Consider the following 56389-nt stretch of genomic DNA (forward strand, 5'->3'; position numbering starts at 1 on the left):
CGAGGCGGCGCTGGTGGGTCTGGTGGACCAGCCCGGGATCGGCGCGGAGGCGATCGCCCGGGTACGGTCGGCGGCGAGCGGCCCCGGCGTGCTGGCGGCGGCGGCATACGGCGGGGAACGCGGGCACCCGGTGCTCCTGGGTGCCGCACACTGGGCCCCGGTCGCCCAGACGGCGGCCGGTGACCGGGGTGCGCGGGCGTACCTGCGCGCGCACGCGGCAGCGCTTACGTTGGTGGAGTGTGCGGATGTGGCCGATCCGGGTGATATCGACACACCGGAGGACCTGAGGCGGCTGGCGTGACGCGGCTCGCCGCGAGGAACGTCTCTCGACATCGTCTTTCTCGATGTCATCCATCTCGACATCAACAAACTATTGAAGTTCCACTATGAGGAAACTAGGCTCCATTTCCGAAGGCGTGTGGCACCCCGTGCCGCATGCGTGTACCACGAGCACGGAAGTCCGGCGGCCCAGCCCACCGGCCCCTTACCCTCAAGGGGGCAGCAGCGTGGCCAGGGTCGGTTCGGAGACCCAAGAGGAGTGACAGCCCATGTCCGCACCAGCGCCGTCACCGCTGGCCATCGTCGATGTCGATCCCCGCCAGGCTCCCGCCCGGCAGGACGAGGTGCTGACCGAAGCGGCGCTGACCTTCGTCGCCGCGCTCCACGAGCGGTTCACCCCGCGCCGCGACGAGCTGCTCGCCCGCCGCGCCGAGCGCCGCGCCGAGATCGCCCGCACCTCCAGCCTGGACTTCCTCCCCGAGACCGCGCACATCCGCGACGGCGACTGGCAGGTGGCCCCCGCGCCGCCCGCCCTGGAGGACCGCAGGGTCGAGATCACCGGTCCCACCGACCGGAAGATGACCATCAACGCGCTCAACTCCGGGGCCCGGGTCTGGCTCGCCGACTTCGAGGACGCGTCCGCTCCCACCTGGGAGAACGTCATCGGCGGTCAGGCCAACCTGATCGACGCCTACGAGCGCCGCATCGACTTCACCGACGCCCGCGGCAAGTCCTACGCCCTGCGGCCCGACGCCGAGCTGGCCACCGTCGTCATGCGCCCGCGCGGCTGGCACCTGGAGGAGCGGCACCTGCGCATGGGCGACCGTCCCGTCCCCGGCGCCCTCGTCGACTTCGGGCTCTACTTCTTCCACAACGCCCAGCGCCTGCTGGACGCGGGCAAGGGCCCGTACTTCTACCTGCCGAAGACGGAGTCGCACCTGGAGGCGCGGCTGTGGAACGACGTCTTCGTCTTCGCCCAGGACTACCTCGGCATCCCGCGCGGCACCGTGCGCGCGACCGTGCTCATCGAGACGATCACCGCCGCGTACGAGATGGAGGAGATCCTCTACGAGCTGCGCGAGCACGCCTCCGGCCTCAACGCGGGCCGCTGGGACTACCTGTTCTCCATCGTCAAGAACTTCCGGGACGGCGGCGAGAAGTTCGTCCTGCCCGACCGTAACGCCGTGACGATGACGGCCCCGTTCATGCGCGCCTACACCGAACTGCTGGTGCGCACCTGCCACAAGCGCGGCGCCCACGCGATCGGCGGCATGGCCGCGTTCATCCCCAACCGCCGCGACCCCGAGGCCAACGAGCGGGCGCTGGCCAAGGTCAAGGCCGACAAGGACCGCGAGGCCGGGGACGGCTTCGACGGCTCCTGGGTCGCCCACCCCGACCTGGTGCCAGTGGCGCGCGCCTCCTTCGACGCGGTGCTCGGCGACAAGCCGAACCAAAAGGACCGGCTGCGCGAGGACGTGCGCGTGGCCGCCGGTGACCTCATCGCCATCGACTCACTCGACGCCCGCCCGACCTACCAGGGTCTGGTGGACGCCGTGCAGGTCGGCATGCGCTACATCGAGGCGTGGCTGCGCGGCCTGGGCGCGGTGGCCATCTTCGGCCTCATGGAGGACGCGGCGACGGCGGAGATCTCCCGCTCGCAGATCTGGCAGTGGGTGGACGCGGGCGTCGTCTTCGCCGACGGCCGCACGGTGACGGCCGACCTGGTGCGCGAGATCGCGGACCGCGAGCTGGCGGCGGTGCGCGCGGAACTCGGCGCGGAGGCGTTCGCCGCAGGCCAGTGGCAGCAGGCGCACGACCTGCTCCTGCGCGTCTCGCTCGACGCGGACTACGCCGAGTTCCTCACCCTCCCGGCGTACGAACTGCTGGGCTGAGGCCGCTCGCTGGGCGAACGCCCACCCGGTTCGGCTGCCCCGCCGTCCGGGGGCATCTCCCCACCGGTACTGGGCTCCGCCCCTGGCCCCGACTGCCGCGCCCTCGTGCGGCAGTCGGGGCCAGGTCTTTCCTCCGCAGGCCCACCCTGTCTGGGAGTGAGCCCCGCCCTGGGGCCGTGGGCCGGGCGACGCCCCCGGTGGCAAAGCCACAGGGAGATTGGGCCAGCCGCCCCTGGTTCGCAAGAAGACGGGGTGGAGCCCCGGCCGGAGGCTTGGGGAAGGGTCAGGGGCTCACCCGTACCGGGCGCTCCGCGCGGCGGGACTCCTCGCACGCTTCCGCGACGCGCAGCGCCCGCAGCGCCTCCCAGCCGTCGCACGGGTTGGCCCGCTCGCCCCGGACGAGGGCCACGAACGCAGCGAGCTGGGCCGCGTACGCCGGGCCGAACCGCTCCAGGAACCCCGGCCACGGCGGGCCCGCGCGCCCCGGCGCCGTGGGCTCCACCGACGTCAGCGGCGTGCGCGGGCCGAGCCCGACGGCGATCGTCTCCCGCTCCCCCGCCAGCTCCATGCGCACGTCGTACCCGGCGCCGTTCATCCGCGTCGCCGTCGCCGTGGCCAGCGTGCCGTCGTCCAGCGTGAGCACGGCCGCCGCGGTGTCCACGTCCCCGGCCTCGCGGAACATCGCGGGCCCCGCGTCCGAGCCGACCGCGTGCACGGTCACCACCTCCCGCCCCGTCACCCAGCGCAGGGCGTCGAAGTCGTGCACCAGGCAGTCGCGGTAGAGCCCGCCGGACAGCGGCAGGTAGCCCGTGGGGGGCGGCGCCGGGTCGGCGGTGAGCGCCCGCACGGTGTGCAGGCGGCCGAGGCGGCCGGAGCGCACGGCCTCGCGCGCGGCGGCGTACCCGGCGTCGAAGCGGCGCTGGAAGCCGATCTGGAGCACGGCGCCCGCCGCCGCGACCTCGTCCAGCACGGTGAGCGTGCCCGCCAGGTCGGCCGCGAGCGGCTTCTCGCAGAACGCGGGCACCCCGGCCCGGGCGGCGGCGACGATCAGCTCCGCGTGCGCGGTGGTGGACGCCGCGATAACGACGGCGTCCACCCCGGCGGCGAGCAGGTCGGCCGGGGTGGGCAGGGCGTGAGCTCCGTCGCCGACGGCGGAGGCGACGGCGCCCGCGCGCGCGGGGTCCGCGTCCGCCAGGAGAAGCTCGCGCACGCCGGGCAGGTCCCGGAGCGTGCGGGCGTGGAAGGCACCGATGCGGCCGGTGCCGAGGAGTCCGATACGCACGGGCTTTAAACCTTCTTTCGCTGGTCGTTGGGTGGTCCCGGGGCGGGTGTCCGCTGCCCTCCATCAGCGGCGTTCACAGGTGGCGGCGGCGGGCGGACACCTGGCGGTCGTACGCGGGGCGGGCCGCGCGGGCGGCGGCCCGGGTGGCGGTGGCGGCGACGGGCACGTCCCACCACGCCTGCGCCCCGGGCGCGGTGGGAGCCGGGGCGGTCTCGACGTGGACGCAGGTGGGCCGGGTGGAGGCGCGGGCGGTGGCCAGCGCCTCGCGCAGCTCGCCCAGGGTGGCGGCGCGCAGCACGTCCAGGCCGAGCGAGGCGGCGTTCGCGGCGAGATCGACGGGCAGCGGGTCGCCGGTGTAGGTGCCGTCAGCGGCGCGGTAGCGGTAGGCGGTGGCGAAGCGCTCGCCGCCGACCGCCTCCGACAGCCCGCCGATGGAGGCGTATCCGTGGTTCTGGATCAGGACGACGTTGAGGTTCACCCCTTCCTGGACGGCGGTGACCAGCTCCGTGGGCATCATCAGGTACGTGCCGTCGCCGACGAGCGCCCACACCGGTGTGCCGGGCGCGGCCAGCCGGACGCCGAGCGCGGCCGGGATCTCGTAGCCCATGCAGGAGTAGCCGTACTCCACGTGATACTGGCGCGGGGAGCGGGCGCGCCACAGCTTGTGCAGGTCACCGGGGAGGGACCCGGCGGCGCCCACCACGACGTCCGTGTCCCCGACGGTGGCGTCCAGCGCGCCGAGCACCTGCGTCTGGGTGGGCCGGGCGGCGGCGTCCCCGGCGTAGGCGGCGGTCACCTGGCGCTCCCAGCGCTCCCTGGCCGCGCGGTACTGTGCGGCGTAGGCCGTCTCCACCCGGTGTCCGGCGAGCGCCTCACCCAGCGCCTCCAGCCCGGTGCGGGCGTCGGCGACGAGGGCGGTGGCGGAGAGCTTGTGCGCGTCGAAGGGCGCGATGTTGAGGTTGACGAAGCATACCCCGGGGTGGGCGAAGAGGGTGCCGGAGGCGGTGGTGAAGTCGGTGTAGCGGGTGCCGACGCCGATGACGAGGTCCGCGGTGCGGGCGAGGTCGTCGGCGGTGGCGGTGCCGGTGTGGCCGATGCCGCCGACGTCGGCGGGGTGGTCGTGGCGCAGCGAGCCCTTGCCCGCCTGGGTGGAGGCGACGGGAATGCCGGTGGCGTCGGCGAGGGCGCGCAGGGCGTCCTCGGCCTCGCTGTGGTGGATGCCGCCGCCCGCGATCAGCAGCGGACGGCGCGCGGACCGGATCGCGGTCACCGCCTCGGCGAGCGCGCCGGGTTCGGGCAGCGGACGGCGCACCGGCCACACCCGGTCGGCGAAGAACTCCGCGGGCCAGTCGTGTGCCTCGGCCTGCACGTCCTGCGGCAGGGCGAGGGTGACGGCGCCGGTTTCCCCCGGGTCGGCGAGCACCCGCACGGCCTGGAGCGCGGCGGGGATCAGCGCTTCGGGGCGGGTGACGCGGTCGAAGTGGCGGCAGACGGGACGCAGGGCGTCGTTGACGGAGACATCACCGGCGTAGGGCACTTCGAGCTGCTGCAGGACGGGGTCGGCGGGGCGGGTGGCGAAGGTGTCGCCGGGCAGCAGCAGCACGGGCAGCCGGTTCACGGTGGCGAGCGCGGCGCCGGTGACGAGGTTGGTGGCGCCGGGCCCGATCGACGTGGTCACCGCCTGCGCGCGCAGCCGGTTGGTGTGCCGGGCGTGGGCGACCGCGGCATGCACCATGGCCTGTTCGTTGCGGCCCTGGAGGAACGGCATGCGGTCCTGGTACTCCAGCAGCGCCTGCCCGAGCCCGGCGACGTTGCCGTGGCCGAAGATGCCCCAGGTGGCGCCGATCAGCCGGTGCCGCCGCCCGTCCCGCTCGGTGTACTGGGCGGCGAGGAAGCGCACGAGCGCCTGCGCGACGGTGAGCCGGTGGCTGCGGGCGGGCGCGGGCGGCGTCAACGGGCCTCCTCGTAGAACGGCAGCCGGGCGTCGGCGGTGTCCGCCCGCCAGGTGGTGCGGACCCAGGCGTGGTCGGGGTGGTCCTGGATGAGCCAGGCCCGCTGCGGGCCGGGGCCCGCCATTACGTTGAGGTAGTACAGGGCGTGCCCGGGGGTGGCGATGGAGGGGCCGTGCCAGCCGTCGGGGATGAGTACGGCGTCCCCGGTGCGGACCTCGGCCAGCACGTCGGTGCCGAAGCCGTGGCCGGAGGGGGTCACCCGCTGGTAGCCGACCCCGGGGGTGTCGCCGTGCGGGGCGACCTCGAAGTAGTAGATCTCCTCCAGCTGTGACTCCTCGCCGGGGCGGTGTTCGTCGTGCTTGTGCGGCGGGTAGGACGACCAGTTGCCGCCCGGGGTGAGCACTTCGACGGCGATGAGCCGGTCCGCGTCGAAGACGTCGGCGGCGGCGAAGTTGTTGACCTGCCGCGAGCAGTTCCCGGCGCCCCGCAGCTCGACGGGGACGCCGGAGGCCGGGCCGTAGCGAGCGGGCAGGCGGCGCTCGCAGCGGGCCCCGGCGAGCGCGAACCGGCCCCCGGCGGCGCTGGTCAGTGTGACGGCGGCGTCCCGGGGGGCGTAGGCGAAGTCGGTGACGGAGGTGAACACGCTGTCACGGCCGTCCAGGGTGAAGCGCCGCCCGTCGGTCTCGACCGCGCAGGCGCCGCTCAGCGGGAGCACGATCCACTCGCTGGGACCGGTGTCGAAGGTGAACGGCGTGTGCGGGCCGAGTTCGAGTACCCGCAGGGAGCTGTGGCTCCAGCGGGCCGTCTGCGGATCGACGGACAGGGCGTAGGGGCCGGTGGCGGCACTGCCAGCGGGCAGGTGGAAACGCGTGTGGCTCATGCGGCCAAGCCTTCCCCATCGCGGAGCCGCCCACCGGGCGTGGCGCGGTGCGCCGTGCCGCCGGTCACGGCGCACCGGTGGCCAGCAGCACCTCGACCTCGGCGGCGGTGGGCATGGCCGCCGAGCAGGCCAGGCGGGCGGCGACGTGGGCCCCGGCCGCGTTGGCGTACCGCATCACCCGCTCCAGCTCCCAGCCGGCGAGCAGCCCGTGGCACAGGGCGCCGCCGAACGCGTCCCCGGCGCCGAGTCCGTTGACGACCTCCACCGGGTGGGGCGGAATCTCGGCGGTGGTGCCGTCCCGGTGCGCCGCGAGCACCCCGCGCGGCCCCTGCTTGACGACGGCCAGCTCCACACCCGCGTCCAGCAGCGCCCGTGCGCAGCCCACGGGGTCCCGCTCGCCGGTGGCCACCGCACACTCGGTCAGGTTGCCGACGGCGACGGTGGCGTGGGCCAGCGCCTCCCGGTAGAGCGGGCGGGCGGCGCACGGATCGGCGCCGGCCCAGAACACCGGGCGCCAGTCGAGGTCGAACACGGTGGGGCCGCGCCGGGCGCGGGCGGCGAGTGCGTGCAGGGTGGCGGCGCGGCTGGGCTCCGCGCACAGGCCGGTGCCGGTCATCCAGAAGACGCGGGCCGCGCGGATGGCGCCGAGGTCGAGTTCGCCGGGGTGGATCTCCAGGTCGGGTGCCGTGGGCTGGCGGTAGAAGTACAGCGGGAAGTCATCGGGCGGGAAGACCTCGCAGAAGGTGACGGGCGTGGGGTAGGCGGCTACCGGTGTCACCCAGCGGTCGTCCACGCCGAAGTCCGCGAGCGCCTGGTGGCAGTACGCGCCGAACGGGTCGTCGCCGGTGCGGGTGATGACGGCGGCGGAGCGGCCGAGGCGGGCGGCGGCCACGGCGACGTTGGTCGCGGAGCCGCCGAGGAACTTGCCGAAGGTCTCCACCTGCGGCAGGGGTACGCCGGTCTGCAACGGGTAGAGGTCCACACCGATGCGGCCCATCGTGATCACGTCCAGTGGCTCGTTCATCGTGCCCTTTCCGGCGGACTGTGGTACTTCCCCCAGGTGCCTACCCCACGCGCCTGACATCCTCGCCCCTGGGCCGTACCAGCGCGGACACCGTACTCGATGCGGACGCCGTACCGACGCGGACGCCGTACCGACGCGGACGCCGCACGCGCGACACGCCACGGGCGACCAGGACCCCGCACCCGGACAGCACGCCGCACGCGGCCAGAACACCGCACCCGGACAGCACGCCGCACGCGGCCAGAACACCGCACCGGCGCGGAAGGAGCACCCGCCATGACCCGCCCCGGCCTCTATGCCCTCGACCGGCTCCGCGTCGGTTCGGCCCCCGACTCCTGGGGCGTGTGGTTCCCCGACGACCCGCTACAGGTGCCCTGGGAGCGGTTTTTGGACGAGGTCGCCGAGGCGGGCTACGCGTGGATCGAGCTGGGCCCCTACGGCTACCTGCCCACCGACCCGGCGCGGCTGACCGCCGAGACCCAGCGGCGCGGGCTGCGCGTGTCCGCGGGCACGGTGTTCACCGCGCTGCACCGCGGCCCCGGAGTGTGGGACGCCACCTGGGAGCAGGTGGCGCGGGTGGCGGAGCTGACGCGGGCGATGGGCGCGGGGCACCTCGTCGTCATCCCGGCGTTCTGGCGCGACGACCGGACCGCCGCGCTGATCGAGTCACCGCACCTGACGCCGGAGCAGTTCCGCGCGCTCACCGGCGGCACCGAGGAGCTAGCGCGGCGCGTGCGCGAGGAGTACGGGCTCGGCGTCGTCGTCCACCCGCACGCGGACACCCACATCGACACCGAGGCCAACGTCACGCGCTTCCTGGACGCGACGGACCCCGCGCTGGTCAGCCTGTGTCTGGACACCGGGCACTACGCCTACTGCGGGGGCGACAGCGTGCGGCTCATCGAGACCTACGGTGAACGCATCGGCTACCTGCACCTCAAGCAGGTGGACCCGGACGTGCTCGCCGAGGTCGTGCGCGCGGGCACGCCGTTCGGCCCGGCCGTGCGGCAGGGCGTGATGTGCGAACCGCCGGGGGGCGTACCGGCGCTGGAACCTGTGCTGACCGCCGCGCAGGGCCTGGGCGTGGAGCTGTTCGCGATCGTCGAGCAGGACATGTATCCCTGCGAGCCGGACCGCCCCTTCCCCATCGCCGAGCGCACCCGCCGCTTCCTGCGTTCCTGTGGCGCTTAGGGCCACCGGCCGCGAGCCCCGGTCGGTGCCCGCGCACAGCATGGACCGGGGCTCGCGGGGGGGGGTGGGGCGTCAGTGCAGGTGGGCGGCGGCCTGCGGGGTGACCTTCGGTTCGGTGGGGGCGTCCAGGGGGGAGGGCGGCGGCTCCGCCTTGCGCGAACGCAGGTGGTTGAACAGGAGGTTGAGCAGGACGGCGAGGATACAGCCGGTGCTGATGCCGGAGTCCAGGATGATCGTCGCGCTGTCCGGGAACTGCGCGTAGAAGCCGTGCGCCATCTCCGGCGCCAGCCCGACGCCGAGGGTGACGGCGACGATGAGCGCGTTCTCGCCCTGGTCCAGGCCCGCCTGGACCAGGGTCTGGATGCCGCTGACCGCGATCGTGCCGAACAGGACGACGCCGACGCCCCCGAGGACGGGGAGCGGCACGGCCGAAACCAGCGCGGCGGCCACCGGGCACAGGCCCAGCAGGACGAGGATGGCGCCGCCGACGGCGACGACGAAGCGGCTGCGCACCTTCGACATGGCCACCAGGCCCACGTTCTGCGCGAAGGCGCTGGCCGCGAAGCCGTTGAAGACGGGGGCGACGGCGCTGCCGAGGGCGTCGGCGCGCAGACCGGCCGCGATGACCTTCTCGTCCACCGGCTTGTCCACGATCTTGCCCAGGGCGATCATGTCCGCCGTCGACTCGGTCATGATCACCAGCATCACGATGCACATCGAGATGATCGCCGGGAGGGAGAACTGCGGCGGGCCGAAGTGGAACGGCGTCGGGAAGCCGAACAGACCCGCCTCGCCCAGCTCGGAGAAGTCGGCCATGCCCAGCGGGATCGCGAGGAGCGTACCCGCGACCAGCCCGATGAGGATGGCGACCGACTGCAGGAAGCCGCGGGCGTAGCGGCGCACGGCCAGCGTGATGGCCAGGGCGATCGCGGCGAGCCCGATGTTGCCCATGGGCGCGGAGGAGCCGCCTTCACCGCCGCCGTCGGTGATCCAGCCGAACGCGACGGGCAGCAGGGACAGGCCGATGAGGGTGATGACGCTGCCCGTGACCACCGGCGGGAAGAACCGGACCAGCTTGCAGAACCAGCTGCTGAGCGCGAAGGCGAGGAGTCCGGCGACGATGACGGCGCCGAAGATGATCGGCAGGCCCGCGCTGGCGCCCTCGGCGGCGATGATCGCGGTCATCGCGGCGACGCCGCCGAAGGAGACGCCGTTGACGAAGGGCAGGCGGGCGCCGATCTTCCAGATCCCGAGGGTCTGGAGCAGGGTGGCTATGCCGGCGGTGAAGAGGCTGGCCGCCATCAGGAGCGTGGTGTCGGCCGGGTTGAGCTGGGCGGCGGCGCCGATGACGAGCGGGACGGCCACGACTCCGGCGTACATGGCGGCCACGTGCTGCAGGCCGCTGGTGATCATTTTCAGGGGAGGGAGGACTTCGTCGACGGGATGCCGGGCTGCCTCTGCTCGCGCGCTGTCGGTGCTGCTGGTGTTCCCGGTTCCGGGCCTGTCGGACACTCGGTCCTCCTGTCGGTTACTGCGCCGCTGGGGAAGCGACGGGCTTTCAGGGAGGGTGTGCGGTGTGGTGCCAGGGAGTGGGGGGTGCGGAGCGGAGGCGAAGGGGTACCGGGACGGGGCGCGTACCGTAGGGCGCGCCCCGTCCCGGCCGTTCGTTCAGGGCCCCGCTCGGGCCCTGAACCACCGGCCGGGAGCCGTCCCTCCCGGCCGGAGTCTTGAGATGTGGTGCGGCGGCGGCCTGGTGCCGCTTCGCGGGTGCCGCGTCAGGACGCCCCGGCGGCGATCCGGGCCAGGCGCTGGGCCTGGTCGCGGGTGCCGCGGGCGATGGCGTCCTCGTCCACCGTGGTGAGGTGGTGGTCCTCGACGACGGTTTTGCCGTTCACCAGGGACAGCGTCACGGGGGCCGCCGCGCCGAACACCAGGGCGGCGACCGGGTCGGCGATGGAGGAGTGGCCGATGCCGTCGAGCTTCCACAGCACCAGGTCCGCCAGCTTGCCGTTCTCCAGCGAGCCGATCTCCGCCGCGCGGCCAAGGACCTGGGCGCCGCCGAAGGTACCCAGACGCAGCGCCTGGCGGGCGTTCAGCGCGTTTTCCCGGTGCCGGCCGAGGCGGTTGATCAGCAGCGCGTTGCGCAGCTCGGTGTGCAGCTCGCCGGACTCGTTGGACGCGGTGCCGTCCACGCCGAGCCCGACGGGCACCCCGGCGGCGAGCAGGTCCGGCACCCGGGCGATGCCGGCGGCCAGGCGGGCGTTGGAAGAGGGGCAGTGGGCGACGCCGGTGCCGGTCCGGGCGAAGGCGGCGATGTCGGAGTCGTTCATGTGGACGCAGTGCGCCATCCACACGTCCGCACCGAGGTAACCCGTCGACTCGAAGTAGTCGGTGGGGCCCATGCCGAACAGTTCGTGGCAGAACTTCTCCTCCTCGACGGTCTCCGAGCCGTGGGTGTGCAGCCGCACCCCCTTGCGGCGGGCCAGCACGGCGGCCTCGCGCAGCAGCTCGGTGGTCACGGAGAAGGGCGAGCACGGCGCGGCGGCGATGTGCAGCATCGACCCGAACGACGCGTCGTGGTGGGTGTCGATGGCGGCCTCGGTCTCGGCGAGGGCCACCTCCAGGGTCTCGACGGCGAAGTCCGGGGGCAGGCCGCCGTGCGACTCGCCGCGGTCCATCGAGCCGCGGGCGGCGGTGAAGCGCACTCCCATCTCGCGGGCCGCGCGGATCTCCGCGCCCAGCAGGTCACCGGAGCCGCGCGGGAAGACGTAGTGGTGGTCCATGGCGGTGGTGACTCCGCCGCGGGCCATCATGCCCAGCGAGCCCTGGGCCGCGGAGTACACCATCTCCTCGTCGATGCGGGCCCAGACCGGGTACAGCGTGACGAGCCAGTTGAACAGGTTGCAGTCCTGGGCGAGGCCCCGGGTGAGCCACTGGTAGAAGTGGTGGTGGGTGTTGACCAGGCCGGGAGTGGCCAGGTGCCCGGTACCGTCCACGCGCCTGACGACGTGCTGAAGGCCCTCGGGAGCCGCGCCGGGCCCGACCGACTCGATGACATGATCCGCGACGACGATGTGCCCGGTGGCGTACTCGGTGTCCTCCGCGTCCACGGTGGCGATGGCGCAGTTCTCGATGACGATGCGCTCTGGCGCGGTACCAGCCATGGGATTACCTCGTGCTTCCCATCCGTCGAGCGGTGACGCCGACGCGCGTCGGGGTCCGGGGGCGGCCCGCCCGGGTAGGACGGGCCGCCCTTGCGGGCTTGGGCTCCTTACAGGTTGGTCATGTCAACCGGGATCTGCGGCTCGGCGCCGTCCCGCAAAATGGTGGCCTCGATGAGACCGTAGGGACGGTCCGCCGCGAAGTAGACCTCGTTGTCGTTCTTCAGCCCGAACGGCTCCAGGTCCACCAGGAAGTGGTGCTTGTTCGGCAGCGAGAAGCGGATCTCGTCGATCTCACCGCGGCTGTTGATGACGCGCGCGCCCATCTGGTACAGCGTCTGCTGCAGCGACAGCGAGTAGGTCTCGACGAAAGCGTCCAGCATGTGCTGCTTGGCCTTGGCGTAGCTGCGCTCCCAGTTGGGCATGCGCTGCTCGTCGCTCGTCCAGTTGTGGCGCCACCAGCTGGTCACCTGGGTCGCCAGGATGCGGTCGTACGCCTCCTTGAGGGTGGTGTACTTGTCCTTGACGTAGCCCCAGAACTCCGAGTTGGTGGAGTTCATGACGGTCAGGTCCTTCAGGCCGGAGAAGACCTGGAAGTTCTCGCCGTCGTAGGTGACCTGCGCGGTGCGGGTCTCCTGGCCGTTGCGGACGAAGGAGTGCTGGACCTGCTCGGAGCCGATGAACTGGCCGCCGCCCCCGGAGGTGACGATCCGGTCCCAGGCGTACTCCTCGATGCGGATGCGGGCCCGCTTGATCGGCTCCTGGGACTCGACGAAGTGCCGGGCCAGGTGGATGCCGAACTGCTCGGCGGACTCGATGCCGTGCTCCTTGGCGAACGCGAACACCGTGTTCTTGGTGGTATCGGTCGGCAGGCAGTTGGCGTTGGAGCCGGAGTAGTGGACGTCGTCCATGTCGCCGGAGAGGGCGACGGAGACGTTCAGGTCCTTGATGTGGTGGGTGTCCCCCTCGCGGGTGATCTTGACAACGCGGTTCTCCGCTTTGCCGTACTGGTTCTGACCGAGAATCACCGGGCGGGCCGGGCGGGAAGTAGCAGTCATGTCAGGTGTCAGCTCCCTCGGTACACGGAGTAGCCGAACGGGTTGAGCAGCAGCGGTACGTGGTAGTGCTCGCCCGGGGTCACGGCGAAGACGATCGCCACCTCGGGGAAGAAGACACCGCTGTCCCTTACGCGGGGGGCGTCCTGCTGTTCCTCGGCTTGCTGGGTGGAGAAGTACGGCTCGACCGCGAAGTCCAGCCGCACGTGGGTGGTGCCCTCCGGCAGGGCCGGAAGGTCCTTGCAGCGCCCGTCGTCGTCGGTCTTCGACGCGCCGTGCGCGGCCCAGGCGCCGTCGCCGCCAGTGCGGACCGACAGCTGGACGGCCACGCCGCCCGCCGGACGTCCGATGCTGGTGTCCAGGATGTGGGTGGACACCGAAGCGGTCGTCGGGGTGCTCATGTGGGTCAGGCTCCTTGTGCGAGGCGGGTCAGCCGGATGCGGTTGATCTTCACCAGTTCGGTGCGGACGTTCTCCCGCTCCCGCTCCGGCGTGTTGTCGATCCGGGCGCGGATCGCGTCGCGCATCTGCTCGCCGGTCAGGCCGGTGGCGCAGATGAGGAACACGTGTCCGAACTTGTCCTGGTAGGCCAGGTTCAGTTCGAGCATCTCGGCCTTGAGGTCCTCGGAGGCTCCGGCCATCCCGCGCTGCTCGCGCGAGGAGGTCGGGTCCCCCGGCTTGGGACGGCCGATGGGCGGGTGCCCGGCCATCGCCTCGGCCAGGTCGGCCGCACCGAGCTCGGCCATCGCGGCGTCGCTCGCGGTGAACAGAGCCGCGGCGTCGGCGTACGGACGCTGGGCGAGCAGCTTGCTCACCCACGTCGATGAGGCGCACACCTCGTGCAGCGCGGCGCGGGCGTCGCCCTCATCAGCGGTGTTGAACCGGGTCAGCCCCGGTGCCGTACTCGAAGTCACGGGAGCCTCTCTGGCCGGTGCGGGCGGTGTTGCTGCGCAATAGCTAAGCCGCCGGGGAACGCCCCGTCAACACTTTGTTGAACTTTCTTCGCCGAGCCGCGCCCGGGGCGGCTTGTCCGCCCGGGGCCGCAACCGCAGGCGGGGCATCCCTCTCCCCCACCGGGTACCCCGCCGCGCGGCCACCACCCGCGCGGCCCAAACTCCCCACCCGGACCGCACACCGTGCGGGGCAAGCGCGCCGCGGGAGCTACTGCCGGTTCAGGTAGTTGTAGACCGTGAAGCGGCTGACGCCGAGCGCGGTGGCGACCGTTTCGACGCCGTGCCGGACGGAGAACGCGCCGCGCGACTCCAGCAGGCGCACCACGCGCTGCTTGGACTTGCGGTCCAGCTCGCTCAGCGGGCGTCCCTCGGTGCGTTCGAGGGCGAGCAGAATGTGGTCCAGGGACTGCGACAGGTGGGGCAGGCGGACGGCGAGCACGTCCTCGCCCTCCCAGGCGAGCACGACGTCGCCCTCGCTGGCCGCGCCGACCTCGATGATCTCGCCGCCTATCGCATCCACCAGCGGCTTCACCGCGGAAGTGAAGGGATGTTCGCCCAAGCTACTCATGCGTCACCCGGCTCCTGGTCGTCGGATTCGACCACATTCACCTGCAATGACACGCGAGTCGCCCCGGCGGCCAGCGTCCGGCGTAGCATCTCGTCCACCACGGCGAGCACCTCGTCCGCGGCCCCTTCGGCCGTGTTGCCGAAGGGGCCCACGTCAACGGCGTCCAGGCCGGCGCGCTGCACGATGTCGCGCGCCACCACCGCGTGGGCTGGCGCCTCTTCCAGGTCGAACGGCTCGGTCGTGAACTCCACTTTCAATCGCACGGCCTCAACGTACCTCTCCGTACGCGGCCCGCCATCCCCCCTCAACCCCGGTTCCGGGCGCTCCCGGCGGGCACATTTCGGGCGGCCCTCTTGACAATTTGTTGAGTCGGCGGCACTCTTCCATCAGATAGAAACTAACTTCCGCGATACGGAAGGAGCGAGTCACCCCTCATGGGCTACACGGACACGCGCTTCACTGTGAACCTCTCGATCCTCTTCACGGAGTTCCCGCTGCTGGAGCGCCCGGCCGCCGCCGCGGCCGCGGGCTTCACCGCGGTGGAGCTGTGGTGGCCGTGGATCGACACCCCCACCCCGGACCAGGCCGAGCTGGACGCGCTGCGCAGTGCGCTCACCGACGCCGGTGTCCAGCTGACGGGGCTGAACTTCTACGCGGGCCAGCTGCCCGGCCCGGACCGGGGCGCCCTGTCGGTGCCCGGTGCGGAGTCGGAGAAGTTCCAGGCCAATATCGACGTGGCCGCCGACTTCGCCGCCTCCGTCGGCTGCACGGCGCTCAACGCCCTCTACGGCAACCGCGTGGACGGCGTGGACCCGGCCGTGCAGGACGAGCTGGCCCTGGAGAACCTCACCACGGCCGCCCGCGCCGCCGACCGCGTCGGGGCCGTGCTGCTGGTCGAGGCGCTGAACCAGCCCGAGTCGCCGAAGTACCCGCTGGTGAGCGCACCGGCCGCCGTCGAGGTCGTGGAGAAGGTCAACGCCGCCACCGGCCTGGGGAACGCCAAGTTCCTGATGGACCTCTACCACCTGTCCATGAACGGCGAGGACCTGGCCGAGATCATCGAGAAGTACACGGCCGTCACCGGGCACGTGCAGATCGCCGACAACCCCGGCCGCGGCGCCCCCGGCACCGGCGATCTGGACTTCGCCGACCTGCTCGACCGGCTGAAGAAGGCCGGTTACGACGGCTGGGTCGGCCTGGAGTACAAGGCGGGCGACGCGCCGAGCGGCAGCGCCTTCGAGTGGCTGCCCGCTCCGCTGCGCCCCGCCCCCTCCGCGAGCTGACGCGCCCGGGCTCCGGCGGCCCGCCCGGCCCCGCAGGCGGCCCCTCCCGCGTCCGCACCCAGCGAACTTTCCGTCCGCACGGCACGAAAGGCACCCGACCTCATGAGCAACACACTTCCCAAGATCGCCTGGATCGGCCTGGGCATCATGGGCTCCCCCATGGCCGAGAACCTGATCAAGGCCGGTTACTCCGTCACCGGCTTCACGCTGGAGCAGGACAAGCTCGACCGGCTCGCGGCAGCCGGCGGCACCGCCGCGTCCTCGATCGCCGGGGCGGTTAAAGACGCCGACGTGGTCATCACGATGGTTCCGGCCGACCCCCAGGTGAAGGCCGTCATCCTCGGCGAGGACGGCGTGATCGCCCACGCCCGGCAGGGCGCCACGATCATCGACATGTCCTCGATCACCCCGCAGACCTCCATCGCGGTGGCCGAGGCGGCCGCCGCCGCGGACAAGGACCTCAAGGTTCTCGACGCCCCGGTCTCCGGCGGTGAGGCAGGCGCCATCGAGGCCGTGCTGTCCATCATGGTCGGCGGCGAGCAGTCCGTCTTCGACCAGGCCAAGCCGATCCTCGACGCGCTGGGCAAGACCATCATCCTGTGCGGCCCGCACGGCGCCGGCCAGACGGTGAAGGCCGCCAACCAGCTCATCGTCGCCGTCAACATCCAGGCGTGCGCGGAGGCCGTGGTCTTCCTGGAGAAGTCCGGTGTGGACCTGGAGGCGGCCCTGGAGGTCCTCAATGGCGGGCTGGCCGGTTCCACCGTCCTGAGCCGCAAGAAGGACAACTTCATCAGCCGCGACTTCAAGCCGGGCTTCCGCATCGACCTGCACCACAAGGACATGGGCATCGTCACCGACGCCGCCCGCAGCGTCGGCGCCTCCCTGCCGGTCGGCGCGGTCGTCGCCCAGCTGGTCGCCTCGCTGCGCGCCCAGGGTGACGGCGGCCTGGACCACTCCGCCCTGCTGCGCGCCGTCGAGCGCCTGTCGGGCGACCAGGTGGCCTGAGCCACCCCACACTCCGGGCGGCGGCGCTGACAACCTGTCCTGTCGCGCCCAGGCGCCGCCGCCCGGTAATTCAACAAACTGTTGACGTGCTGCCGTAGCCGTCCTTACGCTCCATCTCCGCGGAAGGGTCTTCCGCGCTCCCGTACGGAAGGTCACCATGTCGAAGCCCACGCTGACGACCGAGTCCGGCGCCCCGGTCGCCGACAACCAGAACTCCGCCGCCGCAGGCGTCGGCGGTCCGCTGCTGATCCAGGACCAGCACCTGCTGGAGAAGCTGGCGCGCTTCAACCGCGAGCGCATCCCGGAGCGCGTCGTGCACGCCCGCGGCTCCGGTGCCTACGGCCACTTCGAGGTGACCGACGACGTCTCCGGTCTCACCCGCGCCGCCTTCCTGGACACCATCGGCAAGCGCACCGAGGTCTTCGTGCGCTTCTCCACCGTGGCCGACAACCTCGGCGGCGCCGACGCGGTGCGTGACCCGCGCGGCTTCGCGGTGAAGTTCTACACCGAGGAGGGCAACTACGACCTCGTCGGCAACAACACCCCGGTGTTCTTCATCAAGGACCCGCTGAAGTTCCCCGACTTCATCCACTCCCAAAAGCGCGACCCGTTCACCGGCAAGCAGGAGCCGGACAACGTCTGGGACTTCTGGGCCCACGCCCCCGAGGCCACTCACCAGGTCACCTGGCTCATGGGCGACCGCGGCATTCCGGCCTCCTACCGCCACATGAACGGCTACGGTTCCCACACCTACCAGTGGACCAACGCCGAGGGTGAGGCGTTCTTCGTCAAGTACCACTTCAAGACGAACCAGGGCATCCGCTGCCTGAGCAGCGACCAGGGCGCCGAGACGGCGGGCAAGGACGCCAACAGCCACCAGACGGACCTGCTGCAGGCCATCGAGCGGGGCGTGCACCCGTCGTGGACGCTGTACGTGCAGGTCATGCCGGCCGCCGAGGCCGCGGGCTACCGCTTCAACCCGTTCGACCTGACGAAGGTGTGGCCGCACGCCGACTACCCGCTGCGGCGGGTGGGCCGCCTGGTGCTGGACCGCAACCCCGACAACGTCTTCGCGGAGGTCGAGCAGGCCGCGTTCTCGCCGAACAACTTCGTCCCCGGCATCGGTCCGTCCCCGGACAAGATGCTCCAGGGCCGCCTGTTCGCCTACGCCGACGCGCACCGTTACCGCCTGGGCGTCAACCACACCCAGCTGCCGGTGAACGCCCCGAAGGCGACCCAGGCGAACAACTACGGCCGGGACGGATTCATGGCCACCAACCCGCAGGGGCGCGGCGCGAAGAACTACGAGCCCAACTCCTACGACGGCCCGGTGGAGACCGGCCAGGCGCTGGCCGCCCCCGTCGCCGTCTCCGGCTACACCGGCACCTACGAGACACCGCTGCACACCAAGGACGACGACTTCTTCCAGGCCGGTGAGCTCTACCGGCTGATGTCTGAGGACGAGAAGCAGCGCCTGGTGGCCAACATCGCCGGCGGCCTGTCCCAGGTGATCCGCGACGACGTCGTGGAGAAGAACCTCGCCCACTTCCACGCCGCCGACGCCGACTACGGCAAGCGCGTCGAGGAGGCCGTGCGCGAGCTGCGCGAGGGCTGAGCCCGCGCGCGGCTCGCGCGGAAAGCCGCGTGAGGGCTGATTGGGAGGTCAGCCCGAGCGCGTCCCGTCACCGTCGGCCCGTGGACGAGGGGTGGCCGACGGTACGGGACACCGCGTAGCCCCTCCCCCGGCCCGCCCGGTGGTTCGCCACCGTGGTCGCCGTGGGAGGGGCTGCCGAAGGCCCGCCCGGCGGCGCGAACGTCCTGTCGCGCCCAGCCTCGCCCCGTCGGGCGCACCACTCCCGGCCGGTCCCGCGGTTTGCCCGCGGGACCGGCACCGTTTCGGAGACGATGGCCCCATGGCGGACACGACACGGCCCGAACCCCGGTACGAGCCGGTGTGCTGCCCGGTGTGCCGGCGCGAGCACGTCTACGCCCCGCCCGTCTACCCGTGTCCGTGCGGGGCGCCCGTCCCCCTGCCGCTGCTGCGCGGCGGCGTGCCCGTCCGCGTGCGGCACCGGACGTGGGACGGGTCCTGGGTCACCGTGCGCTGCGGCGGCTGCGGCCAGGAAGGCCACTGGCCGCAACCCGAACTGGGCTGCCCGTGCGGTGCGCTGCTCGCACTGCCGGTGGACCGGCGGGCGGCGGGCACGCCTCCGGCGGCGTCGGGGACGGCCCCCGGGCTCTTCGCCGGGGCCGCCGAGTCCGCCGGGGTCCGCGCCGAGAGGCCCGCGTTCACCCCGGTCACCATCCGCACCGGTCGCGACGCGGTGCTGGCCGCCGCGCACTTCCTGCGCTGGCTCGGCTTCCACGAGGTCCGGGCGGCGCAGACCTCACCGGCGTCCGGCATCGACCTGCGCGGACCCGGAGTCGTCGCCCGCGTCGATCCCTCCACCTCGCCCATGGAGGCGGCGGCGGTGGAGACGCTGTGGCTGACCGGGCTGCACGCGTCGGTGACGGCGGTGTGCTTCGCGCTGGCCGGATACGCGCCCGAGGCCCGGACGCGCGGCGAGGTGCTGGGCGTGCCGCTGTTCGTGCTGGACCTGACGGGCACACCGCAGCCGGTCAACGACGCGGCCGAACGCCTGACGTAACCCCGGCCCCCTCCCCTCCCTCCCGAAGCTTGGGGCTCTCCCCGGGCGACTTCGCCACCAGGTCCGGTAGCGGGGCCGGGGGCTCTCCCGACGTCGTGAGAAGACCCCAGAGGCGAGCCTTGTTTCCTCATGGTGGAAACTTCTATCCGCACAGCGGTACGGGACTTGACGAGCCGCACCCCGCTCCGTACTCTCATTTCATATTGCAGAACGTGTATTCCGTATAGTGGAAAACGAAGCGGAAAGCCACGCACGGTCGACTCAGGAGCACTCCATGCCTCGTATGACCGCCGCCCGCGCGGCCGTTGAGATCCTCAAGCGTGAAGGCATCGACACCGCTTTCGGTGTGCCGGGCGCGGCGATCAACCCCTTCTACCGCGAGCTCAAGAACGCCGGCGGCATCGGCCATACGCTGGCCCGCCACGTCGAGGGCGCCTCGCACATGGCCGAGGGCTACACCCGCGCCAAGGCTGGCAATATCGGGGTCTGCATCGGTACCTCAGGACCGGCCGGAACCGACATGATCACCGGCCTGTACTCCGCGATCGCGGACTCGATCCCGATCCTGTGCATCACCGGCCAGGCCCCGGTCTCCAAGCTCCACAAGGAGGACTTCCAGGCCGTTGACATCGCCTCGATCGCGGGTCCGGTCACCAAGGCCGCCACCACGGTCCTGGAGCCCTCGCAGGTCCCCGGCGTCTTCCAGCAGGCGTTCCACCTGATGCGCTCCGGCCGTCCCGGCCCGGTCCTCATCGACCTGCCGATCGACGTCCAGCTGGCCGAGATCGAGTTCGACCCCGAGACCTACGCGCCGCTGCCGGTCTACCAGCCCTCCGCGACCCGCGCCCAGGCGGAGAAGGCCCTGAGCTTCCTGCTGGAGTCCCAGCGCCCGCTGATCGTCGCCGGTGGCGGCATCATCAACGCCGACGCCTCGGACCTGCTGGTCGAGTTCGCCGAGCTGACGAGCATCCCGGTCATCTCCACCCTGATGGGCTGGGGCACCATCCCCGACGACCACGAGCTGGCCGCCGGCATGGTGGGCGTGCAGACCGCCCACCGCTACGGCAACGCGACGTTCCTGGAGTCGGACTTCGTCCTCGGCATCGGCAACCGCTGGGCCAACCGCCACACGGGCTACAACCTGGAGGCGTACACCAAGGGCCGGAAGTTCGTCCACGTGGACATCGAGCCCACCCAGCTCGGCAAGATCTTCGCCCCGGACTACGGCATCGCCTCCGACGCCAAGGCCGCCCTGGAGCTCTTCGTCGAGATCGCCCGGGAGTGGAAGGCCGCCGGCAAGCTGCCGGACTTCTCCGCCTGGGCCGCCTCCGCCCAGGAGCGCAAGGCCACCCTCCAGCGCCGCACGCACTTCGACAACATCCCGATGAAGCCGCAGCGCGTGTACGAGGAGATGAACAAGGCGTTCGGCCCGGAGGCCCGCTACGTCACCACCATCGGCCTCTCGCAGATCGCCGCCGCGCAGTTCCTGCACGTCTACAAGCCGCGCCACTGGATCAACTGCGGCCAGGCCGGCCCGCTCGGCTGGACCATCCCGGCCGCCATCGGTGCCGCCACCGCGGACCCGCAGACCCCGGTCGTCGCCCTGTCCGGTGACTACGACTTCCAGTTCATGATCGAGGAGCTGGCGGTCGCCGCCCAGCACAAGGTCCCCTACGTCCATGTCCTGGTGAACAACGCCTACCTCGGGCTGATCCGGCAGGCCCAGATCGGCCTGGACATCAACTTCCAGGTCAACCTCGAATTCGAGAACATCAACACCCCCGAGATCGGCGCCTACGGGGTGGACCACGTCAAGGTCGCCGAGGGTCTGGGCGTCAAGGCCATCCGCGTCACCGACCCGAACGAGCTGGGCGCGGCCCTGGAGCAGGCCAAGAAGCTCGCCGTCGAGCACCAGGTCCCCGTCGTCGTCGAGGCCATCCTGGAGCGCATCACCAACATCTCCATGAGCAAGACGGTCGACATGAGCGACGTCACCGAGTTCGAAGAGCTCGCCACGGAGCCCGGCCACGCGCCGACGGCGATCAAGCCGCTGAAGGTCTGAGGCGCCGCCAGGCCCGGGGCACTCCGTGCCGCCGCTGACCGCCCCCACGAACCCCCGCTCACCTGACGGTCCGGGGACAGCAGGCCGATGGCCCGAGCACTCCGCTCGGGCCATCGGTCTTTCCGGCTCAACGGCGCCCGGGGCCGCCATGCCGGACATGACGCAAGAGTGAGGTGCGCGGCTCGGCGGCGCTGATGGTGCACGATCAGAGGTGTGCGGACATACGAGTATGACCAGCTGACGAATACCACCGCCGCGCCGAGACCCGTAGCGGCGCCGACGGCGCCACGGGCGGTGCGGCAGGCCCGCCCACGGCGCCGCTGGCTGACCGCGTCCGCCGCCGTCCTGCTGCTCCCGCCGAGCGCCGCGCTCACCGCCCGCGTGCTCGACGTGGACGGGCCGCTGCCGCTCCCCCAGCTGCTGGCCTTCCTGCCCTGGTTCCTGGTGCCGGGCTGGCTGGCGCTGGCGGGCGGCGTGCTGGCGCGCCGCCCGCTGCTCACCGGCTGGTCGCTGGCCGTGCTCGGGACGACGGCCTGGTTTCTCCAGCCCCACGGCGCCGAGCAGCGCGTGCCCACCCAGGAGCCCCTGGCGCAGGTCCGGGTGCTGACGGCGAACCTGGAGTTCGGAGCCGCCACCGAGAGCCTGTTTCAGGCGCTGCGCCGCGAGAGGCCCCACCTGGTGTCCGTCCAGGAGTGCGACCGGCGCTGCGCCGCCGCGCTGGAGACGGCCGAGTGGCGCGAGGCGTACCCGTACCGGGTGATCGCCGGCCGCGAACCGGCCGAGGGCTCGGCGCTGCTGAGCGTCTACCCGCTCAGCGAGGAGAGCCGCATCCCGGGCACGCTGTCCATGCCGGGCGCGGTGGCCGACGTGCACGGGGTGCCGCTGCGGGTGCAGGTCGTCCACCCGATGCCGCCCCGGCTGGGCTCGATGGACGCCTGGGCGGCGGAGCTGGGCCACGTGCGCAAGGCGGCCGGAGGGCGGGGCGAGACCCGCACCGTCTTCGCCGGTGACTTCAACGCCGGGCAGGACCACGCCGCCTTCCGGGCCGTCCTCGACACCGGCCTGCGCGACGCCGCCCGCCTCCTGGGCCACTCCCGCACGCCCAGCTGGCCCTCGGCCACCGCGCCCTGGCTGGGCACGCAGATCGACCACGTCCTGGTCAGCGAGGGCGTCGTGCCGGTGGACGGCAGGTTCCTCGACCTGCCCGGAACCGACCACCGGGCACTGCTCACCGACCTCCAGCTGCACTGACGGAGCGCCGCCCGGGCGCTGACGTACGTCACAGCCGGGAACCACCATGGCGGCATCCGGCGTTGTGGGAACCAGCGGCCGGTTTCCTGCGGCCACCGGGGGCGAGCGACGGAAGGGGACGGTCGTGAACCTGCTCGATGCCGTGCTGGTGCTGGCAGTGGTGCTGTTCGCGGTGTCCGGCTGGCAGCGCGGGCTGGTGGCGGCGGTGGCGGCGTTCGCCGGGTTCCTCGGCGGCGCGGTGATCGGCATCTGGCTGCTGCCCTACACCCTCGAGCTGGTGGAGCGGGGCAGCACGGCGGCCACGGCGGTCGCCGTGCTCACACTGTTGCTCCCCGCCGGGCTGGGGCACGCGCTGGCCTCCCGGCTCGGGTGGGAGCTGCGCGGTGCCGTGCGCTGGGCGCCCGTGCGCTGGCTGGACGGCCTCGGGGGTGCGCTGGCCAACGCGGTCGCGGTGCTGGTGGTGGCGTGGGTGGCGGCGAGCGCGCTGGTCAGCTCGCCCTCGCCGGAGGTGGCCCAGGCTATCCGCGGCTCCAGCGTGCTCGGCGCGGTGCACGAGCGCATGCCGGGCCAGGCCCCGGTCTGGTTCAGCCGGGCCACCAACGCGCTGACGACGGCGGGCTTCCCGCAGGTGTTCAACCCCTTCGAGAGCGAACCGGTCACCGGCGTGGCCGAGCCGACCGGGGACGCGGTGACGCGGGCGGCCACCGAGGCCGCGCAGCGCAGCTCGGTGAAGGTGGAGGGCGTGGCACAGGTCGAGGGCCGCCGCCAGGGCCAGGAGGGCAGCGGCTTCACCTACGCCCCCCAGCGGGTGATGACCAACGCGCACGTGGTCGCGGGCGTGGACGCACCCACCGTCCGCGTCGGCGGCGTCGGGCCCGCGCTGCCGGCGACCGTCGTCCACTTCGACCCGGACATCGACGTCGCCGTGCTCTATGTGCCGGATCTGGCGGCGCCGGTCCTTCAGTTCACCGGCGACGGCTCCCGTGGCGACCCGGCCGTCGTCGCCGGGTACCCGGAGAACGGCGGGCTCGACCTCCAGGCGGCCACCGTCGCGGGTGAGGTCACCGCGCGCGGCCAGGACATCTACGGCACCTCCATGGTCACGCGGGAGATCCACCCGCTGCGCGGCACCGTGCGCCCGGGAAACTCCGGTGGCCCGCTGCTCACCCCGACCGGTGAGGTCTACGGCGTCATCTTCGCCCGCTCGGTCAGCGATCCGGGTACCGGCTACGCCCTGACGTCCGCGCAGGTGAGCCGCGCTGCCCAGCTCGGCGCCGCCACCACGGCCCCGGCCGACACCGGCGACCGCGCGGCAGCCCGCTGACCGGCGGCGGCCGGCCGCCGGGACGCTGCGGGGTCTGACGGGCCTCCCCCGGTGGGCCGGCCGGAGGAGGCCCACCGGCTGCGGCGGCCGGTCAGAACCGGACGTCGGAGCAGGCGTAGAAGGCGTTGTTCGTGTCGGCGATGTTCCACACCGCCAGGATCAGGTGATGTCCGGACTTGCCGCTGGGGAGGCGGCCGGTGTGGCTCTCGGTCGCGCCGGGCCGACGGCCGCCGAGGTCCACGGTGAGGAAGGGGGTGCGCTCCAGGTCAGCGCGGGTGAGCCGCAGGCCGGGGCGCCAGTCGTCCCGGGTGATGTAGTACTGGTACGTACTCGTGCTGTGGGGCGCGGTGTTGCGCCAGGTGAAGGTGTACTGCTGCCCGCTGTTCAGCTGGGTCGTCGGCCAGTTGCCGCCCCGTGGGTCGTCCAGTTCCGCGAACCGGGCGTTGCCGCCGGAGCACAGGGTGCCGTCGGAGGGGCCGCGCGCGGGGAAGCCGCCCGGGCCTTCCACACTCTGCGGCTCCCACCGGATCTGCCCGCAGCCGGTGACCGTGCCCTGCGCACAGTGCAGCTGCCGGCTGACCGGGGAGGTGGAGTAGCCGTGGGCCGAGGCGTGGCCCGCGGTCGCGAGCACGGTCGCGGCGGCGATGCCCAACGCCGCCGCAACGGAGGTGAGTTTGCGCATGATGCGCTCCTGCCTGAAGAACGTGGGGGTGTTCTGCGAGCGTTGGTCCAGACCACAATCGAAGCTAGCGAGACGCCATGCACATGTCTAGAAGGGGGACGCGATCCGGCCGCCCCGGCCGTTCCCGGCGGTCAGCCGAGCAGGCCGATGAGGCGTTCCCCGGTCTCGGTCTGCCACACGCGTACGTACTGACCCTGGCGTTCGCGGAGGACCAGCCCCGCGGCCTCCAGATGGTTGCAGTGGTGGGTGACGGCGCTCGGCGCACAGTGGAGCGCCGCGCTGACCTGGCCCATCGTCGGCCCGCTGCGCGCGAGCCGCAGCATCCGGGCCCGCACGGGACCCAGCACGGCTTCCGCGCGGTCCGGCGCCGACGCGTGCGCCAGTGCGCCCCGGAGTCCGCCCGTCCCGGGCAGGGGATAGCCGAACCAGACACAGTCGGGCAGATCGACGTTGAGCACCGAGGCTGAGACACCGGAAACCAGCGGCACCAAGACGATCCGCCGCCCCCGGAGGGCGACCGCCTTGGCACACGGGTCGGGGAGGGCGAGGGTGGTCTGCGTGAAGGTCACCCGCGGGCTGAGGGCCCGCAGGACGGGGTACATGGCGCCGGTCACCGCCGCCGCTCCGATGCGCTGGGTCTCCTGTTCCAGGAGGCCCTGAGCGCGGTGCCACCGCGGGGCGAACCGCTCCCACACGGTGCGCAGCAGCGTCAGGTACGCGTCCATGAAGCCCCGCGGGTCGTCCACCACCCGCTGCCAGCCCACGGGCAGACCGCCGGGGTGGTCGGCGGTGAGGTCCGCGTACAGGGTGTCGGCATCCGTCTCGCGGATGCGGTCGAGCTGGGCCCCCACGCCGTCGACGTCCAGTGGGGAGGGCGTCAGGCAGTCCGGAAGCCAGAACGTTCCGGGGGCGAAGGCGGGGCGCAGGGCTTCCACCGCACGCGGCGCGCACAGCTCGCGCACCGTCCGGCGCCAGGCTGGAGGCACTCCCTGGGGGGCCGCGCCCAAGGCGTCGGCCACGAGTGAGAGCATGCTGGCCACCGGCTGACGTCCCACGGCCACGCGGGCATCGTCCAGCCGCCCAACCTCCACCACGGAGACGCCCATACCGCCCCCTGCCCCTTCTCGGTCGGCGCCAGCCAGCGGATTCGCGGGATACCGGCTCGGCTCAGCGGCGCACTGGGAAGGACCTTACCGCTCCGCCCGGCCGCCGTGCACGAGTGCGGCGACCGGCGGCGTTTGCACGATGGTTGAAAAGCCTGGACCCGGGGCGCCGCACCTGGTTCCGTGGATGGGGCGGGGGACAGCCGCCGTCGCGGGGTCACAGCTCCGTGGCGGCGGCTGCTGCGGCTCCCCTGCTGCATCTGGCCGGGGTGCCCTTGGGCGCCGTGGCGCAGCCCGGTTCAGGCCGCCGCGCGGCGTGGGGGTGGGTGGTGGATCGGGGCGCCGCCGCCGGTCAGTGACGTGCCGGAGCCGCCGTGGCGGTGCGCGACGATCTCGGCGGCGATGGACAGCGCCGTCTCTTCAGGCGTGCGGGCGCCCAGGTCGAGGCCGATGGGCGAGCGCAGCCGGGCCAGGTCCCGTTCGCCGACGCCAGCCTCGCGCAGCCGGGCGAGACGGTCGGCGTGGGTGCGGCGCGAGCCCATGGCGCCGACGTAGGCGACGGGCAGGCGCAGCGCCCGCTCCAGCAGCGGGACATCGAACTTGGCGTCGTGGGTGAGCACGCACAGCACGGCGCGCTCGTCCAGCTCCTGGGAGTCGAGGTAGCGGTGCGGCCAGCCGACGACGACCTCGTCGGCGTCCGGGAAGCGTGCCGTGGTGGCGAACACGGGGCGGGCGTCGCACACGGTGACGTGGTAGCCGAGGAACTTGGCGACGCGGACCAGCTCCGCGGCGAAGTCGATGGCGCCGAAGACCAGCATCCGCGGCGGCGGCACGCTGGACTCCACCAGGAGGGTGACGGGCTCGCCGCAGCGGCTGCCGTCGGCGCCGACCTCCACGGTGGCGGTGCGCCCGGCCGCCAGCAGCGCGGTCGCCTCGGCGGCGGCGGTGCGCTCCAGCGGGGTGGGCCCGGCGCCCGGGGTGCTGTCCAGGACGCCGTCGAACCCGCCGTCGGGACGCACGTACAGGGTGCGGCCGACCAGGGGGGCGGGGCCTGTGACGAGGTGGACCGCCGCCGCCGCGTCCCCTCGCGCGGCGGCGGTCAGTGCGGCGGCGACGGCGTGGCGGAGGGCGGGCTCATCCGGGCCGCCCTCCGCGTCGTCCGTCGCCGCCCGTACTGGGGTGACGAGGATGTCGATGGCGCCGCCGCAGGTCAGGCCCACGGCGAAGGCGTCCTCGTCGCTGTAGCCGAAGGACTCCACAGCTGGCTCGCCGGTCTGAAGTGCCCGCTGGCACAGGTCGTAGACCGCGCCCTCCACGCATCCCCCCGACACGGAACCGACCGCCGTGCCCGCCGCGTCCACCGCGAGCGCCGCGCCCGGCTGGCGCGGTGCGCTGCCGTGGGTGGCCACCACGGTGGCGACGGCGAAGTCACGGCCCTGCTCGCACCACCGGTTCAGCTCCGTGGCGATGTCCAGCATGGCGGTCTCCTTGTCGGGTCCTGGGGTGCGCGCGGGCGCGGCCGGGGTGGAGCCGGTCAGTGCCCCACGAACGCGAAGTTGTAGACGAACACCGCGGTCAGAATCCACATGAACAGACCGGGCTCGCGCCACTTGCCCTGGGCCAGCTTGATCGCGGTGTAGGCGATGACACCGGCGCCCACGCCGTTGACGATCGAGAAGGTGAACGGCATCAGGGTGACGGTCAGGAAGACCGGGATGGCGACCGCGCGGTCCTTCCAGTCCACGTGGCGGGCGTTTTGCATCATCATCGCGCCGATCACGACAAGCGCGGCGGCGGCCACCTGGCCGGGCACGATCTCGGCGAGCGGCGTGAAGAGCAGCATCGCACCGAAGATCAGACCGGTAACGGTGGCGGACAGGCCCGTACGGGCGCCCTCACCGACGCCGGAGGCGGACTCGATGAAGACGGTCTGGCCGGACGCGCTGACGCCACCGCCGATGGCACCGCCAGCGCCGTCCACCAGCAGGGCCCGGTTCAGGCCGGGCATCCGGCCCTTCTCGTCGGCGAGCTTGGCCTCCTGGCCGACGGCGATGATGGTGGCCATGGCGTCGAAGAACGCGGCGAGCACCAGGGTGAAGACGACCGTGGCGACCGTCGCCGCGCCGAGCTCCCCGAAGCCGCCGAACTCGACCTGGCCGAAGAGGCTGAAGTCGGGTGAGGCGACCACCGCGTCGGGCAGCCCGGGCACGGCCAGGCCCCAGTCCTCCGCGTCCAGGTCCGCGACGGCGGTGACGATGAGCGAGACGACGGTGCCGATGCCGATGCCGATGAGGATGGCGCCGGGGATGTTACGGGCGAGCAGCATGAAGATCGCCAGCAGCGTGACGCAGAAGGCGAAGACGGGCCAGCCAGCCAGCGCGCCGTCGATACCGAGGGTGATGGGAGTCGAGTCACCCGGGCCGACGAAGCCAGCCTTGCTCAGGCCGATGATCGCCACGAACATGCCGATGCCGATGGTGATGGCGTGCTTGATGGCCATCGGGATGGCGTTCATGATCTTCTCACGCAGGCCGGTGATCACCAGCAGCATGATGATGACGCCGTAGATGACGCACATGCCCATGGCCTGCGGCCAGGTCATGCCCGGGACCACCTGCGTGGCCAGCACGCCGGAGACGCTGAGACCGGCGGCCAGCGCGAGCGGCACCTTGCCGATGATGCCCATGAGCAGCGTGGACAGCGCGGCGGCGAACGCGGTCGCGGTGACGATCGCGGTCGGGGCCAGGGTGTCGCCGTTGACGTCCGGGACGCTCAGCAGCAGCGGGTTCAGCAGGAGGATGTACGCCATCGCCATGAAGGTGGTGATGCCGCCGCGCACCTCCCGGCCCACGGTGGAGCCGCGCGCGGTGATGTGGAAATAGCGGTCGAGCCAGTCTCTGCCCGCGGGTGGACGTGAGCCGGGGCCCGCATCGTCCGCTGCGGTCTTCGGCTCAACTTGCGACTGTGCCATGGTGTGCCAACTCCCAAGGTTCATAGGGGCACCCGTCGGCCTTGCTGCCGGCCGGGATTTGGGATGCACGACGCGGGGGACGGCCCGAGACGAACGTGGGTGGTGCTGGTGGGGGGTGGTTGAGCGGGCGGCGGCCGGACGGTGCGCGGAGGCGGTGTCCGGACGCCGGTTTCCGGGCGTGCCGGGCTGATCGCGGTCGGGGTTGCCGGCGGCGTCCGATGAGGAGGTCATCGGGGCCACCCCCTTTACGGTGATCGGCCGGAGCCGGAGCTTACGTGCCGGTCAGCTGCTCGGGGCGGACGGGTACCCGCCTCAGCGCCAGACCGGTGGCCGCGCGGATCGCCGAGACCACCGCGGGGGTGGACGAGAGCGTGGGCGCTTCACCGGCGCCGCGCAGACCGTAGGGGGCGTTGGGGTCGGCCAGCTCCAGGACCTCCACGGGGATGGTGGGAGTGTCCAGGATGGTCGGGATGAGGTAGTCGGTGAAGGAGGGGTTGCGCACCTTGCCGTCGGGGGCCACGATGATCTCTTCCATGACGGCCAGGCCCAGGCCCTGCGTGGTGCCGCCCTGGATCTGGCCGACGACCGACTGCGGGTTGAGCGCCTTGCCGACGTCCTGGGCGCAGGCCAGCTCGACCACCTTCACCAGGCCCAGCTCGGTGTCCACTTCCACCACCGCGCGGTGCGCGGCGAAGGAGTACTGGACGTGTCCGAAGCCCTGCCCGGTGACGAGGTCGAACGCCTCGGTGGGCCGGTGGCGCCACTCCAGCTCGATATCGATCACCTCGTCCGCCAGGACGTCGGCGAGGGTGGCCAGCACCTCACCGCCGTCGGTGACGACCTTGCCTCCCTCCAGCAGCAGCTCGGCGGTGGCCCACGCCGGGTGGTAGGTGCCCAGCTTGGCGCGGCCCAGCTCCAGGACCTTCTCGCGCACGGCCTCGCAGGTGTGTTTCACCGCGCCGCCGGTGACGTAGGTCTGCCGGGAGGCGGAGGTGGAGCCCGCGGAGCCGACCTGGGTGTCGGCCGGGTTGATCGTCACGTGGGTGACGCCCAGCTCGGTACGGGCGATCTGGGCGTGCACGGTGACGCCGCCCTGACCGACCTCGGCCATCGCGGTGTGCACCAGGGCGACCGGTTCGCCGCCGAGCACCGACAGCCGCACGCGGGCGGTGGAGTAGTCGTCGAAGCCCTCGGAGAAGCCGACGTTCTTGATGCCGACGGCGTAGCCGACACCGCGCACCACGCCCTCGCCGTGGGTGGTGTTGGACAGCCCGCCGGGCAGGGCACGCACGTCCACGCTGGTGCCGGCGGTGTCGCCGGACTCCCATTGCTTCCCCGGCGGCAGCGGCATCGCCTTGACGCGCCGCAGCAGCTCGGCGACGGGCGCCGGGGAATCGACCTCCTGCCCGGTGGGCATGATCGTGCCCTGGCTCATCGCGTTGAGCTGGCGGAACTCGACCGGGTCCAGGCCCAGCTCGGCCGCCACCTGGTCCATCTGCGACTCGTAGGCGAAGCACGCCTGCACCGCGCCGAAGCCGCGCATGGCGCCGCAGGGCGGGTTGTTGGTGTAGAGCGCGAGGGCTTCGATCTCGACGTCCTCGACGGCGTACGGGCCCACCGACAGGGAGGAGGCGTTGCCGACGACGGCCGGGGAGGCCGAGGCGTAGGCGCCGCCGTCCAGCACGATGCGGCACCGCATGTGGGTGAGCTTGCCGTCGCGGGTCGCGCCGTGCTCGTACCACAGCGTGGCCGGGTGCCGGTGGACGTGGCCGAAGAAGGACTCGAACCGGTTGTAGACGATCTTGACCGGCTTGCCGGTGCGCAGCGCGAGCAGACAGCCGTGGATCTGCATCGACAGGTCCTCGCGGCCGCCGAACGCACCGCCGACGCCGGAGAGCGTCATGCGCACCTTGTCCTCGGGCAGGCCGAGGACGGGCGCGATCTGGCGCAGGTCGGAGTGCAGCCACTGGGTGGCCACGTACAGATCGACGCCGCCGTCCTCGGCCGGTACCGCGAGGCCGGACTCCGGGCCCAGGAACGCCTGGTCCTGCATGCCGATCTCGTACTCCCCGGTGACGATCACATCAGCCCTGGCCCGCGCCGCCGCCACGTCACCGCGCACGATGGGCTGGCGGTGGACGATGTTGGGGTGCGGGACATGACCGGCGTGGTGGTCGTCGCGGCCCTCGTGGACCAGCGGCGCGTCCGCCGCCAGCGCGGTGGCCTCGTCGTGCACCACCGGCAGCGGCGTGTAATCCACCCTGATCTTCGCCGCGGCGCGGCGCGCGGTCTCCGGGTGGTCGGCGGCCACCAGGGCCACCGGCTCGCCGTGATGCCGGACCCGCTCGTGCGCCAGCACCGGGGTGTCGGCGAACTCCAGGCCGTACCGCCGGGTCTGGGCCGGCAGGTCGTCGTAGGTCAGGACGGCGTAGACACCGGCCTGGGCCAGGGCCTCGGAGGTGTCGATGGAGTTGATCCGGGCGTGGGCGTGCGGACTGCGCAGCGTGCAGCCCCACAGCATGTCCTCGTGCCACATGTCCGAGGAGTAGGCGAACTCACCCGTCACCTTCAGGGTGCCGTCCGGGCGCTGCGTGGACGCGCCGATGCCGCCCCGGGCGGCACTGCTCCCCTGGGTGAGCGTCGTCGGAACGCGCGTGACCTCGCTCATGGTCAGGCTCCTGTTCCGGCGGCGTGGGACTCCTCGCGGGCCGCGGCCAGGCGGACCGCGTCGAGGATCTTCTCGTAGCCGGTGCAGCGGCACAGGTTGCCGGACAGTGCCTCGCGGATGTCGGCGTCGCTGGGCTGCGGGTTGCGCTCGATCAGCTCGTCGGCGGCCACCAGCAGGCCCGGGGTGCAAAAGCCGCACTGCACGGCGCCCGCGTCCAGGAACGCCTGCTGGACGGTGGACAGCTCGGCACTCTCGCCGGTCTGCCCGTCCCCGCCGCCCTGCGCCGCCGTGAGGGGGTTGGCTGCCCACTGCCTGGCGGCGTCGGGGTCCGTGCCGCCACCGGCGCCGGTGGCGCGGCCAGCGGTGCGGTCCCTGGCGAAGTCGGCCAGACCCTCGACGGTGACGATCTCGCGCCCCTCGCACTGACCGGCCGCGACCAGGCAGGCACACACCAGGGCACCGTCCAGGCGCACCGTGCAGGAGCCGCACTCGCCCTGCTCACAGGCGTTCTTCGAGCCCGGCAGGCCCATGCGCTCGCGCAGCACGTACAGCAGGCTCTCGCCCTCCCAGACGTCGTCGGCCTCGTGCGGGCGTCCGTTGACGCGGAAGTTCACGCGCACTGTGCGCCTCCTTCGGTGGTACGGGTGCCCCCACAGCGGTACGCGTCCCACACCCAGCCCAGGGTGCGCCGGGCCATGATGCCCACCGCGTGCCGCCGGTACCGGGCGCTGCCGCGCACGTCGTCGATCGGGCTGCAGGCGCCGGAGGCCAGCTCCGCGAACTGGCGGGCGATCGACGGGGTGATCGACTTGCCGCTCTCCCAGAAGCCGCCGTCGGCCAGCGCCGCGTTCAGGAAGTCCTCGGCGGCCGTGGCGCGCAGCGGGGTCGGGGCGGCGGAGCCGATGCCGGTCCTGACCGTCCGCGTCTCCGGGTGCAGCGCGATGCCGAACGCGCACACCGCGATGACCATGGCATTGCGGGTGCCGACCTTGGAGAACTGCTGGGCGCCGGTGGCCTTCTTGATGTGGATGGTCTTGATCAGCTCGTCAGGCCGCAGCGCGTTGCGCTTGACGCCGGTGTAGAACTCCTCGACCGGGATGAAGCGGGTGCCGCGCACGGACTCCACCTCGACCTCGGCCCCGGCCGCCAGCAGGGCGGGGTGGGAGTCTCCGGCCGGGGAGGCCGCACCCAGGTTGCCTCCGACGCTGCCCCGGTTGCGGATCTGCGGTGAGCCGACGGTGTGTCCGGCGAGCGCCAGCCCGGGCAGCTCGGTGCGCAGGTCCTCGATGACGCGGGTGTAGGGAACGGAGGCGCCCAAGCGGACGTTCTCCTCGCCGACCTCCCACGCGTGCAGCTCGGCGACGCGGCCCAGGTCCAGCAGGTACTCGGGCCGGCGCTGGTCGAAGTTGATCTCCACCATCACGTCGGTGCCGCCCGCGATGGGCACAGCGGTGGGGTGCTCGGCCTTCGCGGCGAGCGCCTCCTCCCAGCTGGCGGGACGCAGGAAGTCCATGGGTGTCTCTTCTCCGATTCGCGTAACGAGTGCGGCCCCGGCCTGGGGGGCGGTTTTGGCCCTCTTGCCAAGCGGCTCGTTCATCTGCCGTTCATCAGGTGTGGCTCAGTAGACAGCCCTGCGAATCGTCCGGTGCAGTCACGGAAGACATGAAGCGGTTGGCTGGTCCGCCGTCTGGTCTTGTAGATTCGAACGAAGAACGGGGAACACCTTCCTCGCACGATTACTACAGCGACACACGACGAAACGGTGAGCGACGAATGCGGCTGCGGGCCCTGCTGGAAACGCCCTCGCTCGGGTTGCGCCTGCTGGGCGGTGAGCAGGAGCTCGACCGCACCGTGCGCGGGGTCATGACGACCGATCTGCGCGACCCCAGCCGCTACCTCTCCGGCGGTGAACTGGTGCTCACCGGGCTGGCGTGGCGGCACGGACCAGAGGATATCGATCCGTTCGTGCGCATCCTGGCCGCCGCCGGGGTGGCGGGCCTGGCCGCGGGCGAGGCGGAGCTGGGCAGCGTACCCGACGACCTGGTGTCCGCCTGCGCCCGGCACCGGCTGCCGCTGTTCGCCGTGGACGAGGACGTGGCGTTCGCGACGATCACCGAGCACGTCGTCCGCCAGGTGTCGGGGGAACGCGCCGGTGACCTGGCCGCCGTCGTGGAACGCCACCGGCGCCTGATGACGCCGGGCCCCACCGGTGGCGGCCCCGACGTCGTGCTCGACCTGCTCGGCTCCGATCTGGACCTGCGCGCCTGGGTGCTCACCCCTACCGGACGGCAGATCGCGGGCGCAGGACCGGATTCAGCCACTGAGGAACTTCCCTCCACCGTGCGCGCCCACCTCGCCGGCGAACACCTGGCCGCCGTGCGCGGCGGCCGCCGCGGCCCCTACCGGGCCACCGTCGACTCGACCACCTACTCGCTGTTCCCCGTGCGCGGGGACGGCCCCGACGCGCGCGCCACGGTGCTCTCCGACTGGCTGCTCACCGTCGAGGCCGACACCAGCGACTGGCCCGGCCAGCGCCTGGACCTCCTGCAGGGCGTCACCCAGCTCATCGCCGTCGAGCGCGACCGGCGCGACGCCGCGCGCACGGTCCGCCGCCGCCTCGCACAGGAGGTGCTCGAACTCGTCCAGTCGGGTGCCGCTCCGGCCGAGATCGCCGCCCGCCTGCGGGTGGCCGCACCCGTCCTGCTGCCCGGTCTGGGCACCGCGCCGCGGTGGCAGGTCGTCGTCGCCTCCGTCGAATGGTCCGGCGGGCGCGAGCCGGGCGGCCCGGTAGCCCAGGCCCTGCTGGAGGAGGTCCTCGTCGATCCCGGGCTGGCCGGGCCCGACCCGCTGGACCGCATCGCCGTCGCCCACACCAGTGACGAGGCGGTGGCCCTGGTCCCGCTGCCCCCCGTCGAAGGCGAACCGGCAAACGCCCCGGGCTCCGAGGCCAGCGTCCCGCACGCCGCCCCCTTGCACGCCGCCACCCTGCTCTCCGGCATCCGCGAGCCCCTGGAGCGCGGCCTCGCCGACGACGGCCGCCTCACCCTGGGCGTCAGCGCCGCCGTCACCTCCGCCGAGGGCCTGCGCGGCGCGCTGGAGGAGGCCCGGCACGCCCGCCGCGTCGCCGCCGCCCGCCCCGGCCTGGTCTGCGCCGCCGGGCACGAGGAACTGGCCTCGCACGTGCTGCTCCTGCCCTTCGTCCCCGACGACGTCCGCCGCGCGTTCACCGCGCGGCTGCTGGACCCGCTGCGCGACTACGACCGCCGTCACCGGGCCGAACTCATCGACACGCTGGAGGCGTTCCTCGACTCCGACGGCTCCTGGACGCGGTGCGCCGCCCGCCTGCACCTGCACGTCAACACCCTGCGCTACCGGGTGGGGCGCATCGAGCAGCTGACCGGCCGCGACCTGTCCCGGCTAGAGGACAAGCTCGACTTCTTCCTGGCCCTGCGCATCAGCTGACGCCCCCTCGCTGTGGTCAGCCACGGTCCAGCAACCGGTGCAACGCGCCGTTTCGGGCGGTGAGTTCCGCCCAGGTGCCGTGCTCGGCGACGCGCCCGTCCGCCAGGACCGCCACGCGGTCGGCCCGCCGGATCGTCGCGGGCCGGTGCGCGATGACCACCGTGGTGCGCGTGCCCGCGCCGTCCGCCAGCGCGGCAGCCAGCTCGGCCTCGGAGGCGGTGTCCAGGTGCGCGGTGGCCTCGTCCAGTACCAGCACCCGTGGCGCGCCGAGCAGGGCCCGGGCCAGCGCGACCCGGGCCCGCTGGCCGCCGGAGAGCGTCGCGCCCCGCTCGCCCACCAGGCTCTCCAGCCCGTCGGGCAGCCCCTCGGCGACGCGCTCGACGCCGGTGCGCCGGGCGACGTCGGCCACTTCGGCGTCTGTGGCGTCGGGCGCGGCGAGCCGCAGGTTGTCCGCGAGCGTGCCGTGGAACAGCGGCGCGTCCTGGCCGACGACGGCCACCGCGCGCCGCAGGTCGGCGTCGGCCAGCTGGCGGAGGTCCAGCGCCGCGCCCCGCCCGGGCAGCAGTTCCACCGTGCCGGACTCCGGGTCCCACAAGCGGGCCAGCAGGTGTGCGCAGGTGGACTTGCCCGCCCCGGAGGCGCCGACCAGCGCGAGCGTCTGCCCGGCCGGGACGGTGAGGTCCAGCCCGTCCAGCACGGCCCGGCCGCCGTAGCCGAACCGCACGTCGCGCAGCCGCAGCCCGAGCGGTCCGTCCGGCACCGGCACGGGTGACGCGGGCGGGGGCGCGAGGGCGGGAGCCCGCACGGCCGCCCCCACCCGGGCCGCCGCCGCCCGCAGCCCGGCGGCCTGCGCGAGCGCCTGCGCGGAGTCGGCGACCGGCGCCAGCACGGACAACGCCAGCGCCATCGCGGCCGGGGCCCACGGCCCGGCCAGCTGGCCGGAGGTGACGGCGTGTGCGGTGACCGCGACGACGGCCAGTACGGCGCCCACCACCACGGCCTCCCGCAGCGCGGAGGCCGCCGCCTCCCACCCGGCCTCGGCACGCTGCGCGCGGCCCAGCTCGCGCCCCCGCGCCGCCAGCAGCGCGCGCCGTCGGCCGAGCGCGCCGAACCCGAGCAGTTCGCGCAGCCCGTCCACGGTGTCCACGGTGTCGGCGGACAGGCGGGCGGCAGCGCCCCGGGTGCGGGCACCGCGCGCCGCCCGCCCCCGCCCTTCCAGCAGCGCGGCGCCCACCAGCAGCAGCGCGGCCGGGACGACGGCCGCGAGCAGCCAGGGCTCGACGGCGGCGAGCACCATGCCGCCGCTGGCGAACACCGCTGTCGAGGCCAGGAGTTGGGCCGTGGTGTGGGCGTAGAAGAACTCCAGTGCCTCCACGTCGGCCATGGCGGTGGCGGCCAGGTCACCGCTGCGGCGCCCGGCGACGCGGGCGGGGGCGCTGCGCGCCAGCCCGTCGAAGGCGCGGACGCGCAGCAGGGCCAGGACCCGGTAGGCGAGGTCGTGCGAGAGGTCCATCTCCCGCCAGGTGGCCAGCGCCCGGACGGCGACGAGCGCGACGAGCACGGCCACGGTGCCCGGCCCCGGGGGCGCCCCGGCCAGCAGGGCGGTACCCACGGTGTGGGCGGCGAGCGTCACCAGCGCCGCGAGCGAGGCGTGCTCGGCGAGTGCGGCGAGCAGGGTGCGCAGCGCCATCATCCGGTGGGCGGCGAGCGCGGGCAGCAGCGCGCGCAGCGCGCCACGCGGCGCGGGGGCAGCCGGTATCGCAGCGGTGGAGGTCATGCGGCCAGCCCCCGTACCTGTCCTGCGGTCACGAGCCGGGCGTAGACCGCCGAGTCGGCGAGCAGCCCGCGGTGGTCCCCGGCGGCCTCCACCCGGCCGCCGTCCAGGACGACGATGTGGTCGGCGTGCCGCACGGCCGCCAGCCGGTGCGCGACGACCAGGCAGGTGCGACCGCGTACCGCCTTCAGCAGAGCGCGGGTGACGCGGGCCTCGCGGTGTTCGTCCACGGCGCTGGTGGCCTCGTCCAGCACCAGCACGGGCGCGTCGGCGAGCAGGGCGCGGGCCAGTGCGAGGCGCTGGCGCTGGCCGCCGGAGAGGGTGGCGCCGCGTTCGCCGAGCACGGTGGCGTAGCCCTCGGGCAGCGCGGCGATCTCGTCGTGGACGCCCGCGGTGCGGGCGGCGTGCTCCAGCGCGGCGGCGTCGGCGCCGGGGTCGGCCAGGCGCAGGTTGTCGGCGACGGTGGCGTGGAAGAGGTAGGTGTCCTGGGAGACGACGGCGATGCCACGGCGCAGGGCGTCCACGGTGTACTCGGCCACGTCGTGTCCGTCCAGCAGCACGCGTCCGCCCTGTGGTTCCCGCTGGCGCAGCAGCAGCGCCAGCAGGCTGGACTTGCCCGCGCCGGAGGGCCCGACGATCGCCGTGGTGCGCCCGGCCGGTGCGGTGAAGCTGACGCCGTCCAGCGCGGGGTGCGAGGAGCCGGGGTAGGTCAGGCGCACCCGGTCGAAGGTCACCTCGGGCGGGCGGGGCCAGCGGGGGTGCGCGGTGCCGGTGTCGGTGACGGCGGGCCGGGCGGTGCGCAGCGCGGCGAGCCCGTCGGCGGCGGAGGCACCCAGGTATCCGGCGTGCCACTCCCGGGCCAGGTCGCGCACCGGGCGGAAGCACTCGGAGGCCAGGAGCAGCAGCAGGTAGGTGCCGGTGGCCGCGGTGGCGCCGGTGGCCGCCGACCAGCAGGCGAGCAGCGCGGCGGCCACGGTGCCGCCCTGCACGGCGAGGTCGGTGAGCGCGGTGTCGGCCAGGGAGACGCGGAGCTTGGCGACGGTGGCCCGGTGCAGCGCGGCCGAGCGGCGTTCCAGCCGGGCACGGGTGCGGCCCACGGCGCCGGCCGCCCGCAGCGCGGGCATGCCCTGCAACGCCTCCAGGTAGTCGGCGCCCAGTGCCTCGTAGGTGTCCCAGTGTTCGGCGCCGCGCCGGGCCAGCAGCCGGTCCCAGGCCCGTGGCCCGAGCAGGGCGAGCGCGAGCGCCGGGACGAGACCGAGCAGCGCGGCGGGCTGGACGGCGGCGACGGCGGCGAGCAGCAGCGGCGGGGTGAGGCAGGTGACGAGGAGTTGGGGCAGGTAGCGCGAGATGTAGGCGTCCACGCCTTCGACGCCGTCCACGAGTGTCGTGCGCACGGCCCCGGCGCGGGCCCCGGTGAGGTAGGCGGGGCCGAGCGCCCCGAGCCGGGCCAGCAGGGCGTCCCGCAGCCGGACGCGGACGCGTGCTCCGGCCCGCGCGGCGGTGCGCCGCTGCCACCAGGTGAGGGCGGCGCGCAGCAGTACCAGGGCCAGCACCCCGCCGAGCAGGGGCGGGAGGTGGGCCGTGGCGCCCCGGGCGACGGCGGCGAGCGCGAACGCGAGCAGCACGGCCTGCGCGACGTGGGTGAGCGCGAGGGCGCCGAGCAGCGCGGTGGCCGCCAGCAGCGGACGCGGCGCGGTGCGCGCGGCGGCCCGCAGTTCCGGGTGGATCAGCATGCGTCAGGGCTCCAGCGTCTCGGGCGGGGTCCGGGGGGCGGGGGCGGCGAGGGCGAGACCGTGCACCACCCACTGGCGTCCGGGCGGATCGCCGAGTGCCGCCCCGAGGTCGGCGCGCTGCCAGGAGCCGACGGGGCGGGTGCGCAGGCCGTGCCGGGCGGCGGTGGCCAGGGCGAGCCCGGCGGCGTGTCCGGCGGTGAGGTGGGCGCGGCACAGGTGCTCGGCGTCGGCGTCGTCGGGGGCGCCGACGGCCAGCACGATGGCCCCGGCCCCGGCGAGCCAGCCCTGGCCGGCGGCCCAGGCGGCGAGCGTGGGCCGGGCGTCGCCCCGGGCGAGGCGGCGCAGCTGGCCGCCCGGGGCGTGGGTGACGAGCCCGGGCTCGGGGGCGCCGACGGCTGCGCACCAGGTGAGCAGCCCGCCACCGGCCCGCTGGGCGCAGGCCAGTACGGCGGCGAGCGCGCCCGCGTCCGGCGCCCCGGCCAGCGGCGGCGGAGCGCTGCGCCGCCCGAGCAACTGGGCCGGTGGCTGCGCGGGTTCGCCGCGCCGCCAGGTGCCGGGTGGCGGCAGGTACACGCTGGCCAGCGGCGCGGGGCCGGGCTCGTCACCCACGCCCCGGGCGGCCAGGGTGCGGGAACCGGCGCCGTCCGCCGCACGGTCCGCCGCGTCGCGCGTACCGGCGTCCAGCGTGACGACGGCCTCCGGTGCGCCCAGCGCCCGGGCGGCGAGCTGGAGTCCGGCTGCCGCGTGCCCGGTGTCGAGCAGCAGCAGGGGCCAGGCGCGGTGGCCGTAGTGGGCGGTGGTCCGCCGCGCGGTGACCGTCAGCTCGACCCGGACGCCGGGCGGGGCACCGGCCGGGGCGGGTCCCAGCCAGTGCACGCGGTGCCGCAGCGGGTCGTACCCGTACCGGCCCGGGGCCAGCGGCGCGGCGCTGCCGGCGGTGAGGCGGACGTCCACGGGGTGGCAGGCACCGGCCGAGGGCACGGGACGCAGGCGGCCCCGGGCGTCGAGCGCGGCCAGTGACAGCCGCAGGTGCCCGGAGAGGTCCACCTGGCCGGGGCGCGCGTGAGGCAGGCGGCGCGCGGGGCCGGGCCAGGCGGTCACGCGCGGCCCGGGCGAGGTGTCAGGACCCGGTATCTCGGCGCTCCGGGCGCGGGCGAGCAGCCCGGGGAACGCGGACAGCCCGGGGTGGGCGGACAGCCCGGGGTCCTCGGACCGTATTGGTGCTCCGGGCGGCGGCGTCTCGCGGTGCGAGGCGGGCGGAGCGGGCGGCCCGGGCGGCGGCGCGAAGGGCACGAAGGACACGGCGTTCCCCTCACATGTGCGGCGGGGGCACGAGCGTGAAGTCCGCGGGCGCGCTGGGCGGGGCCTCGCGCCAGCCACGGGCGAGCGCGGCGTCGGCGAAGCGGGGGCAGCCGAGGTAGGCGAAGGCGGCGGGCGCGTTGGGGACCAGCCCGGAGGCCAGGACGCGGGCGACCCGCAGCGGCGTGTGCGCGACGTCCTCGGTGGTGACGTCCACGCTGACGACGCGGTGGCCGCCGGTGTGCAGCCGGTCCCACAGCCGGGCGCGGCTGCCCGGTTCGAGCGCGTCCACGGGCACGGTGCCGAGCGCGGGTGCGGTGAAGCGGCGGGCCTCGGCGGCCATGCGCGGGTCGAGCCACACCTGCACGTGGGCGCCCAGGTCGCGGACGGCGGCCAAGTCCGGTCCGCAGGCGTCCAGGTAGCGGGCGTCGGGGCGGTGGTCGAGGTAGAGGCCACGGGCGAGCAGCCCGGCCTCTACGGCCTGGAACACCCAGCCGTCCGGGCCGGTGAGCCCCTGGGTGAAGACCCAGGTGTGCACGGCCTCCAGCACGGCCTTGCGGGCCGCCTGAGCCGGGTCGTAGCGGCAGGCGAACCCGGCGGCGTAGAGGCCGCGTTCGGGGTCGTGGACGAGCGCGGCCAGGCAGGGCGCGAACTCGGAGGCCATCTCCACCAGCCACACCCGCAGGCCGCTTCCGGCGAGGTCGTCGCGCAGACCGGGCACGCTGTCGGGGTCGATGCCCCGGGCCGGGCCGTCCAGGTGCCACCACAGCTCCAGCGCGTCCCGTTCGACGATCTCCAGCAGGCCGCGCTCGACGGCGTCGTCCAGGCCCTGGCCGGTGGCGATGCCCGCGTAGTTGAGGTGGTGCGTGCGCGGGTAGGCGCGCAGCTCGCCCTGGCGCCAGTTGAGGTGGGTGAGGGAGACCGGCGCCCAGCACTCGGCGGTGGAGCCGTCCGGCAGGTGTTCGGTGCCGCGTGCCCACAGCGCCGGGGTGTCGTCGGTCAGCGGCCGGTAGGGGAAGCCGGGGCGGGCGTACTGCCAGGGCGCGTACCGGGGCAGGTCGGCGGGGCCGTACAGGCGTCGGCCCTGCTCCGTCAGCTGGGCGGCGGTGGCGGCGAGCGGGGCGTCACGGTGGCCGGGCGGCGGGACGCGGTTGCCGCAGTAGCGTTCGACGGCCTCGGCGATGGCGGCGACGCGGGCGCCGTCGGCGTCGCCGAAGGTGGTGCCGAGCGAGACCCGGTCGGCGGGCCAGGCGCCCAGCCGCCGGGCGTCGGCGACCTCGGCGGTCATCGCGGTGTAGCGGGGCGGGGCACCGGCGGGATGCTCGACGGGGGCGACGGCGCGGACGATGCCGCACACCGGATCGACCAGCGCCTCCAGGGGCAGCGCCGGGGCCGACGGCTCGGGCGCCGCCCCGGGCCCGGGCGGGGCCGTGGGCGCCGTCGCGGGCGGGGGTGCGGTGCTGCTCATCGGCTGATCTCCTGTAGGGGGTCAACGGCGGCGGTGAAGCCGCACGTACGGCTGACCGGCAGCAGCAGCGCGCAGTGCTCGGTGCGCAGCGTACGCCGGGACGGGTGCAGGACGGTCGCGGTGACCGGGTCCTCGCCGGTGTGCGGGTTGCGGGCGTGGGCCGGGAAGTGGTGTCCGGCGATCTCCAGCCGCAGCCGGGTCCCGGCGGGCAGGCGGCGGGCGAGCGGGCCGAGCGGCACGCTGAGGTCGGCGGGGCGGCCCGGTGGGTCGTGGCGCCGGACGACGCCGGTGGCCAGCGGCGCGGCGGCGCCGTCCGGGGCGAGCGCGACGAGCCGGGCCACCCAGTCGGCGCACGGCGTGTCGGCGCAGGCCCGCAGCCGGACGCGGGCGGTGCCCAGCAGGTCCAGCGGGCGCGGCAGCGGCGCGGTGACGAGTAGGCAGCGGTCGGCGGACGCGTCCGGGTGCGCGTCACCGGAGCGCGGACCGGGCGGGCGCGGCACGGCCAGGTCGTCTGAGCGCACCGGGTGCCGCGGGTCGGCGGTGAAGTGGGCGGCGCCGAGCAGCCGCAGCCCGGTGGGACGGCCGAACCCGTAGCGCGCGGACGGCTCGCCGGGGTGCGCCGGTGCCGGGAGCCACAGGGGGCTGCCGCCGAGGCCGACGGCGCCGCGCGGAGCGGCGTCGAGGCGGCCGTCGAGCGCGGCGCGGGCCCAGCTCACGTACGCCTCGCCCAGCGGCAGCCGGTGCTTGGGGTGCGCGTCGGCGCCCGGGTCGGCGGTGAGCCGGTGGCCCCACGGCCCCAGGAGCAGCCGGGCCGGTGCGCCCGTCCAGCGGCGCCACAGGGTCACCGTCTCGGCGGCGAACGGGTCGTGGGTGCCGCCGACCGCGAGCAGTGGCACCCGCGCGGTGGGCGCCGCGTCGAGCAGGCGCCCGCGCCGGGTGGGCGACCACACACCGGGCCAGGACGGCAGCGGACGGGCCAGACGGTCAGGGAGTGTGGTGAGCGGCAGGTGGTGGAGGAGCGCGGGGTCGGCGTCCAGGGCGCGGGCGAGGGCGTTCTCGTCACTGTCCGGCCGGTCGCCGTGGGCGGCCCACCAGCCCGCGCGGCCCAGCAGCCGCTCCGGGCCTGAGGGTTCGCGGGCGGTGTGGGCGGTGTCGAGCGCGGGGACGGCGACGAGGACGGCGTCGGGCGTCCCGGGGCCGGACGGGCCGCCGGTGGGGTCCGGGTCCAGGGCCAGGGCGAGGGCGCAGTGGGCGGCGTAGGAGGCCCCTGCGGCGAGGAGGCGGCCGTCGCTCCACGGCTGGGACCGCACCCAGCGCACGGTGGGCGCGCCGTCGGCCGCCTCGCCGTGGTAGGGCCGCCAGGTGCCGGGTGAGCCATGGCGGCCGCGGACGTCCTGGGCCAGCGCGGCGAAGCCCCGGGCGGCCCAGCCGCGCAGTTCCGGGCGGTGGGCGCGGCGGTCGTAGGGGGTGCGGATGAGCACGGCGGGGTGGGGGCCGGGCGTGGCGGGCAGGCAGATGTCGGTGGCGAGCGGGGTGCCGTCGGGGGCGGGCAGGTGCGCGGTGCGGACGCGGGCGTGGGTCCGGCTGGCCCCGGTGCCGCGAGCCGGGCCCGGTGGCGGCGCGGCCACCGGGGTGCGGGCCGCCGCCGTCATGTCCGCTCACCCGAGGGGGCGGTGAGCGGCGCGGCCACGGGCGGTACCGGCAGGACGGGGTGCTCGCTGACGGTGAGCGTGCGCACGTCCAGAGACCGCAGGCGGCGGGCGGCGGGCAGCGTACCGGTGGGCTGCGGGGCGGTGGTGCCGGTGGCCCAGGCGGTGAGGTCGGCGGCCAGGAGCGCGGCGGCGCAGGCGGCGGCCGGGGCGGTGAGGGTGACCGGGGCGCCCGTGGTGCGGTGTCCGCTCCAGTAGGCGGCCAGTTCGCGGTACGCCGGGGTGGCCGCCAGGCGGCGCGCGCGGACCTGAGCGGAGGTCACGTCACCCGGTGCGGCGGCGGGCGGCTCCAGCCACAGCTGGTGGCCTTCGCGGTGGCAGCGCAGCCAGGCGATGCCGCGCGCGGGCAGCTCGTCGGCGTCGTCCCACAGCCCCTCGGGCACCGGCCCGTTCAGGCACCACACCACGGCCGCGGCCCGCGTGGTGCCCAGCTCGGCCCGGGTGCCCGTGCGGGGTGCGGCTCCGGCGGTGGTGAGGCAGGCGGCCAGCGGTTCGGTGAGTGCGGCGTCCCCGAGCAGCAGCACCTCGCGCCGGTGAGCGGGCCAGGCACGCGGTGGGGGTGGCACGTCCGCGCGGCTGGTCAGGTACCCGGCGGCCTCGAAGGCTTCGAGCAGGCGGGCGAGTTCGGGCTCGGCGTCGGCATCGGCCGTGGCGCCGGGGCCGGTTCCGGCGAGGCGGGCGAGCAGGTCGGCCACGTCCGCCTCACCGGTCTCGACGCGGAGGAAGGCGCCGTCGGCGGTGCGCAGGGCGAGCCGGTCCCCGGGCACGGCGACGACTTCCACGCCGGGTGCCAGCTGGCTGCGCGTCATACGGTCTCTCCTTCGCGGCGGTGTGCGGTCGGCGGGACACCCCCCGGTCGCGTCCCGGGTCGTGCCGCTGGGCGGGGCCCGGCCGGCGCTGCCATGACCGGCCGGGCCCGTGCGGGGCTTACCCCGTGCGGGGCTTACTCCTCGTTGTCGTCGAAGGGGTTCTCGACGAGCGCGTTGGAGTGGGACGCCGAGGCGTGGGCGAGCTGGCCCGGGTCGGCGATCGGCGCGAAGACCTTCTCCTGCTCCATGGCGAATTCCTTCCTAGAGAGGGACAGTTGGACGCTGCGACACCCGTTCGAATGCCGCACGCACACACTAAATGAAAATGATTGTCATGTGCTAGCCGTCAGAGGGTGATCTGGGTAACACACCGGCCATCCGCCCTCCGGGTCCTGCCCCACCCGGCCCGCCACGTCCAGGACGTCCGCGAGCAGTTCGGAGGTGACGACCTCCTTCGGCGGCCCGTCCGCCACCACGCGTCCGTCCCGCAGCGCGACGATCCGCTCGGCGAACCGGGCGGCGTGCGCGAGGTCGTGCAGCACCATCACCACCGTCAGCCCGCGTTCGGCCCGCAGCCGCACCACCGTTTGCAGCACCTCCAGCTGGTGGCGCAGATCCAGATACGTGGTCGGCTCGTCCAGCAGCAGGACGCGGGTGTCCTGGGCCAGGGCCATGGCCAGCCGCACCCGCTGCCGTTCACCGCCGGACAGCGCGTCCACCGGCCGCTGCGCCCACGCCGCGACGCCGGTGTCGGCCAGCGCGCGGCGTACGGCGTCGTCGTCGCGGCCGTCACCGTCGCGCAGCATGCCCAGCGGCCCGCGCTGGGCGTACCGGCCCTGCCGCACCAGCTGGCGCACCGTCATGCCCGGTACCGGCGGCGCGGACTGGTGCAGCAGGGCGACGCGGCGGGCCGCGGCGCGGCGGCTCAGGCGGGCCAGGTCGGCGTCCCCCAGCAGCACCCGGCCACGGGTGGGCCGCAGCAGACCGGCGATCAGCCGCAGCAGCGTGGACTTGCCGCAGCCGTTGAGGCCGATCAGCGCGGTCAGCTCCCCGGGAGCGATCGTGAGGCCCACCTCGTGGAGCACCGGCCGGCCGGGATACCCGAAGTGGACGCCCTCCACCCGGACCCCGGGCGGCGGCTCGGTGGTTCCCGTCGTCACCTTCGACACCAGCGGCACCTTTCTACGCGGCACGCGGCACGCGGCACGCGCCGCCCGACACCCGACAGAACACGGAACTCAGAACTCAGAACTCAGAACGAGCGGCCCGGGGCGCGGCGCACCACGGCGAGCAGCAGCGCGGCGCCCAGCCCGGTGGTGAGCGCGCCGACCGGCAGGGTGAGCCGCCCGGCGTCCAGCGCGGACGACAGCCAGCGGGAGGCCAGTTGGGCCACCGCGTCCGCGCCGCACACCACCACCGCGCCGCACAGCGCGGCACCCGGGAGCGTGCGGCGCAGGTCGGCGCCGAACAGGGCGACGGCCAGGTGCGGCACCAGCAGTCCGACGAAGCCGAGCGCACCCACCGAGGAGACCGCCCCGGCCGTCAGCGCCACCGCGCACAGCAGCGCCACGGCGCGGGCACGCGAGATCTCCAGCCCGACGGCCGCGGCCGGTTCGTCGCCCAGCCGCAGCAGGGTCAGCGGCGCGGCCAGCAGCCAGGCGCCGGTGCCCCACGCGAGTGTCCACGGCCACAGCAGGTTCCAGTGCGCCCACACCCGCCCCTCGGTGCTGCCGACCAGCCACTGCACGACGCTGCCGAGCTGCCCGGGCGCGACGAGCAGCACCATGGCCGTCAGTCCGCCGAGCACGGCGCTGACCAGGACGCCGTAGACGGCGGTGGTGGCCGCGTCGCCGCGTTCCCGGCCGGCGAGCAGCCACAGCAGACCGGCTCCGGTGAACCCGCCGACGCAGGCGGCCACGACGACGGCCGCCGGGGACTGCCAGCCCGCCACCCCGAGCCCGGTCGCCGCCACGGCCCCGAGCACGGCACCGGGCGTGACGCCGGTGACCTCGGGACCGGCCAGCGGGTTGCGCAGGGCGGACTGCAACACCAGCCCGGCGACACCGAGCGCGGCCCCCGCGCCGAGCGCGACGAGCAGCCGTGGCAGCCGCAGGTTGAGCACGACGTGCCGCGCGGTGTCCCCTCCCCCGCCGGCCAGCACGTCCACGACGGCACCGGGCGTGACCGCGCGTCCCGCGAGCAGACTGGCCACGGCGACGAGCGCCACGAGGCCGCCCAGCGCGGTGAACCTGGCGGTCATGCGTCCTCCTCCGCCCGGACGGCCCGGGTGTGCGGCGCCACGGTCACGCCCGCGGAAGTCCCCGGCCCGCACCAGCGGCGCGGCACCCGGGCGGCGTTCCAGCGGACTCGCCCCGCACGCCCGCCCTGGCGCGCGGCTGGGTCACGGGTCCCGGCCCGCAGCAGCGCCACCCCCGCCGGCACCCCGAGCAGCGCGGTCCACGCGCCGACCGGGGTTTCCACCGGGGCCAGGGCCAGGCGGGCCGGGAGGTCGGCCACGGCCACCACGCAGGCACCCCAGCCCGCGGACCACGGCAGCAGGCGCACCGCGTCGGCCCCCGCCCGCAGCCGCCGGGCCAGGTGGGGCGCGAGGAACCCGACCCAGGCGACGGGGCCGCAGACGGCGACGACGGGCGCGATGAGCACGATCGCGACCGCCAGCGCCGCGAGCCGCGCCCGCCGGGTCCGCACGCCCAGCGACGCGGCGTCCTCGTCCCCCAGGCGCAGCACCGACAGCACGGGCGCGCACAGCACCAGGGCGGGCAGCGCCACCAGCAGCCAGGGTCCGAGGCCGGTGACGTCGGACCAGGTGCGGGCGGACAGCGAGCCCAGCAGGTAGCGGTAGATGAGCTGGAGGTCCAGCTGGTCGGCCATCACCATGAGGACCAGCAGGGCGGCCTGGAGCGCGGCGGAGACGGCGGCGCCGGTGAGCAGCACCGCCGAGGGGCTGCGGCCGAAGCCCGCCGCGAGCAGGGTCAGCACGCCTCCGGCCGCCGCGCCGCCGATGGCCAGCAGGGGCACCACGGCGGGGGGCAGGGCGAGCGCCAGCACCAGCGGCGCGGCGACGCCGAGCGCGGCGCCGGAGGACACGCCCAGCATCTCGGGCACGGCCAGTTCGTTGCGCAGGGCCTCCTGGAGAACGAGCCCGGCGGCGCCCAGGCAGGCTCCGGCCAGGAGCGCCAGCACCAGGCGCGGCAGGCGCAGCTGGCCGACGACGACGGCGGCGAGCCGGTCGCCGTCCCCGCCGGGCGTCCCCAGCAGCACGCTGGGCAGCTCGGCCGGGGACACCACCGGAGTGCCCAGGCACAGGGCGCCGAGCGCGGTGGCGGCGAGCAGACCGGCCAGCACGGGCAGGTGGCGGCGCGGACTCACCGCAGCGCGGCCGTGGCCTCGTCCAGGACCAGACCGAGCGAGCGGGTGCCGCGTCCCTTGGCCCACACCTCGGAGTTCACTTCGTGGACGTCTCCGTTCCGCACGGCCGGGATCTCGCCCCACAGCGGGTTGCCCGCGAGGGTTTCGGAGAGCTTGGCGCTGTCGTCTCCGAAGGAGAGTGTCTCGACGAAGAGGACGTCCACGTCCGCGGCGAGGATTTCCTCCAGGCTGTAGGTGCCCTCTACGCCGCGCGACTCCCAGGGGTAGTCGGCGATCTTCGGGAAGAGTCCGGCGGCGACGTCGGTGCCGGGGGTGGCGACGCCGAAGTTCTCGTCGCTGCCGTAGATGACCAGGGCCGTGTGGTCGCTGGGCTCCCGCTCGGCGGCGGCGAGCTTGGTGCGGAAGGTCCGCTCGGCCGTCTCGCCCTGTTCGGTGCGGCCGGTGAGCGCGGCCAGGTCGCGCAGGTAGGCGACGCTGTCCACCCAGTTGTCCGGCTGGACGGGCCAGAAGGTGGTGGCGCCCTTGAGCGCGGGGGCGAGCTTGCCGTGGGTGTCCTCCAGGCCGATGACCAGGTCGGGTTCGTGGGAGAGGATCGCCTCCACCTCCGGGGCGAGGAAGCCGCCGGGGATCACGGGTATGTCGGCTGCCTTTTCGGGGCCGAGGAAGTCGGGGTGGGCGAGCAGCGCGCTGTTGGTGGCGGTGGGGGTCAGACCCAGTTCGGCGAGCATGTCGTCACACAGCGCCACCAGGCAGACGACGCGCTGGGGTTCGGCGTCGGTGCGGACCGTGACGCCGTGGACGTCGGTGATCTCCCGGGCGGCCTCGATTGGTTCGACGGTGACGTCCGTGGCGTCGGTGGCGCTCGCGGGCTTGCCGCCCTTGGCGTCGTCGTCGGCGTCGGGAGTGGTCCCGCAGCCGGTCAGCAGGGTGCCCAGCACCGCGGCGGCCAGCCAGCGGCGCGCGGTGCGCAGCGAGGAGCGCGTCATCGAAAGGTTCCCGTTCTTCTCGTGCCGGGGCCGTGGACGCGGTGCGCGGAGGGCGGCCCCGTGCCCTTCGCGAAGGCAGAATACACATGATAACCATTGCCAAAAACCCTGCTGAATCCCCATTCCACCCCCTGGAGGCACCCCGATGAGCACCGAACCGCTCCTGATCGTCGCGGACCATGTCGCGGGCCGCGTCACGGTGTTGACCGTTCCCGGCGGCACACAGGTGGCGGCGCTGGAGGGGCGGCACGTGAGCGAGCACGCCGGATTCCTGGCCCTGCCCGGCGGCCGGATCGCGTGCGTGGACGACCTGCGCGGCGAACTCCTCGTCCTCGACCCCGGCGCGGCCCGCGCCGGACGCCCGCTGCTGACGGCCACCGCGCCCGTCGCCGTCCCGGCCGAACACCTGGCCGCCGACACCGGCGCGGAGCACGTCGTGGTCACCACCGGGCTCGGGGCGCACGAGGAACCGTGGAGCGAGCTGGTGACGGCCGTGGAGCTGAACACCGGCCGGGCCGTCCGGAGCCGGATACGCGCGGGCGAGCCCGGGGTGACACTCGCCGGCCCGGGCGCCGGGGCCCTGGCGCTGCTGCGGCACCGCGCGCCCGGCGAACTGGCCGCGTTCCCCCTCGCCAGCCTGCTGGACGCGGGCCCCGGCTGCCCGCACCGGATACCGGCGGCCCGGGCACCCCTCCCGGACGACGGCCACGGGGACGCCTACGACCCGGTCACCGGACGGGTGTTCGCCGCCACGGGGGCGGGCGTCCACCGCGTGCGCGTCACCGGCGGCGCCCTCGCCCCGGAGCCGCCACTGCCGTGGAGGTGCGCGGGACGCGGCTACTTCCTGCGGGTGGACGCGCGCCGACGCCTGCTGTGGTCCTGCGTACGCGGCGGACCGGACGCCCCGTCGCGCTGGCCGGAGTGGAGCAACACCGCCTGGTGCCACGCGCTGGACACCGGCCGCACCGAACACGTGGAGCTCGGCCCCGGGCTGGTGTTCCGCATGGCGCTGGCCCGGCACGCGGTGGCCTTCACCCGCATTCATCCCGACGGTGACGAACTGGTGCTCGTGGACACCACGGGCGAGCGCCCGGCGGTGACAGCCCGCAGGCCGCTGCCGCCGATGGCCGGGGCGCCGCGCCGGGGCGGGACCCCGTGGGACAGCGTGCAGCGCCGTGCCGTGGCCGCCTCACCGGGGGCGGACTGGGTGGCCGTCAGCCGGGGCGGGCACGGCGAAGTGGCGCTGTTCGACGCGCGCGCGGGTGAGCAGCGGGCGCTGTTGCGGACGGGAACGCCGCTGGACGAGGGCGGCCGCCTGGCGATGGTCCGCCCCGGTGACGGCGCGTCCGGCGACACGGTAGGCCGCTGAACCGGCCACAGCCGCACGTGGAATGACGACCCGTGGAGCGGGGCGAAGGTGATCCAGCGCGCTGGAGGTCCGGCGCTCCGTGCGGGACGGGAGCAACACCGGCCCAGAAAGCGCGAAGGCCCGCCCGGTGCGACGGGGGATGCACACCGGACGGGCTGAACACCTTTCTACCGCATCGGAGGGCGATCGCGCAGCCCGGGACGGGCCGGGAGGGCACTTCCGGGGCCCGGGTCAGCGATATCAAGCCACCTGCGAACGGGGGGATTTCCCGGCTCGGCCTCGGCGGCAGGACCGCAGGGCGGGCCGGGGAGCAGGGCGGCGCCGGGCCAGCCTGCCGCCCGGCGCCGCCCTGGTCACAGGTGGCCCAGACCCCCGTGCGGGGCCACCTCCTCATGCGGCGTGACGTCTGTGGCCGTCCTCCCGGCCGTCACGCCCCGGCTGGCGGGTGGGTACCGCCCGACTCGGGCGGTTCCAGGGGCAAATTCATCTGCTGCCTAAACTGGCTGATAATCGCGGTCAGACTGTCCTGCACCTCGGGCGGCAGCCCGACCGACCGCAGCGCGATCTGACGCACGCGCTGGTCACGGATCGCCGCGAGGAACCGGACCTCCTCTTCGACGTGGGCGGCCTGGCGCTCCGACAGGTCGCCGAGCAGGTAGCCCACCGGGACGCCGAAGAACTTCGCCAACGCCCGGAGCACGTCCGGACTCGGGTTGTCCCGGCGCCCGTTGCGCAGCATGGACAAGTACTGCTCGGTGAGGCGGACCCCGCCGTACTCCCCGGGATGCCGGCTGATCACCTCGGCCACGTGGGCGTTGGTGTACGCGGCGCCGACCGGGTGCATGTTCGCGAACAGGTAGCCGAGCCGCTGGGCCAGCGTCCCGCCAGCCGTCCCGCTCGTGGGCTCCGCGTCCCCGCCCGCCGCCATGGTCACCGTCCTCGTGTTCTGATCCACCGCCATACAGCCGTCTCACGCCCAGTTAAGCCTGACCTCTCGCGCGATGCGCCTCGTTTGGCATCCTGCCATGGAGAAGCCGGAATCACTAGACTGACCGGGCGATCACCTCGCCTCCCCTTAACCAAGGGTTGATTTACCGTCCGTACCGGCCAGCGGCCAGATCGGCACTCCGGCTCGACGCCCGGCTCCGCACCCGCGTGACAAGATTGTGAAGGGATTCACACCGTCCTCTTGGCTCGGCGCGCCTTCCGTGCTGAGATCGATCTCACCCCGGTTCACGGGGTTCTTCCGGTTCACCTGCACATCCGGCTCGACGACGCGCTAGGGGAGGGCACAGTGGCGGAGTCCGCCATGTCTCGTTCGGTACGGCTGGATCACGGGGAGGGCGGCGCGGAGGGTGGCGGCCCGCTGGACCACGCCGTGTGGCGGCTGCGCTCGCGGGGCTGCTGGGAGGATGCCGCGGCCCTGCTCACCCCGCACGCGGCGAGCGACGCCGCGGCAGCGGTACGCCGGGCGGCACTGCTGGGGGAGCGCTGCATGTTCACCGCCGAGGGGTGGGCGGAGGCCGAGGACGCGCTGCGAAGTGCGGAAGCGCTGGCGGTGGACGCCACCTTGCGCGGTGCCGCCGCCTGCGAGCGCGGACACCTGGCGTACGCGGCGACGGTGCTGGGCGTACGCGACCGCGCCGATGAGGCCCGCTCCGCGCTGGGCCGCGCGGCGGCGCTGCTGCCGCCCGCCTCCCCCGGCCGGGCGCTGCTGGACTTCCGGCGCGGCCTGCTGGCCGAACACCTGGCCAAAAGCCCGCAGGAGGTGCAGGACGCCAAAGCCGCCTACCGGCGGGCGCACGCCGGGGCGGCGGAGCACGGGGACGCCCTGCTGTGCTCGTTCACCTGGCGGCATCTGGCCGGGATCGCGCTGCGCGCGGGTGAACTGGCCGAGGCGCGGCACGGGTTCACCGAGTCCCTGCGGCTGCGCGAAGAGCTGGGCTTTCTCGTCGGCATGGCACCCGCCCTGGCCGCCCTGGCGGACGTGCAGCCCGGCCCGGAGGCCGAACGCCTGCGCGCTGAGGCCCAGCGCCTGTTCCGCCTGCTCGGCGGCGTCCCCACCTGGCTGGCCCGCCACCTGGCGGCAGCCTGACCCACCCGGGGCCGGGACGATCCGCCGGTCCCGGAAGGCTGAGCTCGCCGGGCCAGCTCGCCGGGCGGGGCTGGCTGACCCGTCTACCGGGCCAGGTGCTGGCGCAGGAGGCGTTCGACGGCGCCGGTGTCCCCGTCGGTCAGGGCGTCGATGAGTGCCACGTGCTCGTGCGCGGCGGTGCGCAGCTCGGCCGGGGGGCGTCCGACGCCGCCACGGCGGCGCAGCTCGGTGGCGACGCGCACCAGCTGCCGGTTCCCGGTGAGCTCCAGGAGCGCGGCGTGGAAGGCGCGGTCGGCCTCGGCGTAGGCGGCGCGCTCCGCGCGGGCGGCGTGCGCGACGGTGGCCTCGGCGAGCGGACGCAGCGCCTGCCAGCGCTCCGGCGGCACGGTGGCGGCCAGCTGGAGCAGGGGCGGGATCTCCAGCAGGGCGCGGACCTCGGCCAGCTCGGCGCGGTCGCTCCCCGAGTGCTCGGCGACGCGGAAGCCCCGGTTGGGCACGGTCTCCACCGCGCCCTCCACCGCGAGCTGCTGCATCGCCTCGCGCACCGGGGTGGGCGAGACGCCGAAGCGCTCGGCGAGGGCCGGGGCGGAGTACACCTGTCCGGGCGCCAGCTCGCCGCTGTGCAGCTTCTCCCGCAGCGCGTTCAGTACCTGGGCCCGCACCGAGTGCCGCCGCGGCAGGCGAGGGCGGTGCGACTCGGAGTGAACATGCTCACCCCGGGCGGCCTGACCGGCGACGGCGGACCGGATCGGGGCCAGTGCCGGGCGCGATCCGCCACGCACCTGCTGACCAGGGATGACGGCGGCGGGGTGAGCGGGGTGAGGCGCGGGCGGGGACGGCGTGAGGGCTGTTATCTCCGAGTCCGATCGGGTACGCGTCATGTGCCCGCTCCTGTCCATGCCGAGTGTCCGAAGAGCACCATAGGCGGAGAGTGCCGGAGATCAAACCTCCCGGAGATCAGGTAAGGTAAGGCTTACCTGCTAACGATCGTGGAATCGGGAACCGTTTCATGGCCGTCACCACCCTCGCACCAGCCCCAAAGCCGCCGACCGCGAACTCCCCGCTCGCCGCCGCCTACGCGCGCCTCGGCGAGGTCCTGCCCGGCTTGCGCGTCAGCGAGGTGGGCGCCGGGAGCGGGCTTCCCGAGGGTGACGGCTGGGCCCATACCACCGAGCTGGCCGCCGGCGGAGACGTCCTGGACGCCTTTCTCACCTGGGACGAGGAACAGGTACGACGCGACTACGGCACCGCCGCCCGTCCCGATGTGGTCGCCTCCTTCGGCCTGCACCGCTACGCCTGGCCCGCGACGCTGCTCATCACCATCCCCTGGTTCCTCCTGCGCCGCGTGCCGCGTCTGCCGGTGGACGCCGTGGCCTTCCACCGCGCCACCGGCCGGCTCGCGGTACGTCCGTCCACGTTCGCCTGCCTGCCCGACGACCCGGCCGCCGCCCTGCCCGGGGCCCGGGTCGTGCCGCACGAGGAGGCGCTGCGCGGCGCGGTGCGCGAGGCGGTGGCCGAGCACATGGGCCCGGTACTGGAGGGTTTCGGCCCGCGCATGCGGCGCGGCCCACGGGCGCTGTGGGGCGCGGCGTCGGACGAGATCACCGAGGGCCTGTGGTACGTCGGCGGGCTGCTCGGAGAGGAGCGCCGGGCGATCGAGGAAGCGGGCCTGCTGCTCCCGGGCTCCACCGCGCCCTACCCGCGCGGCGCTGGTTTCCGGGAACTGACCGCCCCCGACGGCACCACCCTGCCCACCCGGGACCGGGCGAGCTGCTGCCTGTTCTACACCCTGCGTCCCGAGGAGACCTGCGTCACGTGCCCGCGCACCTGCGACGCGGAACGCATCGAGCGCCTGACCACTCCTCGCTGACGCGTTCGACCCCAAAGGCCCCGCGCGGCCCCGTGGGCCGCTCGTTGCGGTTACTTGCCCGAAAACCGCTCCGTGCGCCTGTGCGGTTCGGCCAGGATGCTCCGCGGAACAGAACCGGACGGCCGAGCGAGGCACGAGGGGCAGCGGCATGGAACTCACGGACGGATCGCTGAGCTGGGTGGTGGCGGGTGCCGTCATGCTCGCCGGACTCGTCGGCGCGATCGTGCTCATGATGGCGCGCGGGCGCGGGGCGGGCGCCGCCGAGGACGCCGGAGCGGGCGACTCCTGGGAGCGGATGGAGGAGCGGCGCCGCCGCAAGGAGACCGTCTACGCGACGGCGTCGTACCTGCTGCTGTTCTGCTGCGCGGGCGTCGCCGCCGCGCTGTCCTTCCACGGCCTGGTGGGCTTCGGACGGCAGAACCTCAATTTGTCCGGCGGCTGGGAGTACCTGGTGCCCTTCGGGCTGGACGGGGCGGCGATGTTCTCCGCCGTCATCGCGGTGCGCGAGGCGAGCCACGGCGACGCCTCGGTCGGCTCCCGGCTGCTGGTGTGGATCTTCGCGGGTGCCGCCGCCTGGTTCAACTGGGTGCACGCGCCGCGCGGCGCGGGTCACGCGGGCGCGCCGCACTTCTTCGCCGGAATGTCGATCTCGGCGGCGATCCTGTTCGACCGGGCGCTCAAGCAGACCCGCAAGGCCGCGCTGCGCGAACAGGGCCTGGTGCCGCGCCCGCTGCCGCAGATCCGCGTCGTGAGGTGGCTGCGCGCGCCGCGTGAGACGTTCCGGGCCTGGTCGCTGATGCTGCTGGAGGGCGTGCGCACACTGGACGAGGCGGTGGACGAGGTGCGCGAGGACCGGCGCCGCAGGGAGCAGGAACGGACCCGGCAGCGGGAACAGCGCAAGCTGGAGCGCGCCCGGCTCAAGGCACTGGCCCGTGGGAGCGCGGCACCGGCGGCCGCGCGGCCCGAGGCGGAGGGGGACGTGGACGTGTCCGTGGAGGTGGACAAGCCGGTGCGGGCCCGGGCCGCGCTGGCCCGCTCCGAGAGCGGGACGGCCGACCTGGGCACGGCCCAGCCCCGGCTGGACACGCTGGAGGAGAAACTCGCCGCGATCGAGAAGCAGTTCGGCTGAGGCGGCCCGCCCGCCCCGGCCGGGTCCGCGCGGCCAGGAAACCGGCCGGAAACGGGCTGCCCCCGCCTGACGGGGCAGCCCGTTTCCGGCTAATGCGCCGTCACGCTTCCCAGACGGTCACTGCGGTGCGGTCGTCGGCGTGGCCCTCGACGCGTAGGTGGACGTCCGTGAGGAAGGCGGCCAGGCCGGGCACGGGGCCGTCGGTCCAGCGGGCGGCCAGCTCAGCGGCGAACTCCGGTTCCGTGCGCAGGGGTTCGGCCAGGCCCGGGCTCGCCATGAGCAAGGTGTCGCCGGGACGGGCCACGCAGGTGCGGAACCGGAACGGCGGATGCGCGGCGGGCCCGGCGTCCCCGGGCGGCGGATCGGCGGGCCTGGGCTCCTGGTCGGCCCAGGCTCCGTCGCGCAGCAGGAACAGACCGCCGGGGCCGACGCCGAAGAACACCCGGGTACGGCAGCGGGGGTCCACCGGCAGCACCAGACAGCGCAGGTCGGCGGGGTACTCCTCGGGCGCCAGGCGCAGGGTGCCCGCGCGGGAACGCAGCCTGCCCATGCTGTGGCTGGTCAGCCGGCCCAGCCCGGCGCCGAGCGCGCTGCGGTCGCCCGCCCGGAGGTCGGTGAGCAGCCGGGCGTGGCTGCGGCCTACCGCGCGGGCGATCGCCCGGCAGGCGTCGCGGGCCGGACGCTGGCCGACGGGCCCGGCCCGGCCCGCACCGGCGATGGCGAGCAACAGGAGTGCGTCGTCCCCGGCGCCAAAGCGCACGGTGAGCAGGGCCTCGTGCCGCGCCCGGCCCCGGAACCGCGCGGAGTCACCGCGCAGGGAGGCCGCGCGGACGGTGAGGGCGCCGTACTGGGCGCCTTCCAGTTCGGTGTCCGCGACGACGTCCTCCAGCCCCTCCGGGTCCGCCTCGGGGAGCGTGGTGGGCTCCGCTTCGTAGGTGGGCGGGCGCTCCCCCACGAACTTCGCCTCAGCCGCCCGGCGTTCCGGTTCACTCCGCGCCGGTGACCGGGGCGGGGGTGCGGGGCGGGAGACGCCCGGGGTGGCCTCGTCTGGCGGTGGGGCGGCGGGCGGCTGACTGGCTGGTGTGGCGTCGCCCGTCCCCCCGTCACCGGCTGGTGTGGGCTCAGGTGGTGTGGAGGCGTCCGGCGCGGTGCCGTCTGCCGCATCGGTGTCCAGCGCTTCAGTGTTTCCTGACCCGGCATCACGTTGCGGGACGTCATCCTTCGTGCTCATGGCGCCCCGTTCCCCCGCGTCCCGTGCGGGGTGGTCAGCCGCCGGACGCCGGGTGGGGGCCGGTTCCGTGTCGGGCCGCCGCGGGGACGGCGTGCGCTGCGCGACAATGTTGGGTGATCTGACGGCGCGCGCGGCGGAGTTGAAGCGGTCGTCCAGACTGTCGTGGGTCGCGCCGTGGCCCGCGTCGGGGTGGTCCTCCGCGTAGAGCCGGGTCCACCAGTCGGGCTCCGTCGCCCGTTCGCCTTGCCCTGTCATGCCCCCATTGTTCCCGTTACGGGCCGCCGGGGACAGACCACGTCACCCGCTCGTGGCAGCCCGCCACAGCAGGTGCACGGCGTACGAGCGCCACGGCCGCCAGGGTTCGGCTCGCGCGCGGGCGGCGGCCCGGCCGGTGGGGGCGCCGAGCGCGGCCAGGCCGTGCCGCAGGCCCGCGTCGCCCGGCAGGAAGACGTCCGGGTCGCCGAGCGCCCGCATGCGCACGTACCCGGCCGTCCACGGGCCGACGCCGCGCAGGGCCAGCAGCCGTGCCTCGGCGTCGGCGCGGTCGGCGCCCGGGTCCAGCTGGACGGTGCCGTCGGCGAGTGCGGCCATCACGGTGCGCAGCGCGGCGCGGCGGGCGCCGGGCAGGCCCAGATCGGCCAGGTCCGCGCCCGCGAGCGTGCGGGGGCCGGGGAACAGGTGGGTGAGGGTGCCGTCGGCGGCGGGCAGCGGCTTGCCGTGCGCGCGCACCAGGCGGCCCGCGAGCGTGCGGGCGGCGGTGACCGTGACCTGCTGGCCGAGCACCGCGCGGGCGGCGAGTTCCGCCCCGTCGGCGGCACCGGGCGAGCGGACG

General features: G+C 74.2%; 48 protein-coding genes (2 of these 48 running past the window's edge). 15 read left to right on the top strand and 33 right to left on the bottom strand.

Going from position 1 to position 56389, the window contains the following annotated elements:
* Nucleotides 1–301 carry the end of an NTP transferase domain-containing protein gene (locus JJV70_RS00515; protein WP_219045473.1) on the top strand. Its footprint begins 311 nt before the window's first position, so only the last 301 of its 612 coding nucleotides appear in the window; its start codon lies beyond the left edge, outside the window; it ends in the stop codon at nt 299–301.
* Between the two features lie 247 nt (nt 302–548).
* On the top strand, nt 549–2171 hold the full coding sequence (aceB, locus tag JJV70_RS00520) for a malate synthase A (RefSeq protein ID WP_219045474.1): 1623 nt from the start codon (nt 549–551) through the stop codon (nt 2169–2171).
* 283 nt (nt 2172–2454) lie between these two features.
* Here the strand turns inward: aceB and JJV70_RS00525 are convergent, their stop codons facing one another.
* From JJV70_RS00525 to iolC, 4 genes are all read right to left on the bottom strand, one after another.
* Nucleotides 2455–3453: a Gfo/Idh/MocA family oxidoreductase gene (locus JJV70_RS00525; RefSeq protein WP_219045475.1), complete on the bottom strand. Its 999-nt coding sequence runs from the start codon at nt 3451–3453 to the stop codon at nt 2455–2457.
* 73 nt (nt 3454–3526) lie between these two features.
* A complete protein-coding gene (gene iolD, locus JJV70_RS00530; RefSeq protein WP_219045476.1) occupies nt 3527–5407 on the bottom strand; it encodes a 3D-(3,5/4)-trihydroxycyclohexane-1,2-dione acylhydrolase (decyclizing) in 1881 nt (626 codons plus the stop codon).
* Nucleotides 5404–6285 carry a 5-deoxy-glucuronate isomerase gene (gene iolB / locus JJV70_RS00535; RefSeq protein ID WP_219045477.1) on the bottom strand — a complete coding sequence of 294 codons (882 nt, stop codon included), beginning with the start codon at nt 6283–6285 and terminating at the stop codon, nt 5404–5406. The genes iolD and iolB overlap by 4 nt, the downstream gene beginning before the upstream one ends.
* Nucleotides 6286–6349: 64 nt before the next feature.
* Nucleotides 6350–7309 (bottom strand): 5-dehydro-2-deoxygluconokinase, encoded by a 960-nt coding sequence (gene iolC, locus JJV70_RS00540; RefSeq protein ID WP_219045478.1) that lies wholly within the window; start codon nt 7307–7309, stop codon nt 6350–6352.
* Between the two features lie 276 nt (nt 7310–7585).
* Here iolC and JJV70_RS00545 point away from each other — a divergent pair, with 276 nt between their 5' ends.
* On the top strand, nt 7586–8500 hold the full coding sequence (locus JJV70_RS00545; RefSeq protein ID WP_219045479.1) for a sugar phosphate isomerase/epimerase: 915 nt from the start codon (nt 7586–7588) through the stop codon (nt 8498–8500).
* A gap of 72 nt (nt 8501–8572) precedes the next feature.
* Here JJV70_RS00545 and JJV70_RS00550 read toward each other — a convergent pair whose 3' ends face one another.
* The 7 genes from JJV70_RS00550 to JJV70_RS00580 all read right to left on the bottom strand — a co-directional run bounded on the left by JJV70_RS00550 (nt 8573) and on the right by JJV70_RS00580 (nt 14499).
* A complete protein-coding gene (locus JJV70_RS00550; RefSeq protein WP_219045480.1) occupies nt 8573–9913 on the bottom strand; it encodes a nucleobase:cation symporter-2 family protein in 1341 nt (446 codons plus the stop codon).
* A 362-nt stretch (nt 9914–10275) separates the two neighbouring features.
* Entirely contained in the window at nt 10276–11664 is a 1389-nt protein-coding gene (locus JJV70_RS00555) for an 8-oxoguanine deaminase (RefSeq protein WP_219045481.1), read from the bottom strand.
* 107 nt (nt 11665–11771) lie between these two features.
* Nucleotides 11772–12719: a factor-independent urate hydroxylase gene (gene pucL / locus JJV70_RS00560; RefSeq protein WP_219045482.1), complete on the bottom strand. Its 948-nt coding sequence runs from the start codon at nt 12717–12719 to the stop codon at nt 11772–11774.
* 8 nt (nt 12720–12727) lie between these two features.
* Entirely contained in the window at nt 12728–13117 is a 390-nt protein-coding gene (uraH, locus tag JJV70_RS00565; protein ID WP_219045483.1) for a hydroxyisourate hydrolase, read from the bottom strand.
* 5 nt (nt 13118–13122) lie between these two features.
* Nucleotides 13123–13629, bottom strand: a complete 507-nt coding sequence (gene uraD / locus JJV70_RS00570) for a 2-oxo-4-hydroxy-4-carboxy-5-ureidoimidazoline decarboxylase (RefSeq protein WP_219045484.1) — start codon at nt 13627–13629, stop codon at nt 13123–13125.
* A 247-nt stretch (nt 13630–13876) separates the two neighbouring features.
* Nucleotides 13877–14236, bottom strand: coding sequence for a helix-turn-helix domain-containing protein (locus JJV70_RS00575; protein ID WP_219045485.1), 360 nt, complete (start codon nt 14234–14236; stop codon nt 13877–13879).
* Nucleotides 14233–14499 (bottom strand): thiamine-binding protein, encoded by a 267-nt coding sequence (locus JJV70_RS00580; RefSeq protein ID WP_219045486.1) that lies wholly within the window; start codon nt 14497–14499, stop codon nt 14233–14235. The genes JJV70_RS00575 and JJV70_RS00580 overlap by 4 nt, the downstream gene beginning before the upstream one ends.
* A gap of 171 nt (nt 14500–14670) precedes the next feature.
* On the opposite strand from JJV70_RS00580, the gene JJV70_RS00585 reads away from it, so the two are divergent.
* The 7 genes from JJV70_RS00585 to JJV70_RS00615 all read left to right on the top strand — a co-directional run bounded on the left by JJV70_RS00585 (nt 14671) and on the right by JJV70_RS00615 (nt 23809).
* On the top strand, nt 14671–15519 hold the full coding sequence (locus JJV70_RS00585; protein WP_219045487.1) for a TIM barrel protein: 849 nt from the start codon (nt 14671–14673) through the stop codon (nt 15517–15519).
* A gap of 102 nt (nt 15520–15621) precedes the next feature.
* Nucleotides 15622–16524, top strand: coding sequence for a 2-hydroxy-3-oxopropionate reductase (locus JJV70_RS00590; RefSeq protein ID WP_219045488.1), 903 nt, complete (start codon nt 15622–15624; stop codon nt 16522–16524).
* Between the two features lie 157 nt (nt 16525–16681).
* On the top strand, nt 16682–18139 hold the full coding sequence (locus tag JJV70_RS00595; protein ID WP_219045489.1) for a catalase: 1458 nt from the start codon (nt 16682–16684) through the stop codon (nt 18137–18139).
* 298 nt (nt 18140–18437) lie between these two features.
* Nucleotides 18438–19172, top strand: coding sequence for a hypothetical protein (locus tag JJV70_RS00600; protein ID WP_219045490.1), 735 nt, complete (start codon nt 18438–18440; stop codon nt 19170–19172).
* Between the two features lie 274 nt (nt 19173–19446).
* Nucleotides 19447–21234: a glyoxylate carboligase gene (gene gcl / locus JJV70_RS00605; protein ID WP_219045491.1), complete on the top strand. Its 1788-nt coding sequence runs from the start codon at nt 19447–19449 to the stop codon at nt 21232–21234.
* A gap of 213 nt (nt 21235–21447) precedes the next feature.
* Nucleotides 21448–22485 carry an endonuclease/exonuclease/phosphatase family protein gene (locus JJV70_RS23090; protein WP_308294616.1) on the top strand — a complete coding sequence of 346 codons (1038 nt, stop codon included), beginning with the start codon at nt 21448–21450 and terminating at the stop codon, nt 22483–22485.
* Between the two features lie 124 nt (nt 22486–22609).
* Nucleotides 22610–23809 (top strand): MarP family serine protease, encoded by a 1200-nt coding sequence (locus JJV70_RS00615; protein WP_219045492.1) that lies wholly within the window; start codon nt 22610–22612, stop codon nt 23807–23809.
* A gap of 91 nt (nt 23810–23900) precedes the next feature.
* Here JJV70_RS00615 and JJV70_RS00620 read toward each other — a convergent pair whose 3' ends face one another.
* The 7 genes from JJV70_RS00620 to JJV70_RS00650 all read right to left on the bottom strand — a co-directional run bounded on the left by JJV70_RS00620 (nt 23901) and on the right by JJV70_RS00650 (nt 32746).
* On the bottom strand, nt 23901–24491 hold the full coding sequence (locus JJV70_RS00620; protein ID WP_219045493.1) for a lytic polysaccharide monooxygenase: 591 nt from the start codon (nt 24489–24491) through the stop codon (nt 23901–23903).
* 131 nt (nt 24492–24622) lie between these two features.
* Nucleotides 24623–25597 (bottom strand): helix-turn-helix transcriptional regulator, encoded by a 975-nt coding sequence (locus JJV70_RS00625; protein ID WP_219045494.1) that lies wholly within the window; start codon nt 25595–25597, stop codon nt 24623–24625.
* Nucleotides 25598–25893: 296 nt separating this feature from the next.
* Nucleotides 25894–27072, bottom strand: coding sequence for an XdhC family protein (locus tag JJV70_RS00630; RefSeq protein WP_219045495.1), 1179 nt, complete (start codon nt 27070–27072; stop codon nt 25894–25896).
* A 56-nt stretch (nt 27073–27128) separates the two neighbouring features.
* The gene (locus JJV70_RS00635) at nt 27129–28565 is read right to left on the bottom strand and encodes an NCS2 family permease (RefSeq protein ID WP_219045496.1); all 1437 of its coding nucleotides are present in this window, start codon (nt 28563–28565) and stop codon (nt 27129–27131) included.
* A 271-nt stretch (nt 28566–28836) separates the two neighbouring features.
* The gene (gene pucD / locus JJV70_RS00640; protein ID WP_219045497.1) at nt 28837–31233 is read right to left on the bottom strand and encodes a xanthine dehydrogenase subunit D; all 2397 of its coding nucleotides are present in this window, start codon (nt 31231–31233) and stop codon (nt 28837–28839) included.
* A 2-nt stretch (nt 31234–31235) separates the two neighbouring features.
* Nucleotides 31236–31853, bottom strand: coding sequence for a (2Fe-2S)-binding protein (locus JJV70_RS00645; RefSeq protein ID WP_219045498.1), 618 nt, complete (start codon nt 31851–31853; stop codon nt 31236–31238).
* Nucleotides 31844–32746, bottom strand: coding sequence for a xanthine dehydrogenase family protein subunit M (locus JJV70_RS00650; RefSeq protein WP_219045499.1), 903 nt, complete (start codon nt 32744–32746; stop codon nt 31844–31846). Before JJV70_RS00650 ends, JJV70_RS00645 begins: the two co-directional genes overlap by 10 nt.
* Before the next feature lie 260 nt (nt 32747–33006).
* On the opposite strand from JJV70_RS00650, the gene JJV70_RS00655 reads away from it, so the two are divergent.
* Entirely contained in the window at nt 33007–34695 is a 1689-nt protein-coding gene (locus tag JJV70_RS00655) for a PucR family transcriptional regulator ligand-binding domain-containing protein (protein WP_219045500.1), read from the top strand.
* A gap of 16 nt (nt 34696–34711) precedes the next feature.
* On the opposite strand, the gene JJV70_RS00660 is transcribed toward JJV70_RS00655, so the two are convergent.
* From JJV70_RS00660 to JJV70_RS00705, 11 genes are all read right to left on the bottom strand, one after another.
* Complete coding sequence (locus tag JJV70_RS00660) at nt 34712–36472, bottom strand: ABC transporter ATP-binding protein (RefSeq protein WP_219045501.1); 1761 nt, start codon at nt 36470–36472, stop codon at nt 34712–34714.
* Entirely contained in the window at nt 36469–38202 is a 1734-nt protein-coding gene (locus tag JJV70_RS00665) for an ABC transporter ATP-binding protein/permease (protein WP_219045502.1), read from the bottom strand. Before JJV70_RS00665 ends, JJV70_RS00660 begins: the two co-directional genes overlap by 4 nt.
* A 3-nt stretch (nt 38203–38205) precedes the next feature.
* Nucleotides 38206–39504 (bottom strand): SagB/ThcOx family dehydrogenase, encoded by a 1299-nt coding sequence (locus tag JJV70_RS00670; protein ID WP_308294617.1) that lies wholly within the window; start codon nt 39502–39504, stop codon nt 38206–38208.
* A gap of 10 nt (nt 39505–39514) precedes the next feature.
* Nucleotides 39515–40969, bottom strand: a complete 1455-nt coding sequence (locus JJV70_RS00675; protein ID WP_219045503.1) for a YcaO-like family protein — start codon at nt 40967–40969, stop codon at nt 39515–39517.
* On the bottom strand, nt 40966–42621 hold the full coding sequence (locus JJV70_RS00680; protein WP_219045504.1) for a CocE/NonD family hydrolase: 1656 nt from the start codon (nt 42619–42621) through the stop codon (nt 40966–40968). The genes JJV70_RS00675 and JJV70_RS00680 overlap by 4 nt, the downstream gene beginning before the upstream one ends.
* Nucleotides 42618–43487 carry a hypothetical protein gene (locus JJV70_RS00685; protein ID WP_219045505.1) on the bottom strand — a complete coding sequence of 290 codons (870 nt, stop codon included), beginning with the start codon at nt 43485–43487 and terminating at the stop codon, nt 42618–42620. The genes JJV70_RS00680 and JJV70_RS00685 overlap by 4 nt, the downstream gene beginning before the upstream one ends.
* A gap of 134 nt (nt 43488–43621) precedes the next feature.
* Nucleotides 43622–43735: a streptamidine family RiPP gene (amiA, locus tag JJV70_RS22335; protein WP_257573115.1), complete on the bottom strand. Its 114-nt coding sequence runs from the start codon at nt 43733–43735 to the stop codon at nt 43622–43624.
* 84 nt (nt 43736–43819) lie between these two features.
* Entirely contained in the window at nt 43820–44656 is an 837-nt protein-coding gene (locus JJV70_RS00690) for an ABC transporter ATP-binding protein (RefSeq protein WP_308294618.1), read from the bottom strand.
* Nucleotides 44657–44739: 83 nt separating this feature from the next.
* Complete coding sequence (locus JJV70_RS00695) at nt 44740–45747, bottom strand: iron ABC transporter permease (RefSeq protein WP_219045506.1); 1008 nt, start codon at nt 45745–45747, stop codon at nt 44740–44742.
* Nucleotides 45744–46877: an iron ABC transporter permease gene (locus tag JJV70_RS00700; protein ID WP_219045507.1), complete on the bottom strand. Its 1134-nt coding sequence runs from the start codon at nt 46875–46877 to the stop codon at nt 45744–45746. The genes JJV70_RS00695 and JJV70_RS00700 overlap by 4 nt, the downstream gene beginning before the upstream one ends.
* A complete protein-coding gene (locus JJV70_RS00705; protein WP_219045508.1) occupies nt 46874–47863 on the bottom strand; it encodes an ABC transporter substrate-binding protein in 990 nt (329 codons plus the stop codon). Before JJV70_RS00705 ends, JJV70_RS00700 begins: the two co-directional genes overlap by 4 nt.
* Nucleotides 47864–48008: 145 nt before the next feature.
* Between JJV70_RS00705 and JJV70_RS00710 the strand changes: the two genes are divergently transcribed.
* The gene (locus JJV70_RS00710) at nt 48009–49232 is read left to right on the top strand and encodes a hypothetical protein (RefSeq protein WP_219045509.1); all 1224 of its coding nucleotides are present in this window, start codon (nt 48009–48011) and stop codon (nt 49230–49232) included.
* Nucleotides 49233–49659: 427 nt separating this feature from the next.
* Here JJV70_RS00710 and JJV70_RS00715 read toward each other — a convergent pair whose 3' ends face one another.
* Nucleotides 49660–50160: a helix-turn-helix domain-containing protein gene (locus JJV70_RS00715; protein WP_219045714.1), complete on the bottom strand. Its 501-nt coding sequence runs from the start codon at nt 50158–50160 to the stop codon at nt 49660–49662.
* Between the two features lie 381 nt (nt 50161–50541).
* Between JJV70_RS00715 and JJV70_RS00720 the strand changes: the two genes are divergently transcribed.
* Nucleotides 50542–51327 carry a hypothetical protein gene (locus tag JJV70_RS00720; RefSeq protein WP_219045510.1) on the top strand — a complete coding sequence of 262 codons (786 nt, stop codon included), beginning with the start codon at nt 50542–50544 and terminating at the stop codon, nt 51325–51327.
* An 83-nt stretch (nt 51328–51410) separates the two neighbouring features.
* Here JJV70_RS00720 and JJV70_RS00725 read toward each other — a convergent pair whose 3' ends face one another.
* A complete protein-coding gene (locus JJV70_RS00725) occupies nt 51411–52208 on the bottom strand; it encodes a GntR family transcriptional regulator (protein WP_219045511.1) in 798 nt (265 codons plus the stop codon).
* A 128-nt stretch (nt 52209–52336) separates the two neighbouring features.
* Between JJV70_RS00725 and JJV70_RS00730 the strand changes: the two genes are divergently transcribed.
* Entirely contained in the window at nt 52337–53197 is an 861-nt protein-coding gene (locus JJV70_RS00730; protein WP_219045512.1) for a (2Fe-2S)-binding protein, read from the top strand.
* A gap of 148 nt (nt 53198–53345) precedes the next feature.
* Nucleotides 53346–54326: a DUF2637 domain-containing protein gene (locus tag JJV70_RS00735; protein WP_219045513.1), complete on the top strand. Its 981-nt coding sequence runs from the start codon at nt 53346–53348 to the stop codon at nt 54324–54326.
* Nucleotides 54327–54426: 100 nt separating this feature from the next.
* On the opposite strand, the gene JJV70_RS00740 is transcribed toward JJV70_RS00735, so the two are convergent.
* Nucleotides 54427–55812, bottom strand: a complete 1386-nt coding sequence (locus tag JJV70_RS00740) for a protein phosphatase 2C domain-containing protein (protein WP_219045514.1) — start codon at nt 55810–55812, stop codon at nt 54427–54429.
* Between the two features lie 42 nt (nt 55813–55854).
* Nucleotides 55855–56389, bottom strand: the 3' end of a protein-coding gene (locus JJV70_RS00745) for an AlkA N-terminal domain-containing protein (protein WP_219045515.1). 920 nt of this gene lie beyond the right edge of the window; only the last 535 of its 1455 coding nucleotides appear in the window; its start codon lies beyond the right edge, outside the window; it ends in the stop codon at nt 55855–55857.

The sequence above is a fragment of the Streptomyces sp. JJ66 genome, assembly GCF_019303495.1.
Taxonomy (GTDB): domain Bacteria; phylum Actinomycetota; class Actinomycetes; order Streptomycetales; family Streptomycetaceae; genus Streptomyces.

Bases quoted from the DNA above. Each gene is read 5' to 3' on its own strand.
- JJV70_RS00635 (WP_219045496.1), bottom strand. From the start codon at position 28,565: ATGGCACAGTCGCAAGTTGAGCCGAAGACCGCAGCGGACGATGCGGGC.
- amiA (WP_257573115.1), bottom strand. From the start codon at position 43,735: ATGGAGCAGGAGAAGGTCTTCGCGCCGATCGCCGACCCGGGCCAGCTC.
- JJV70_RS00630 (WP_219045495.1), bottom strand. From the start codon at position 27,072: ATGCTGGACATCGCCACGGAGCTGAACCGGTGGTGCGAGCAGGGCCGT.
- JJV70_RS00590 (WP_219045488.1), top strand. From the start codon at position 15,622: ATGAGCAACACACTTCCCAAGATCGCCTGGATCGGCCTGGGCATCATG.
- JJV70_RS00625 (WP_219045494.1), bottom strand. From the start codon at position 25,597: ATGGGCGTCTCCGTGGTGGAGGTTGGGCGGCTGGACGATGCCCGCGTG.
- aceB (WP_219045474.1), top strand. From the start codon at position 549: ATGTCCGCACCAGCGCCGTCACCGCTGGCCATCGTCGATGTCGATCCC.
- iolB (WP_219045477.1), bottom strand. From the start codon at position 6,285: ATGAGCCACACGCGTTTCCACCTGCCCGCTGGCAGTGCCGCCACCGGC.
- JJV70_RS00725 (WP_219045511.1), bottom strand. From the start codon at position 52,208: ATGACGCGTACCCGATCGGACTCGGAGATAACAGCCCTCACGCCGTCC.
- JJV70_RS00600 (WP_219045490.1), top strand. From the start codon at position 18,438: ATGGCGGACACGACACGGCCCGAACCCCGGTACGAGCCGGTGTGCTGC.
- JJV70_RS00740 (WP_219045514.1), bottom strand. From the start codon at position 55,812: ATGACAGGGCAAGGCGAACGGGCGACGGAGCCCGACTGGTGGACCCGG.
- JJV70_RS00735 (WP_219045513.1), top strand. From the start codon at position 53,346: ATGGAACTCACGGACGGATCGCTGAGCTGGGTGGTGGCGGGTGCCGTC.
- JJV70_RS00695 (WP_219045506.1), bottom strand. From the start codon at position 45,747: ATGACCGCCAGGTTCACCGCGCTGGGCGGCCTCGTGGCGCTCGTCGCC.
- JJV70_RS00660 (WP_219045501.1), bottom strand. From the start codon at position 36,472: ATGACCTCCACCGCTGCGATACCGGCTGCCCCCGCGCCGCGTGGCGCG.
- JJV70_RS00575 (WP_219045485.1), bottom strand. From the start codon at position 14,236: ATGAGTAGCTTGGGCGAACATCCCTTCACTTCCGCGGTGAAGCCGCTG.
- JJV70_RS00555 (WP_219045481.1), bottom strand. From the start codon at position 11,664: ATGGCTGGTACCGCGCCAGAGCGCATCGTCATCGAGAACTGCGCCATC.
- JJV70_RS00715 (WP_219045714.1), bottom strand. From the start codon at position 50,160: ATGGCGGCGGGCGGGGACGCGGAGCCCACGAGCGGGACGGCTGGCGGG.
- JJV70_RS00705 (WP_219045508.1), bottom strand. From the start codon at position 47,863: ATGACGCGCTCCTCGCTGCGCACCGCGCGCCGCTGGCTGGCCGCCGCG.
- JJV70_RS00595 (WP_219045489.1), top strand. From the start codon at position 16,682: ATGTCGAAGCCCACGCTGACGACCGAGTCCGGCGCCCCGGTCGCCGAC.
- JJV70_RS00710 (WP_219045509.1), top strand. From the start codon at position 48,009: ATGAGCACCGAACCGCTCCTGATCGTCGCGGACCATGTCGCGGGCCGC.
- JJV70_RS00550 (WP_219045480.1), bottom strand. From the start codon at position 9,913: ATGATCACCAGCGGCCTGCAGCACGTGGCCGCCATGTACGCCGGAGTC.
- uraH (WP_219045483.1), bottom strand. From the start codon at position 13,117: ATGAGCACCCCGACGACCGCTTCGGTGTCCACCCACATCCTGGACACC.
- pucL (WP_219045482.1), bottom strand. From the start codon at position 12,719: ATGACTGCTACTTCCCGCCCGGCCCGCCCGGTGATTCTCGGTCAGAAC.
- JJV70_RS00650 (WP_219045499.1), bottom strand. From the start codon at position 32,746: ATGGACTTCCTGCGTCCCGCCAGCTGGGAGGAGGCGCTCGCCGCGAAG.
- JJV70_RS00620 (WP_219045493.1), bottom strand. From the start codon at position 24,491: ATGCGCAAACTCACCTCCGTTGCGGCGGCGTTGGGCATCGCCGCCGCG.
- JJV70_RS00655 (WP_219045500.1), top strand. From the start codon at position 33,007: ATGCGGCTGCGGGCCCTGCTGGAAACGCCCTCGCTCGGGTTGCGCCTG.
- JJV70_RS00730 (WP_219045512.1), top strand. From the start codon at position 52,337: ATGGCCGTCACCACCCTCGCACCAGCCCCAAAGCCGCCGACCGCGAAC.
- JJV70_RS00585 (WP_219045487.1), top strand. From the start codon at position 14,671: ATGGGCTACACGGACACGCGCTTCACTGTGAACCTCTCGATCCTCTTC.
- JJV70_RS00685 (WP_219045505.1), bottom strand. From the start codon at position 43,487: ATGACGCGCAGCCAGCTGGCACCCGGCGTGGAAGTCGTCGCCGTGCCC.
- JJV70_RS00680 (WP_219045504.1), bottom strand. From the start codon at position 42,621: ATGACGGCGGCGGCCCGCACCCCGGTGGCCGCGCCGCCACCGGGCCCG.
- JJV70_RS00675 (WP_219045503.1), bottom strand. From the start codon at position 40,969: ATGAGCAGCACCGCACCCCCGCCCGCGACGGCGCCCACGGCCCCGCCC.
- pucD (WP_219045497.1), bottom strand. From the start codon at position 31,233: ATGAGCGAGGTCACGCGCGTTCCGACGACGCTCACCCAGGGGAGCAGT.
- gcl (WP_219045491.1), top strand. From the start codon at position 19,447: ATGCCTCGTATGACCGCCGCCCGCGCGGCCGTTGAGATCCTCAAGCGT.
- JJV70_RS00720 (WP_219045510.1), top strand. From the start codon at position 50,542: ATGTCTCGTTCGGTACGGCTGGATCACGGGGAGGGCGGCGCGGAGGGT.
- JJV70_RS00545 (WP_219045479.1), top strand. From the start codon at position 7,586: ATGACCCGCCCCGGCCTCTATGCCCTCGACCGGCTCCGCGTCGGTTCG.
- iolC (WP_219045478.1), bottom strand. From the start codon at position 7,309: ATGAACGAGCCACTGGACGTGATCACGATGGGCCGCATCGGTGTGGAC.
- JJV70_RS00665 (WP_219045502.1), bottom strand. From the start codon at position 38,202: ATGCTGATCCACCCGGAACTGCGGGCCGCCGCGCGCACCGCGCCGCGT.